Below are 56218 nucleotides of genomic sequence, written 5' to 3'. Positions count from 1 at the left end.
TCGCTTCTCCCGACCTGCTGCGCTCGGTCTTCCGGCGGCACGCGGCCGGAGTCGCCGTCATCACCGCACAGAGCGGCGGCAGCCCGGTCGGCTTCACCGCCACCTCGCTCACTTCCGTGTCCGCCGAGCCTCCGATGGTCTCCTTCGGTATCGGTACGAGCGCCTCCAGCTGGCCGGTGATCTCCGAGACGGAGCACGTCGGCGTCCACATCCTCGGCGAGCACCAGCGGGAGCTGGCCGCCACCTTCGCCCGCAGCGGCGCCGACCGTTTCGGTGCGCCCACCGGCTGGCGTGAGGGTCCTGAGGGAGTGCCCGTACTCGACGACGTCCTGGCCTGGCTCGTCTGCCGGATCGTCGCGCGCGTACCCGCGGGGGACCACCGCGTCGTTCTCGCCGAGGTCGTCCTCGGTGATCCCACCGGCGCCGGGCGCCCGCTGCTCTACCACCAGGGGCGCTTCAACGGTCTGCGTGAGTGAAGGGCCGGCTTGTGCGCAGGCGTCGGGTTCCGATTACGCTGCGTTGCGAAGGTCACAGTTCAAAGCGCTTGCTTAGCGGGCAAGAACTGGGTGTACTGGCGAGTAATATTTGGTTCGGAGCGCAGGCCGCCCCAACCGGGACGGGCCGCTTGAGGCGCCTATGCTGCCTGAAAGAAGGCAGCTCGGAAATGACGATTGCAGTAGGAGAGCCGGCGTGAGCTTGAGGATCGTTGTCACTGTGAAGTACGTGCCCGACGCCACTGGCGACCGGCACTTCGCCGATGACCTGACCGTCGATCGCGACGACGTGGACGGTCTGCTCTCGGAGCTCGACGAGTACGCGGTCGAGCAGGCACTGCAGATCGCCGAGGACGCCGACGACGCGGAGATCACCGTCCTGACCATCGGCCCCGAGGACGCCAAGGACGCGCTGCGCAAGGCGCTGTCCATGGGCGCCGACAAGGCCATCCACGTCGAGGACGACGACCTGCACGGCACCGACGCCATCGGTACGTCCCTGGTGCTGGCCAAGGCTATCGAGAAGGCCGGCTACGACCTGGTGATCTCCGGCATGGCGTCCACCGACGGCACCATGGGCGTCGTACCGGCGCTGGTCGCCGAGCGCCTGGGCGTCCCGCAGGTGACCCTGCTCTCCGAGGTGTCCGTCGAGGACGGCACGGTCAAGGGCCGCCGCGACGGCGACTCCGCCTCCGAGCAGCTGGAAGCCTCGCTGCCGGCGGTCGTGTCCGTCACCGACCAGTCGGGCGAGGCCCGTTACCCGTCCTTCAAGGGCATCATGGCGGCCAAGAAGAAGCCGGTGACCGCCTGGGACCTGTCCGACCTCGACATCGAGGCCGAGGAAGTCGGTCTGGAGGGCGCCTACACGGTCGTCGACTCCGCCGCGGAGCGCCCGGCGCGCACGGCCGGCACGATCGTCAAGGACGAGGGCGAGGGCGGCAAGCAGCTCGCTGAGTTCCTCGCGGGCCAGAAGTTCATCTAAGGCCCAAGTCGCTTACCGCCCCGCACACTTCGCAAGCAGGAGAGAAGAAGTCCCATGGCTGAAGTCCTCGTCTACGTCGACCACGTGGACGGTGCCGTCCGCAAGCCCACCCTGGAACTGCTGACCCTGGCCCGCCGCATCGGCGAGCCGGTCGCCGTCGCCCTCGGCGCGGGTGCCGCCGACACCGCCGCCGCGCTCGCCGAGCACGGCGCGACCCGCGTCCTGACCGCCGACGCCCCCGAGTTCGCCGACTACCTGGTCGTACCGAAGGTGGACGCGCTGCAGGCCGCGTACGAGTCCGTCTCCCCGGCCGCCGTCCTCATTCCCTCCTCGGCCGAGGGCAAGGAGATCGCCGCTCGCCTCGCGGTCCGTATCGGCTCGGGCATCATCACCGACGCCGTCGACCTGGAGGCCGGCGACGAGGGCCCGGTGGCCACGCAGTCGGTGTTCGCCGCCGCCTTCTCCACCAAGTCCCGTGTCTCCAAGGGCACTCCGGTCATCACGGTCAAGCCGAACAGCGCGGCCGTGGAGGCCGCCCCGGCCGCCGGCGCGGTCGAGGCCCTGTCCGTGACCTTCTCCGACCAGGCGACCGGCACCAAGATCACGTCCCGTACGCCGCGTGAGTCCACGGGCCGCCCGGAGCTGACCGAGGCCGCGATCGTGGTCTCCGGCGGCCGTGGCGTCAACGGCGCGGAGAACTTCACGATCATCGAGGCGCTCGCCGACTCCCTCGGCGCGGCTGTCGGTGCCTCGCGTGCCGCGGTCGACGCCGGCTGGTACCCGCACTCCAACCAGGTCGGTCAGACCGGCAAGTCCGTCTCGCCGCAGCTGTACATCGCCTCCGGTATCTCGGGTGCGATCCAGCACCGGGCCGGTATGCAGACCTCGAAGACGATCGTGGCGGTCAACAAGGACGCCGAGGCCCCGATCTTCGACCTGGTCGACTACGGCGTGGTCGGCGACCTCTTCGAGGTCGTCCCGCAGCTCACTGAGGAGATCAAGACCCGCAAGGGCTAATCACCATTGAGCAGTACGAGGCCCCTGTGACCGTCGACGCGGTTACGGGGGCCTCGCCTCATCCCGGGCTCATGCCGAGTCTTTAGCCCAGAGTCAGGGACACCTGGACGGGCAGATGATCGCTCGGGAACTGGCCGTTCAGGGAGAAGGTGTTGATCGAGGCCCGGTGAGCGGTGACGCCGGGAGTGGTGAGGACCCAGTCGATACGGTCGCCGTCCGGGACCAGCGGCCGGTAACCGTGGAAGGTCGCGTACAGCTTGCTCCGCTCGGCCGCGGTGTCCCAGGTGTCGACGAGACCGGCGCCCAGCATCGTGTCGTAGACGGGGTTCTGGTGGGCGGCGACGTTGAAGTCGCCGGTCACGACGAGCGGCAGTGACCGGTCGAGGCCCGCGATGCGCTCGGCAATCAGCTGGGCGGCGCGCGCGCGTGCGTTCTGGCTCGCGTTGTCGAGGTGGGTGTTGATGAAGTAGAACTGCCGCTCCCCGTCGCGCAGATCGCGGAAGCGGACCCAGGTCACCATGCGGATGGAGCCGCCGCCCCAGGTGTTCGAGCCGATCACGTTGGGCGTGTCGGAGAGCCAGAAGTGGTCGTAATCCACGGGGGCGAGCCGGCGGGTGTCGTAGAAGACCGCCATGAACTCGTCGCGGCTGCCGCCGGCGCGGCCGGTGCCGATCCAGTCGTAGTGCGGTCCGAGGTCGGCCTCGATGTCGCGCACCTGCTGGTAGAGGCCCTCCTGGGTGCCGATGACGTGGAGGTTTTCGCGGCGCAGCAGTTCGCGGGTCACGGGGCGGCGGGCGGCCCAGCTGTTGGGTTCGCTGGTGCTCGCGTAGCGCAGATTGAACGACATGACGTCCAGGCGGCGGCTGGATCTGTCCGGCGCCGCGGCGGTCGCGGTGAGGGGTGCTGTACTGGACAGAGGCAGGGCGACCGCGGCGACGATGGCGGTCTTCAGGCCCAGACGACGCGTGACTCGGCTGTGCTTGATGGGCACGGGTGGGCTCCTTCGGTGACGGATGCCGGGCGAGTCGTGCGCACCGAAGTGTCTGAGTTGGGCGTGAACGTGTCGAGAGGGCGTGGTGGCCACAGGGGGAAGCTCCGGGGTGGAGCTGGGCGGAGGTGGGTGTTGACCAGCGGGAAGGTCCACGGCTAGCTTCGCTCTACGGATTGTTGATTCCGGCCAGCGGAAAATCGAGAGGGTGTCGGGATGGGGCAGGGCGCGCAAGAGAAGGTGGCGACGAGCCTCGCGGGCGCCGTCAGCGAGAAGATCAGCGCCTCCCTCGCCCCGGTCGACGCCGAACTGGAGCGCCGCTACCCGGGAGACCCGGGGACCCGTCAGCCCGTCCACACCGTCTACGTACCCGGTGACATGTTCGCCGCCGACACCATCCGCTCTTGGGGCGACCAGGCCCTCGCCGCCCTCGACGACCACGCCCCGGACGCCGCCTCGCTCGCCGCCGTCCTCGGCCTCGCCGACGAACTGGCCGAACCCGTCCACGCCCGTGTACGAGCCAAGCTGGAGCACGAGCCCATCGAAGACCTGCGTGTCGACTTCGAGGACGGCTACGGCCCGTGCCCCGACGCCGAGGAGGACGAGGCCGCCGCCCGTGCGGCACGGCTGGTCTCGGAGGCGTACGAGAAGGGCACGGCCGCCCCGTACATGGGCATCCGTATGAAGTGTATGGAGGCTCCAGTACGCGACCGGGGCATCCGGACCCTCGACATCTTCCTGACCGGGCTGATGGAGGCGGGCGGACTGCCGGACGGGCTGGTCCTGACGCTGCCGAAGGTGACGTACGCCGAGCAGGTCACCGCGATGGTGCGGCTGCTGGAGGAGTTCGAGAAGGCACACCAACTCGAGCCCGGGCGGATCGGGTTCGAGATCCAGATCGAGACCAGCCAGGCCATTCTCGCCACCGACGGCACCGCCACCGTCGCGCGGATGATCCAGGCCGCCGAGGGCCGCGCCACGGGCCTGCATTACGGGACCTTCGACTACAGCGCCTGCCTCGGCGTCAGCGCCGCCCACCAGGCGAGCGACCACCCGGCAGCCGATCACGCCAAGGCGATCATGCAGGTCGCGGCGGCAGGCACCGGCGTACGTGTCTCGGACGGCTCCACCAACGTCCTTCCCGTGGGCCCGACTTCGCAGGTCCACGACGCCTGGCGGCTGCACTACGGCCTCACCCGCCGCGCCCTTGTCCGCGCCTACTACCAGGGCTGGGACATGCACCCGCGTCACCTTCCGACCCGGTACGCCGCCGTGTTCGCCTTCTACCGCGAGGGCTTCGAGCAGGCCGCCGCGCGCCTCGCCCGGTACGTCAACCGCGCGGGCGGCGACGTGATGGACGAACCCGCGACCGCCAAGGCGCTCAGCGGCTACCTGTTGCGGGGCCTGGACTGCGGTGCCCTGGACATCGCGGAGGTGGCGCGTGTGACGGGTCTGACCCGCGCGGACCTGGAAGGTTACGCGGCGCCGAGGCGAGCCGACTTGACGAACTCGCCCCAGTAGAGGGCCCGTAGGGCCAGTGGCGACCCTCGCGTACCGACCGCGTTACAGCGGCCGCTCTTGTGCATCGACTGTCACTCGTGACCCGTAGGCTGTACGCCACTCATGGCGCGACACAGGAACGGGGCAGCGGTGTCTTCGGGGGAGAACGAACGCGCGGACGGGGTCGGTCGGCTCCTGGCCGGGCGCTATCGCGTAGTGGCCCAGCTCGGGCGCGGCGGTATGGGCGTCGTCTGGCGGGCCCTCGACGAAGTCCTGGGCCGTGAGGTCGCGGTCAAGGAACTGCGGACGTACACCGACGCCGGAGGGCCCGAACTGGCGGACCTGGGGCGCAGGATGCAGCGCGAGGCGCGCGCGGCGGCCCGCGTGCGCCACCCCGGAGTCATCGCCGTGCATGACGTGGCCGAGGTCGACGGGCGTCCGCTGATCGTCATGGAGCTGGTCGACGGGCCCTCTCTGGACGATGTCCTGCGTGAGGAGGGTCCCCGCGAACCGGGCGAGGCCGCCGAGATCGGTGCGAAGGTCATGGACGCCCTGGCCGCCGCCCACGGCGCCGGAGTCCTGCACCGAGACGTGAAGCCCGGCAACATCCTGCTCGACCGCTCCGGCCGCGTGGTCCTCACCGACTTCGGCATCGCGACGATGGAGGACCCCGGCGACGGCGCCACCACGCATCTCACCCGAAGCGGTGAACTGGTCGGCTCCCTCGACTACTTGGCGCCCGAGCGGGCCCAGGGCCACGACTTCGGGCCCGCCTCCGACGTGTGGGCCCTGGGCGCCACGCTGTACGCGGCCGTCGAGGGCACCTCACCGTTCCGCCGTACGTCGACCTGGTCCACGCTCACCGCGATCGTGTCCGACCCGCTGCCCGAGCCACGGGGCTCGGGGCCGCTGGGCCCCGTACTGCACGAGCTCATGCAGAAGCAGCCGGAGGACCGGCCGGACGCCGACCGCGCACGCGAGCTGCTGGAAGCGGTGGCGCGGACGGCCGGCCAGGACTCCGCGACGACCAACCTGCGCGGACCCGCGTCGAAGCAACGCGAGGCCACCGAGCGGAGCGTCCCGGCGGTACCGCCCGGCTTCGGGGCTCCGGGCTCGGCCGGGCCGGGTCCCGCAGGACCACAGCCTCAGGACGAGACCACCGCCTCCGACTCCGGCGGCGGCCCCCGGCCTCGTAAGGCCCGAGCCCTTCTCGCCGCCGCTGCCGTCACCGCCGTCCTGGCCGCGACCGGCGTCACCGTGGGCCTGCTGACCAACACCGACGACTCCAAGAACTCCGCACGGTCTTCGGCCTCCCAGGAAGCCGGCGACTCCCCGTCCTCGGCGGACCCCAGCCGTGGCACGCTGACCCCGTCCGGCGACCCCGACCCCACCGAGCAGGGCGACAAGGAGACGACGCCCACGCCCGCCCCCGGGAAGCCGGAGCGGACGGAGGGCGCCGACCCGACGACGAAGGACCCCGCCCCCTCGCCGAGCGCCACCGACGACAGCGGCGCCACAGGCGGCAACTCGGGCGGCACGAGCGGCGGCGGAGGCGGCAACAACCCCGCCCCCGTCTGCAGCTTCATCGGCGACGGCAAGTACAACTGCGAGGTCTGGCGCACCGCCGCGTCCTACACCGCGGACGGAGCCGAGGTCGGCACCCTGAAGGCGGGCACCAACTACTTCTACTGCCAGCAGAACCTGGGCCGCCGCGAGACCTACGACGAGTGGACCAACATCTGGTGGGCGAAGACCGACGACGACAGCGGCAGCAAAGACGTCTTCATCAGCGACGTCTACATCAAGGGCGGCGACAACGACGAACCGGTGCCGGGACTGCCGGTCTGCTGAGCGCGTACGTACTTCTCCAGGCCGGAGGCAGTCGTCCACCCCAACTCGGCGAACAGCCGGGTGCCGCGCCTGCACAGTGCCAGGTTGCCGCGCGCCCGGGCGCAGAACTCCTCGGGTGTGGAGCCGAACAGAGCCCTCAACCGCGGTGATGCGGCGAGGAGTTCGGTGAGCAGCGCGTGCTCGCCGGGATGCGTGCGCGGGGTGCCGGAGCCGTTGTGGAGGACGCCCCGCCGGTTGACGTAGAGATGTGCGCCGTCGAGCAGTTCGCCCGACTCCAGCTCGACGGAAACGTCGGCAGCGGGCAGCAGGACACGGTCGTACGGGCCGGACGGCGAGGTGACGCCCTCGCTCCTGTCGATCGCGTCGAGCTGCGCCGGGTTGAGCCAGGTGAGGAACAACTCGCGGGTGAGTCCGGGGGCGCGGAAGGGGGAGGCGGACACGTAACCGAGCCCGGTGATGTGCGCGGAGACGCCGATCTCGATGCCCGTGACCTTCGCCTTCACCAGGGGGAGGGGCGCGGTGACTCCGTACTCCCGCATCTTGTGGCGGAGTTGGGCGGGGCAGGCGTTGGAGCCGACCGCGAGGACGGGGACGCGGTCCTCGAAGGTGAGGCGGGCCAGCGGCAGCAGCCGGTCGCCGTCCAGGAGTCCGGACTCCTCGGGCCAGGCGCCCGGATAGGTCAGGGGGCGATCGCGCGGGGCCTCGGCGAGGCCGAGTGCCGTGAGGGTGCGGTGATCCGGATGCGTCATCGGTCAGCTCGCCGGCGGCAGTTCGCCCGAGCCTCGGGTGATCAGCCTGGTCGGGAGTTCGACGCGCTCGGGGAGGGCGAGCGTGCCGTCGAGGCGGTGGAAGAGGCGGTCGGCGGCGGTGCGGCCGAGCTGGGCGGAGTCCTGGGCGACGACGGTGACGCCGGGCTGGAGGAGATCGGCGAGTTCGATGTCGTCGAAACCGACGAGGGCGACGGGCCGGGAGTGTTCGGCGAGGACGCGGACGACGGTGACCGTCACGCGGTTGTTGCCCGTGAAGATCGCGGTGACGGGAGAGGGCCCCGACAGCATGGCCTCGGCGGCCCGGCGGACCCGCTGCGGATCGGTGACGCCCAGCGACGTCCAGGCTTCCTCGACCGGGATGCCCGCGGCCTCCATGGCGGTGCGATAGCCGCGCAGCCGCTCGGCGGCGGTGTGGATGCGGGGCATGTCGCCGATGAAGCCGATCCGGCGATGCCCGTGGGCGATGAGATGGGCGACGCCGTCGCGCGCACCGCCGAAGTTGTCGGACAGGACGACGTCCGCGTCGATCTGGCCGGCGGGGCGGTCCACGAAGACCGTGGCGACGCCCGCTTTTATCTCCGGTTCCAGATAGCGGTGGTCGTCACCGGCCGGGATGACGACGAGCCCGTCGACGCGGCGTGCGCACAGCGCAAGCACCAACTCCTGCTCGCGGTCCGGGTCTTCGGCGCTGGAACCGTTGATCAGCAGGGCGCCGTGGGCGCGTGCCACCTCCTCGACCGCGCGGCTGAGCGGGCCGTAGAAGGGGTCGGAGAGATCCTCCAGGACCAGGCCGATGCTCGCGGTGCGTCCCTTGCGCAGCACCCGCGCGCTGTCGTTGCGGCGAAAGCCCAGCGCGTCGATCGCCTCCTGCACCCGGCGCTCGGTGTCCGGGGTGACCCCCGGCTCACCGTTGACTACGCGCGACACCGTCTTGAGGCCGACTCCGGCACGCGCCGCGACGTCTTTCATGGTCGGACGGTTGCCGTAGCGGTTGTCGGTTCGGCGGGCGGTCTCGGCCACGATGCGCTGTCCTGTCCTGTTGTCCACGGGGTGCGTTGGTCCTGACGTGCTCTACTGCGTACTCAGTGCGTGGTCAATGCGTGGTTGTTCCGTGCTCATACGGATGTGGCGTCGAGCATAGGGCCTGGACAACGTTGTCAGATGCGGGAGACACTATCCCCCGCATTCTCCGGCCCGCCCTGCTACGGGACCAGTCGTGCTGCCTGACGTCGAGGCCAGTCGTGCTGCCTGTTCCAACGGCCGGGGTCAAGGGGGGACATCCCTGGTAAGACTTCGGGGGCGCCGCCGCCGCGGCCGCCGCAGGAACGACACCGCACCGGGAGAAGCAGACACAGATGCACACCGACCTCGTGGCCGCGCTCGACATCGGCGGCACCAAGATCGCCGGAGCGCTGGTGGACGGCCAGGGCCGGATCCTCCTGCGCGCGCAGCGCGCGACGCCCGCGCAGGAGGACGGCGACACGATCATGGGGGCCGTCGAGGCCGTGCTCGGCGAGCTGACCGGCTCGCCGCTGTGGAGCCGCGCCAGCGCCCTCGGCATAGGCAGCGCGGGCCCGGTGGACGCCTCGAAGGGCACGGTGAGCCCTGTGAACATCCCGGGCTGGCGCGACTATCCGCTGGTCGAGCGGGTCCGCGCCGCCACCGACGGACTGCCCGTGGAGCTGATCGGCGACGGCGTGGCGATCACGGCCGCCGAACACTGGCAGGGCGCGGCCCGCGGGCACGACAACGCGCTGTGCATGGTCGTCTCCACGGGCGTCGGCGGCGGCCTGGTCCTGGGCGGCCGACTGCATCCGGGGCCCACGGGCAACGCCGGCCACATCGGGCACATCAGTGTGGACCTCGACGGCGACCTCTGCCCGTGCGGGTCCCGCGGTTGTGTCGAGCGCATCGCGAGCGGGCCGAACATCGCGCGCCGCGCCATCGAGGGCGGCTGGCAGCCCGGCCCCGACGGCGACACCTCGGCCGCCGCGGTGGCCGCCGCAGCCCGCGCGGGCGACCCGGTCGCTCTGGCCTCCTTCGAGCGCGCCGCCCACGCCCTGGCCGCGGGCATCGCCGCGACGGCGAACCTGGTGGAGATCGACATCGCGGTGATAGGCGGGGGAGTGGGCAAGGCGGGTGACCTCCTGTTCACGCCCCTGCGTGCCGCCCTGCGCGACTACGCGACGCTGTCGTTCGCCCAGCGCCTCACCGTGGCGCCCGCCCAGATGGGCACGGACGCGGGCCTGGTCGGCGCCGCGGCGGCCGCGCTCAGCCGGAGGCCGAGCGCGACAGCGGCGGGGGTGGGAGGCTGACGCCACGCCGCGCGGGATCTCGTACGAGCGGCTTGGCCGAACCGCGCGGCGGTCAGCGCAAGGCGGCACTTGCCGCGTCGACCGGGCCCGGCTCGGCCGAACGGAGCGCGGCGGTCAGCCTGTCCGCATCGGCCTAACCGGCTGCCTCCAGGGCGAGTTCGGTGGCGACCGGATGCCCGGCCCCCTTCGTGTCGGCCGAGACGCGGACGAGAACCGTGCCGTGCGCCGGGACGGTCGCCGTGATCGCTCCAGTCGTGGTGTGGCTCTTGTGCTGCCACAGGTCGCGCACCGTGTACGCGGCGGCCTCGGGCAGCCCGACGGCCCGCGCGGTCGTGGCGATCCGCTGTGCGCTGCCGGTCTCGTTGAACAGGGCCACCGCGCGGCTGCCGTCCTTCATCTCCTTGGCGACGACCCAGCGCCCGCCCTCGGAGAACACGACCGCGCCCTGCTTGCCCAGCGGGTCCTGATCGACCGCGATGACCTCTTCGTTGCCGAGGATGTCGAAGGTCTCCTCGGACACCGACCGCAGATCGGAGCCGATGAGCAGCGGCGCGGCCATGATCGACCACATCGAGAAGTGCGTGCGGTACTCCGTGTCCGTCATCCCGCCGTTGCCGACCTCCAGCATGTCGGGGTCGTTCCAGTGCCCGGGACCGGCGTACTCGGCGAGCGGCAGGTTCTTCTTCATGATCGACAGCATCGAGCCCCAGTTGTCGCTGATGTCACCGGTCGTACGCCACAGATGCCCGACGTCCGCCGCCCACTCCCAGGGCTTGTTCTCGCCCCACTCGCAGATGCTGTAGACGATGGGGCGCCCCGTCTTCTCGGAGGCGGCCTTGAGTGCGTCACGCATGGTCGTGTAACGCTGCTTGGCGTCCACGCCTTGGTTGTTGCAGTTGTCGTACTTGAGGTAGTCGACGCCCCAGTCGGCGAACTGCTGGGCGTCGCTGTACTCATGGCCCAGCGCGCCGGGGAAGCCGGCCGTGTTGCACGTCTTGGTACCGGCGCTGGTGTAGATGCCGAGCTTGAGTCCCTTGGAGTGGACGTAGTCCGCAACTGCCTTGATTCCGTTGGGGAAACGGACCGGATCCGGCACCAACTTCCCGTTCGTGTCGCGCTCCGGCAGCGCCCAGCAGTCGTCCAGGTTGACGTACTGATAGCCGGCGTCCTTGAGTCCCTTCTCGACGAAGATGTCGGCGACACCCTTGACCATCGACTCGTCGAACTCGGCCCGGCAGTGCGTGGCGTTCCAGTTGTTGAAGCCCATCGGCGGGGTGCGGGCCTGCCCGTCGTCGAGGAGAGGTCCGGCAGTGCCGCCCGACGGGTCGCCCGGGACCTGTGCCGCGACGGAGGCCGTGAGCCCGCTCGTGCACAGGACGGCCGTGGCGAGCGCTCCGATCACTCTTCTTCGGGTGGTGCGGGTTGGGAGATGACGCATCGTTACGTTCCTCCGTACTCGCGAAAGATGAGGTGACTCCTGGGGTGGAAGTCGTCGGCCGCGCTCACGGTAGGCCGCGTCGCACCATGTTGGAAGAACGGCTGACCGTTACTCATGCCCCGTTTCGCAGTTGAGCCGGGCATGAAGAAGCGAAGCATGCTCGCCGTCGCGTCCCTCGCCGCCGGATTCGTGGTGGCGGCCGTCACCCCGTCCCACTCACTCGAAGGCGACGCCCTCGGCAAGCTCGACGTACAGGACACGATCGGCACGCTGGACAAGACGGCCGACGAGGGCCAGGCGGCGGTCAACCCCGTGGTGGAGGACACCCAGCAGCAGATGGGCTGAGCGAACTCCAGCTCCGCCGGGCCGTATCTCGACAGCCCAGCAGCCCGACCGTCCCTGTAGCTCGACATATCGACATCGCGATGTCCCGACAGGAAGCCCGGCCCGCCCACGGCCGGGCTTCCGCATGTATACGACCCTGTGTCCGCCCGTGCCCTGTCTCCGACCCCTGTCCCCGCGGCGGCGGGAGGCGCACTCATCAGGACCTGGTTTCCGTGGCAAGGTGGAGGGCAAGCCTCAGGGGGTCAACAGAAGAGGGGGAACCGTGACCGTCGTTTGGATCAACGGCGCGTTCGGTGCGGGGAAGACCACCACCGCACGGGAACTGATCGACCTGATCCCGAACAGCACACTGTTCGACCCCGAGCTCATCGGAGCCGGGCTGACGCAGCTACTGCCGCCCAAGCATCTGGCCGAGGTCGGTGACTACCAGGACCTGCCCATCTGGCGCCGGCTCGTGGTCGACACCGCGGCCGCGCTGCTCGCCGAACTCGGCGGCGTCCTGGTGGTACCCATGACCCTGCTCCGCCAGGACTACCGCGACGAGATCTTCGGCGGACTCGCCTCCCGCAGGATTCCGGTCCGGCATGTGCTCCTCGCCCCGGCGGAAACGATCCTGCGGGAACGAATAGCCGACCGCGAGGTGCCACCCGACTTGCCCGACGGGGAGATACGGGTGCGCCAGTGGTCGTACGACCACATCGAGCCTTACCGCACCGCCCTGGCCGGCTGGCTCACCGCCGACGCCCACCTCGTGGATACCAGCACGCTCACCCCGTGCGAGTCCGCGGAACGGATCGCCGACGCCGTGCGCACCGGCGCCGTCCCCGTCTGCGACATCGTGCAGACCCCGGAGCCCACCGCGGAGACCGTCGCCGCCGGGGTGCTCCTCTTCGACGAGCAGAACCGCGTCCTCCTCGTCGATCCCACGTACAAGGCGGGCTGGGAGTTCCCCGGCGGTGTCGTCGAACGCGGCGAGGCACCCGCACGCGCGGGCATTCGCGAGGTCGCCGAGGAGACCGGCATCCAACTCGACGACGTACCAAGCCTGTTGGTCGTCGACTGGGAGCCGCCCGCACCCCCCGGCTACGGCGGACTGCGCCTCCTCTTCGACGGCGGACGGCTCGACAGCACCGAGGCCCGGCGGATGCTGCTGCCGGGCCCCGAACTGCGCGACTGGCGCTTCGCCAGCGAGGAGGAGGCCGCCACCCTGCTGCCACCGGTCCGCTACGAGCGGCTGCGCTGGGCACTGCGCGCGCGGGAACGGGGAGCGGCGCTCTATCTGGAGGCCGGCGTGCCCGTGGGATAGGCCCTCGGCCAGCGCTCGCGAACTGGCTCAGCCCGCCGCGTAGTTGCGCAGGAACAGCGCCTCGGCGACCGACAGGCGCTCCAACTCCTCAGGAGACACGCTCTCGTTCACCGCGTGGATCTGCGCCTCCGGCTCGCTCAGGCCGATCAGGAGGATCTCCGCGCTCGGGTAGAGGGACGCGAGGGTGTTGCACAGCGGGATGGAGCCACCCTGCCCGGCGTACTGCATGTCCGCCCCGTCGTACGCGACGCGCATCGCCTCGGCCATCGCCGCGTACGCCGGGCTGGAGGTGTCGGCGCGGAACGCCTGGCCCTGACCGATCTGCTCGGTGCTCACCCGCGCGCCCCACGGCGTGTGCGCCTCCAGGTGGGCCTGGAGCAGCTTGGTCGCCTCGGCCGCGTCCACGCCCGGCGGCACTCGCAGGCTGACCAGGGCGCGGGCGCCCGCCTGCACGGACGGGGTGGCGCCGACCACCGGCGGGCAGTCGATGCCGAGCACGGTCACGGCCGGACGCGCCCAGATACGGTCGGCCACCGTGCCGGAGCCGATCAGCTCGACGCCCTCGAGCACCTTGGCGTCCTCGCGGAACTGGCCTTCCTCGTACTGCAGGCCGTCCCAGCGTGCTTCGCCCGTCAGCCCGTCGACCGTCGTCGAACCGTCCTCGGCGCGCAGCGAGTCCAGTACCCGGATCAGCGCGGCCAGCGCGTCGGGCGCCGCGCCGCCGAACTGCCCCGAGTGCAGGTTGCCGCCCAGGGTGTCGATCCGGACCCGTACGAGGGTCATGCCGCGCAGCGCCGTGGTGACCGTCGGCACGCCGACCCGGAAGTTGCCGGCGTCACCGATGACGATCGTGTCGGCGGTGAGGAGATCCGGGTGGTCCTCGGCGTACCGCTCCAGGCCGCCCGTGCCCTGCTCCTCCGAACCCTCCGCGATCACCTTGACGTTGACCGGGACGCCGCCGTTCGCCTTCAGCGCGCGCAGCGCGAGGAGGTGCATGATGACGCCCCCCTTGCAGTCGGCGGCGCCCCGCCCGTACCAGCGGCCCTCGCGCTCCGTCAGCTCGAACGGCGGTGTCACCCACGCCGTTTCGTCGAGCGGCGGCTGCACGTCGTAGTGCGCGTACAGCAGCACGGTCTTCGCGCCCTCGGGCCCGGGCAGGAAGCCGTACACCGACTGTGTGCCGTCCGGGGTGTCGAGCAGCGCCACGTCCTGGAAGCCCTCGGTGCGCAGCGCCTGGGCCACCCAGTTCGCGGCGCCCTCGCTCTCGCTCCGGGGGAACTGGTCGAAGTCCGCCACCGACTTGAAGGCCACCAGCTCGGTGAGCTCCGCCTTCGCCCTGGGCATCAGCGAGGCGACGGTCTCGGCGACCGGGTTCGACGACATGGGCACGCTCCTCGTAGGTGCGACGTTGTACGGATGGGTACGTGTGGGATGCACGCGCGTACGGGTGCGCGTCGTGCATTCGCTGCCGATACTCCCACAGCGGTGTTCGCCGAGGCCCGCCGTAGGATGCGGGAGGCGGAAGCGGCAGGCGGCTGGATCGGAGCGGCAGACCATCGTGAGCAGCGAGAACTCTTCGGGCGACGCACAGCGGGTATGGGATGTCGTCGTGGTCGGTGCGGGGCCCGCGGGCGCCTCGGCGGCCTATGCGGCAGCGGTCGCGGGGCGCCGCGTGCTCCTGCTGGAGAAGGCGGAGCTGCCCCGCTACAAGACGTGCGGCGGCGGCATCATCGGCCCCTCGCGCGACGCCCTGCCGCCCGGCTTCGAGCTGCCGCTGCGGGACCGGGTGCACGCGGTCACGTTCTCGCTCGACGGCAGGTTCACCCGCACCCGCCGCTCCAAGCAGATGCTCTTCGGGCTCATCAACCGGCCCGAGTTCGACCAGCGGCTCGTCGAGCACGCCCAGAAGGCGGGCGCCGAACTGCGCACCGGCGTCACGGTCGCGCGCGTGGAACAGCACGGCTCCGCCGTACCGGACCGGCGCACCGTGGCCGTCGTACTGCAGGACGGCGAGACCGTGTTGGCGCGCGCCGTGGTCGGCGCGGACGGCAGCGCCAGCCGGATAGGAGCCCACGTCGGGGTGAAGCTCGACCAGGTCGACCTCGGCCTGGAGGCGGAGATCCCCGTCCCGGAGACCGTCGCCGAGGACTGGAAGGGGCGCGTCCTCATCGACTGGGGGCCCATGCCCGGCAGTTACGGATGGGTCTTCCCCAAGGGCGACACCCTCACCGTCGGCGTGATCTCGGCGCGTGGTGAAGGAGCCGCCACCAAGCGGTACTTGGAGGACTTCATCGCCCGGCTCGGGCTCGCCGGCTTCGAACCGAGCATCTCGTCCGGGCATCTGACGCGCTGCCGCGCCGACGACTCGCCGCTCTCCCGCGGGCGGGTGCTGGTGTGCGGGGACGCGGCGGGGCTGCTCGAGCCGTGGACGCGCGAGGGAATCTCGTTCGCGCTGCGGTCGGGGCGGCTCGCGGGGGAGTGGGCGGTACGGATCGCCGAGGCGAACGACGCCGTGGACACCCGGCGCCAGGCCCTGAACTACGCCTTCGCCATCAAGGCGGGCCTGGGCGTCGAGATGAGCGTGGGAAAGCGCCTGCTCATGGTCTTCGCACGCCGTCCCGGCATGTTCCACGCGGCGCTCACGGGTTTCAGGCCCGCCTGGAAGGCGTTCACGGGGATCACCCGCGGAGCGACCTCCCTGGGCGAGATCGTCCGTACGCATCCCCTGGCCGGGCGCGCCCTGACCGCGCTCGACCGCTGACCCGCAAGAGGCGTGTTCAGCTCTTGACGGTGATCCGGAAGACGGGGTGGTTGTGCGCCGCGGCGAGCAGCTCCTCGTCGCTGGACTTGGCCGTGACGTCGCCGAAGAAACGGCCGACCTCCCAGCCCCACTTCTTGAGGTAGGTGCGCAGGACGACGGGCTTCTCCTCGTCGGGCAGCTCCACGGCCGTGAACTCCCGCGTTTTCCGGCCCACTTGGAGTCGACCACCGCCGGCCGCCCGAAGATTGCGCACCCACTCGGAGTGGCCGCGCGCCGAGACGAGGTACGGGCCGCCCTCGTACGGGAGCGGGTTGACCGGCACGCGTCGCCACTCGCCGCTCTTGCGCCCGCGGACGGAGAGCTCGGCGCTGCCGACGAGGCTGAGGCCGCGGCGGGCGAGCCAGCCGATGAAGCGGTTCATGCCTGCCTCGAATCCGCCGGGCTTGATGTAGCGCTGCTGTGCCATCGCGGGACTCCCACTGGTCGATGTCGGTCGCGAGAGCAGTGCTCTCGCTTGAGAGCAGTGTGCACGACCTCAGGACATCGGCACGGGAGTAGCGCGAGACGGCAGCAGTCGGGGTCCTGACGCAGGACGAACAAAGGAGATACTTCCCCGGGAGTACGTGTGATCGCCACGCTCGGCGGACGACCGGACCGGTGGTGGCGTCTAGCGTGGCTGGCATGAAAGAGCAGCGCACACGCCTGTGTGGCGGTCCGCCGTGGCGATGGCGGCACGGGTCGCCGTGGTGGAACGAGGGCGACGACGAGGCAGCGGAGAGCCGGCCGAGCCGGCCGTGGCGTTCGACGCTGCTGCTCACCGTGTTCGTGCAGGTCGGCAGTAATTTCGCGGCCGAGGCGCAGGAAGGTTTTCGTGAGCCCTTGGGCCCGTTCGCCCGGGCGCTGTTGCTCGTGGGCACCCTGCTGCTCCTGTGGCGGCATCGGTATCCGGTGCCGGTGGTGTTCGGTGTCGCGGTGTCGGCGCTGCTCTACTTCGGTGCCGGATATCCGTACGGTCCGATCTTCCTGACCATCGCGCTCGCCTGCTTCAGCGCGGTTGTCGCCGGGCACCGGCGGGCGGCCTGGGCGGCGCTCGGCCTGCTGTGGGTGGCCCATCTGCTGGAAGGGCACTGGCTCTATCGGTGGCTGCCGCCGGACGGCGACACGGTGGGTGACTGGGGCGAGGACGTCTCGGTCGCCATCTGGATGGTGGCCATCGCCGCCGTCTCCGAACTCGTCCGCGTACGCCGTGAGCAGTGGGACCGGGAGCGTACGGAACGTCTGCAGGCGGCCCGGCGCCGCGCCGACGAGGAGCGGCTGCGGATCGCCCGCGAACTGCACGACGTCCTGGCGCACAGCATCTCCGTGATCAACGTCCAGGCGGGCACGGGCCTCGCACTGCTCGACTCCGACCCGGAGCAGGCCCGTACCGCGCTCACCACCATCAAGGCGGCGAGCAAGGAGGCCCTCGGAGAAGTACGCCAGGTGCTCGACACGCTCCGTACGCCCGGTGACGCGCCGCGCGCGCCGGCGCCCGGACTCTCCCGGCTTCCCGAACTCGTCGAGCAGGCGGCGAGCGCCGGACTGACCGTCGGCGTCGAGACCGAGGGGAAGCGGCGGGCCCTGCCGCCGGGTGCCGATCTCGCTGCCTTTCGCATCGTGCAGGAGGCGCTGACCAATGTCGTACGGCACTCAGGGTCGCGGCACGCGCGCGTGCTGCTCTGCTACGAGGACGACGCTCTGAAACTCCGTATCGACGACGACGGACCGGCGACCGGTGCCGACGCGGGCGGCAGCGGCAACGGACTGGCCGGAATGCGGGAGCGGGCCGCGGCCCTGGGTGGCACGATCGAGGCCGGGCCGCGCGAGGACGGCGGATTCCGGGTACTGGCCGTGCTGCCGCTCGAGCACCAAGCCAAGCTCGCCGAACTCAAGGAGGACCGGTGATCCGCGTACTGCTCGCCGACGACCAGTCACTGGTCCGCGCAGGCTTCAAGGCACTCCTCGACGCACAGAAGGACATTGAGGTCGCGGGGGAGGCCGCCGACGGCGAGGAGGCGCTGCGCAAGGTGCGTGAACTGCGCCCCGACGTCGTCCTGATGGACATCCGTATGCCCCGGTTCGACGGTCTCGAAGCGACCCGCGGTATCACGGAGGACGCCGGCCTCCAGGACGTCAGGGTGGTCATGCTCACCACCTTCGAGCTCGACGAGTACGTCTTCGAAGCCATCCGTTCCGGGGCCTCCGGCTTCCTCGTCAAGGACACCGAACCGGACGAACTCCTGCGCGCGGTCAGGGCCGTGGTCGAAGGCGACGCGCTGCTCTCGCCCGGCGTGACGCGGCGGCTGATCGCCGAGTTCGCGGCCCGGTCCAAGGAGCCGGCCGCCGCTCGGTCGCTCGCCGAACTCACCGAGCGGGAGCGGGAGGTGATGGCCCTGGTGGGCATCGGGCTGTCCAACGACGAGATCGCCCGTCGGCTGGTCGTCAGCCCGCTCACGGCGAAGACCCATGTGAGCCGCACGATGGTGAAGCTGGGCGCCCGCGACCGGGCCCAACTGGTAGTACTCGCCTACGAGTCGGGTTTGGTGCGGCCGGGCTGGCTGGGCTGAGGACCCCGCTGGAAACGGACCAGCACACTGACGACACGTACGAAGAAGAGGATGACCGCGAGCCCGCTCCCGGCCATGAGGAGCAGGTCCTCGGCGCCGGGCGCCAGATCGAAGAGCAGCGCCGGACCGGACACGGCCCCGAACACGAGGGCGGCCAAGATCGCCGCACTGGCCAGCGCGTAGCCGATCTCGACGGTGATCGCGTCCCGCTCGGCCTGAGTCCGCCGTCCCCCACTGTTCTCCATGCGTCGAAGTCTCACAGCAGTGCGCCCGGCGGGCAAGAACAGCCCGCCGGGCGCACGTAGTTGCGCAGAGGGAAGTGGAGTGGGATCAGTCGCGGACCGGCACCCGCTCCTCGCGCTCCTCCTGACCCTCCTGTACGGACTCGGACTTGGCGACCAGGATCGTCGTCTGCTGCGTACGCTGCTTGCGCAGACCCGTGGCCGTGATCAGCAGGCCGAGGACGGCGATCGCCGTCACCACGATCAGCCCCGTGCGGTAGCTGTCCAGGACGGCCTGCGGAGAGGCTTCGTCGGAGGCGCTCGCGGTCACGACGGCCGTCACGATCGCCAGGAAGATCGCGCCGCCCACCTGCACCGAAGTGTTGAGCAGCCCCGAGACCATGCCCTGCTCGTGGTCGTCCACGCCGTTGGTGGCCTGGATGTTGAGCGAGGGGAAGACCAGCGCGCAGGCCGCGCCGATCAGCAGCATCGTCGGCAGGATCACCGCCGCGTACACGGGGTTGAGGTCGATGTTCAGGAACAGCGCGTACGCGATGACCATGCTGGCGAAGCCCACCGGGATCAGCCGCCGCGTGCCGAACCGGTCGACGACCGCTCCCATCTTCGTGGCGGACAGTGCCACCAGCGCGCCCGCGGGCAGGAAGGCCAGCGCCGTCTCCAGGGCGGACCAGCCGAGCAGCGTCTGCAGATACAGCGTGGCCAGGAACTGGAAGCCGATGTACGAGCCGAAGAATGTCATCGCACCGAGCTGGGCCCGTATCTGGTTGCCGGAGCGCAGCACGCCGAGCCGGACCAGCGGACCTGCTGAACGCTGCTCGATGCGGACGAAGACGGCGAGCAGGACGGCGACGGCGAGGAACGACAGCAGCGTACGGGCCGAGGCCCAGCCGACCTCCGGGGCCTGGACGACGGTGAAGACGAGCAGCAGCATTGAGGCCGTGCCGATGATGGCGCCGGGGATGTCGTAGCCGTTGTGGTTCTTCTCCCGCTCGCTGCGCGGCAGCAGCTTGAGGCCGGCGATCAGGGCGATGATCGCGATGGGCGCGGGCAGCAGCATGGTCAGGCGCCAGCTGGCCTCGGTGAGCAGACCGGACAGGACGAGGCCCATGGAGAAACCGGTGGCGGCGCAGGTGGTGTAGACCGAGAGGGCGCGGTTGCGCAGCGGGCCCTCGGCGAACGTCGTGGTGATGATCGACAGGCCGGCGGGTGCGGTGAACGCCGCGCTCAGGCCCTTGATGAAGCGGCTGGCGATCAGCAGCGGGCCGGAGTCGACGAGTCCGCCGAGCAGTGAGGCGAGCGCGAACACGGCCAGGGCGACCAGGAAGACCTGGCGGCGGCCGAGCAGGTCGGCGGTCCGTCCGCCGAGGAGCAACAGGCCGCCGTAGCCCAGGATGTAGCCGCTGACGACCCATTGCAGGGACGAGGTGGAGAGGTCGAGTTCGGAGCCGATGGACGGCAGGGCGACGCCGACCATCGATACGTCCAGCGCGTCCAGGAACATCGCGGCGCAGAGCACCAGGAGGGTGCCCCACAACCGAGGTGTCCAACGTTCCTGGGTCGCGGAGTTGGGGAGCGGAGAGGTCATGCGCCACACACTACATGCGCATGCATTGACTGCAAGCGCATTTAATTCGGATGCAACAAAGCCTTATTTCTGCTACGGTCCGGCGTCATGGCGGCTGCGGAGAACGTTGAGCAGGGGCTCGTCGACCAGTGGCGCGACCTCCTCGCGGTGCACGCGCGCACCGTGTCCGAGCTCGACCGCGCACTGCATCAACACGGCTTGTGCGCCAGTGACTTCGAGGTGCTCGACGTGCTGGCAGGATGCGCCGCGGCCGACGGCGCCGGTGCGTATCGCGTCCAGGAGATCGCCGAGCGGGTCCATCTCAGCCAGAGCGCACTGTCCCGGCTGATCGGCCGGCTCGAGAAGGATGGTCTGGTGGAGCGCTGCATGTGCCCGCAGGACCGGCGGGGCGTGCGCGTCTCGCTCACGCTCGAGGGGCGCGCGCTGCACGGCGACGTGCTTCCGGTGCAGCGCGCCGTGCTGGGGCGGATGCTGGCGGCAGGTCCAGGCGACTGATCATCGTCGCGCGGGTCCGCTCCAGGTGATCGCCGACGTCTCGCGCCACAGCGTCGCGAGGGCGGGGTCTCCGGTCACGCCCGAGAAGGGCCGACGGTTCCACAGCGACAGGTAGAGATCGGCCGCCGGACCCATCAACTCGCAGTCGGCGTCGGCCAGTTCGCCCCGCTCGCTGATCGGCGGTTCGGGTGACAGTCGTACGGTCCACACGGCGTCGGTGTCCTCGGCCCGTACCCTCAGCACGCGCGGCACCTCCGTGCGCACCGCGCTCTTCTTGCGGGCGTGGAAGCCGAAGAGCAGTTCGTCGATCCCGTCGATTGCGAAGTCGACGGCGATCGGGCTCGGGGTGCCGCCGAGCGCGGACTCCGCGTCGTACCGGTGCACCGTCGTCTCGTGCGCCTGCCTCCGTGCCCAGAAGGCGAGCGGCGAGGGTGCGGGCAGGAAGCTCCAGCAGTCCACGTCGGCAGGGGCGCCCGCGAGCGTGTCGACCAGCCGCCGGTGGCCCTCGCGGAACCAGGTCATCAGCTCCGTACCGTCCAGATCCGGCAGGCCTTCGTCGGGGTGGTACGAGGTGTGTCTCTCGGCGACGAACGCCGTCGCCCAGCGGTGCACCATGCCCGTGTGCCGCACCAGGTCCCGCACCTGCCAGCCGGGGCAGGTGGGCACCTTGGTTTCGGTCCCGGCCTCTTCGGCCGCCGTCGCCAGCAACTGGCCCTCGGTGTCGAGGATTGCGATGAGCTGTGCGGTCTCCATGGGGTGAGTCTGCCGGACGGAGTGCGGTCGGGGGGAAGGGATGTGCCCTCGTCTCGCGGGCGCGGCTCGGCCAGTAATCGGCTGTGCCCCGGCCCCGCATGATCAATAGCCTTGAACCGTCTGCCGGTTGACGCTTCAAGGAGTCCCCCCACGTGACCACCGCACCGGACCTGCCCGACATCCTGTCGAACGAATTCGCCGAGGATCCCTATCCCGCCTACCGGGTCATGCGCGAGAACGCCCCGCTGATCTGGCACGAGGCCACCCAGAGCTACATCGTGTCGCGCTACGAAGACGTCGAACGGATCTTCAAGGACCGCGACGGACAGTTCACCACCGACAACTACGTATGGCAGATCGAGCCTGTGCACGGCCGGACGATCCTGACGCTCAGCGGGCGCGAGCACGCCGTGCGCCGGGCCCTGGTCGCCCCCGCCTTCCGCGGCCGTGACCTGCAGGAGAAGTTCCTGCCCGTCATCGAGGACAACGCCCGATCCCTCATCGACCGCTTCCGGCGCACTGGAAATGCCGATCTGGTCGCGGACTTCGCGACACGCTTCCCCGTCAACGTGATCGCCGACATGCTCGGCCTGGACAAGGCCGACCATGACCGCTTCCACCGCTGGTACACGTCCGTGATCGCCTTCCTCGGCAATCTCGCGGGCGATCCGGAAGTCGCCGCGGCCGGTGAACGCACCCGCGTCGAGTTCGCCGAGTACATGATCCCGATCATCCGGCACCGCCGTGACCACCTCGGCGACGACCTGCTGTCCACTCTGTGCGCCGCCGAAGTGGAAGGCGTGCGCATGAGCGACGAGGACATCAAGGCGTTCTGCAGTCTGCTGCTCGCGGCGGGCGGGGAGACCACGGACAAGGCCCTCGCGAGCATCTTCGCCAACCTGCTGGCGCATCCCGAACAGCTCCAGGCCGTACGGGAGGACCGCTCACTGATCGAGCGGGCCTTCGCGGAGACCCTGCGGTACACCCCGCCGGTCCACATGATCATGCGTCAGTCGGCCGAGGAGGTGGAGCTGAGCGGCGGCACCGTTCCGCCGGGGGCCACGGTGACCTGCCTGATCGGAGCCGCGAACCGGGACCCCGCCCGCTACCGGGACCCGGACCGCTTCGACATCTTCCGCGACGATCTGACCACCACGAAGGCCTTCTCCGCCGCGGCCGACCATCTCGCGTTCGCCCTGGGCCGTCACTTCTGCGTGGGCGCCCTGCTGGCCCGCGCCGAGGTCGAGATCGGGGTGGGCCAACTCCTCGACGCCATGCCCGACATGCGGCTCGCCGACGGTTTTCGGCCAGCCGAGCAGGGCGTGTTCACCCGGGGACCACAGGCGCTGCCGGTGCGCTTCACCCCGGCCGCGCCCTGATCCCTTCCGGCCGCGACGAGCCCGTACGACGTGTCAGTACGACATGCTCGTACGGGCACGGGCGGGCGTCACCGCAGAATGGGCGTGAACTCCACCGGCAGTGAGGTCAGCCCCCGCATCCAGATGGACGGCCGCCATACGAGGTCCTCTGGCTCGACCGAGAGGACGACGTCGGGCAGACGCTCCAGCAGCGTCTCGACGGCCGTGCGCGCGATGACGTCGGCGAGCAGCGGAGCCGGGTACGGGCAGCGGTGTTCGCCGTTGGAGAAGGACAGATGGGCGCCGTTCCCCTCGGCGCCGACATGGCCCTCGGGCCAGATCTGCGGGTCGGTGTTCGCCGCCGCGAGCCCGAGGACCAGGCAGTCGCCCGCCTTGATCCGGCGCCCGCCGAGCAGGGTGTCGCGCACCGCCCAGCGGCCGATGAAGTTCTGGGTCGGGGTGTCCAGCCACAGCACCTCGGTGAGGGCCTCGCCGACGCTGACCCGGCCGCCGGAGACGTTCAGCGCGAAGCGGTCGTCGGTGAGCAGCAGCCGCAGCGTGTTGCAGATCCAGTTGGCGGTGGGCTGCTGGGCCGCCGCGACGACCGAGATCAGGTCCTGGACGATCGCCTCGTCGCTCAGCCCCTCGGGGTGGGCCAGCATGCGGGAGACCACGTCCGCGCCGGGCTCCGCGCGCTTGTCCTTCACCAATTGCTGGATGCGCTCCTGTACGCGCACGTACGCGGCGACCGGATCCTCGCCCTCACCCGTGTCCAGGGAGATCCGCAGGTCCCGTACGAGATCGTCGGTGTCCGTGCTGTGGGCCGCCATGCCGCACATCTCCACCGCGGCCCGCATCGCCAGGGGGTGCGCGTACGTGCTCATCAGCTCGGTCTCGCCGCTGCCCGTGAAGGCGTCGATGAGCTGGTCGGCGATCCGCGCGCAGTTGACGCCGAGCTCGAACTGGTCGACGCCCTCCAGGGCCTCGGTGATGACACCGGCCCGCCGCTGATGCTCGGCGCCCTCCGTGAACAGCACCGAGGGCTGGTAGCCGACGAAGGGCAGCAGCGGCCAGTCCGCGGGAATGTTCTCCCACTGGTTCCAGCGTCGCGAGTCGCGGGCGAAGAGCTCGTCGTGGGCGGTGACGAACGAGACCTCCGGGTAGCCGAGGACCAGCCAGGCGGGTACGTCCCCGTCCAGCAGTACGGGCGCCACGGAGCCGTGGGTGCGGCGCAGCTCCTGGTACAGCGCGGCGGGAGTCTGCTGGTACTCCAGGCCGCTCAGCGGAACCGCGTCCGCGTGCGCCGGGCAGCCCGAGGTGGTCCGCTTCGGGTCGGCGGGGCGCGGGTCGAAGCCGGTCGCGTCGTCGTTCATGGGGTCATCTCCCGGGCCATGGCCAGTTCGTAGAGGTGGTCGACAAGAGTGATCAGGACGTTCTTGCCGGACGAGCGGACCCGCGCGTCGCAGTCGATCAGCGGTACGTGCTCGGGCAGCGCGAGTGCCTGGCGGATCTCGCTCAGGGAGAAGGCGTTGGAGTCGTGCTCGAACCGGTTGACCGCGACGACAAAGGGCGTCCTGTGGTGCTCCAGGCGGTCGATCGCGTACCAGCAGTCGCTCATCCGACGGGTGTCCACCAGCACGACGGCACCCAGGGTCCCCACGAAGAGCCGGTCCCACAGGAACCAGAAACGCTCCTGGCCCGGGGCACCGAACAGATACAGAACCGTGCGCTCGCTCAGGCTGATCCGGCCGAAGTCGAAGGCGACGGTCGTCGTGGACTTGTCGGCCAGACCCGCCGTCCGGTCGATGCCGACACCGGCCTCGGTCATGACCTCTTCGGTGTTCAGGGGGCGGATCTCGCTCACCGAGCGGACCAGCGTGGTCTTGCCGACGCCGAAGCCGCCCACCACGACGATCTTGAGCCCGGTCTCGGCCGTGGCGCTGAGCGGCGTACGGGCAGGGGGCTCAGAGCTTGTGGAGGGCTCAAAGCTTACGGAGTCCATCGAGAACCTCCAGCAGGAGAGCGGATTCGGGCAGGGCGGCCGCCGCCGATGCGGGCCGGGGATGGCGAGCGGTGACCTTCGCCATCGCCAGCAGATCGCCCACCAGGATCCGGACGACCGTCACCGGCAGCTTCAACTCGGCGGCGATCTCGACCACGGCGGCCGGGCGACGGCACAGCTCCAGGATCCGGACGTGCTCGGACTGCATGCCCCGAGCGGGCTCGCACTCGCTGACGATCAGCGAGACGAGGTCGAGATCGTCGGGAGCTTCGCTACGGCCCCCGGTGATGGTGTACAGCCGGTCCGGGTCCCCGGTGTCGACCGGACGTCGGCTCATCGGGATCAGCTCTCCTCTGTCAGGTCCATCGGGTCGCGGGCCTCGGCACGCAGGTGCTCGCCGATCCGCTCCACCAGGTCGGTCATGTGGTGCCCCACCACACCCGGGTCGGCGCCGTCGTCCGCGACGACCGCGAGGTGCGCGCCCTGCCCGGCCTCGACGATGAACAGCAGCCCGCCGTAGAACTCCGTCATCGAGTGGCGTACGCCGCCACTGCCGTCGCCGAACTCGACCGAGGCGCCCTGCGCCAGGGCCTGCATCCCGGAGGCGATGGCCGAGAGCTGGTCCGCCTGGTCGACGTCCAACTGCTGGGTCCAGCACAGCTTCAGCCCGTCGCGGGAGAGCACGAGGGCGTGCCGGGTGCCGGGGGCGCGCTCGAGAAGACCTTCCAGGAGCCAGGTCAGTGTGGTGTCAGTGGTCTGCATGGGTGGGTGAAGAGCTGGTGATCCGTTGAGGCCCGGCCACCGGCCCTTTCCTCCAATCTCCGGTCTGTGGCGGGTCGGGGCGCCCGGTCAAGGCGTCCCGCGAGAAGAAGGGCCGGGCTCAGTCGGCGTCGTGCGGGTCGGCCGTTTCGGCCGGTTCGGCGGCTCGGGCCGCCTCCTCGGCTGCCGCGGCCTCACCGGCCGCCGCGGCGAGGCGCGCGCGGTGGAAGGCGCCGAAGCTCTTGCCGGCGTCACGGGCGACGGGCTTGTCGCCCGCTGGACGTTCCGCAGGCGTACGGACATGCTCGGCTGCCGCCATCGTGCGACCCGGGGGACGTACCGGAAGGCCGTTGGCGGTCACCGAACCGTTGTCGCCGGTCGGGGCGGAAGCGGCCGACGAGGGGGCGGCGGGTGCGGGGGCCGGCGTCTCCGGCATCCGCGAACGGGTCGGCGGAACAGGGGTGTTGGGCATCCTCGAACCGTCCGGCGGCTCCGTCGTCCGTGAACCGGTCGGCGTGTTCGTCGTCCGTGAATCGGCCGGCGCGGGAGAAGTCCCGGGCATTCGCGACCCGTCCAGCGTGTCCGGTGTCCGCGAACCGCCGACCGATGTCGCCCGCCGCCTGTCGGCCGTCCGAGCCTCGGTGCGCCCGGCACCTGCCGGCACGCGCTCGCGCGGTCGCGCCGAAGGGTCGTGCAGCGGGGGTTCCGCGAGTGCCGTGCGCTGCTGGGCGAGCAACTGCGCCGGCAGGTGTACGACGACTCCGGTGCCGCCTCGGGAGGAGGGGCGGTAGCTGACGGAGATGCCGTACTTGACGGCGAGCCGTCCGACGACCGCGAGTCCCAGCCGGGTCCCCTGAAGGGAGGCGAGGTCGCTCATCGCGCCCGACACCGCCTCCTCGGCGCGACGCAGCGCGGCGTCGGCCATCTTCAGGCCGCTGTCCTCGATGGTGACGACGATGCCGGCGGAGCGTTCCTCCACATAGACGTGGACCTGGTCGATCGGCGCGGAGAAGCTGGTCGCGTTGTCCATCAGTTCGGCCAGGAGGTGCATCACGCCCTCGGCCGCGAACCCGGCCACCGCCGCATTGCTGGCGCAGTTGAGGCTGACCCTGCGGTACGCGGCGATCCGTCCCACGGCGCCGCGCAGGATGCTCTCCATCGGGATCGGCTTGTTCCAGGACCGGCTGGCCCGCCCGCCCATGAGCAGCGCCAACCGGTCGGTGAGGAGACCGAGTTGGGAGGTGCTGTGGTCCAGCTCGAGCAGGTCGCCGAGGACCGCCTCGCCGTGCCGGTCCTGCATCTCCCGCAGATCCGCCAGGATGCCCACGGCCTGGGCCTGCACCCGGCTCAGCGCCTTCGCACTGGCGGCCCGGGCCGCCGCGGAACGCCGCTCGCTCACCGCGAGTTCGCGTACGCCGGCGTCCACCAGGTCGCGCACGACGGCGCTGGAGAACTGGGACAGCCGCAGCTCCGCGCGGACCGTGTCCAGTGAGGCTCCCTCGCCCAGTCTCCGTACCGCCGTGGGCAAGATCTGGGAGGTGGCTTTCTGTAGATCGCCGGTGATGGCCTCCCAGGCCCGCACCGCCTGCTCGCGCTCGCCGTCCGCCGTGGCCGCGCGCCGCTGCGCCGCGACCAGCGCCTCCGTCACCGCGTGCTGCACAGCCCTGAGTTGAGGCTCCGTCGGCTGCCAGGCAGTGCCCGGCCCCATCACGGCGGACACGGGACCGCTCGCGGGGTCCTCGATGGCCGCCGTCAGCTCCGGGAGCACCGCGCCGGCCAGGTACTCCGCCTCGGAGCGACGCCGCGCCGACTCCGCCACCGACCTGTCCACCTGCGCGGTGAGCTTGCGATGCAGCCGCGTGGCCGCCGCGGCGAGCAGGACGAGGCAGCCGCCCGCCCCCACCACCGTGCCCGCGACCCAGTCGCGTGCGGCGTCCGGTGCGGCGAGTACGAGAGGAGTGCCGACGGCCGCGGTCACCACCAGCGAGGCGACCGGCAGAAGCCGCCATGCAGACCTCTGGCGTGGACTGGACGCGTCGGGATGTGCCATGCCGCGATCCTCGATGTTCTCGGGGGTGGTGTGCGTGCCGCGCACGCGTGGGAGGGTCAACTCGCCCCTGTGCAACGGCGGTTGAACTGCGGACCATGCTAACCACGCGTTCTGGCCGGAAGCCGGGCCTCCACATCGCCCACACATGCTGAAAACAGGTCGACGCATACTGAGCCCCGGCGGCAGTACCTGTGCTACGCACCGACCGGCGGCACTTCGTCTTCGAATCCCGCCGAACACCCCCCAGCCAGGGGCGGAGCAGACGTTTTCGGCATGCCTCTGTACACGCGATAATTGCGGGGAATTCCGGCAGAAGAATGCCGACCAGCGGTGCCGAATTCACGTGACGGCAATCGAACTTCAGCCATTTCGGGCGACGGCCGAGGCGACCGACTGGAAAGGGTCGTCGGGCGTGCGGACGTCAGCGCTCCGCCGTATGACGTGTCGTCACGCCGATGAGGGCGGCGACCGCCGCCAGCGCCGCCACGCTCGTGAGGGCGATGGGCAGCGAGAACCAGTCCGCCATGAAACCGATCGCGGGCGGTCCGAGCAGCATGCCGCCGTAGCCGAGGGTGGACGCGGTCGCGACGCCGCTGGGGCCCGCCAGGGCGCCGGCGCGCTCGATGGCGACCGGGAAGATGTTGGCGAGGCCGAGCCCGGTGACCGCGAAGCCGAGCAAGGTCGCCCACACGGAAGGGGCGAGCGAGCCGAGCAGCATGCCGCCGGCGGCCAGGGCGCCGCCGGCCACCACCGTCCGGGTGCGCCCGAGCCGTTCCAGGAGCGTCGTCCCGCTGAGCCGGCCGATCGTCATGGCGAGCGCGAAGCAGGAGTAGCCCGCTGCGGCGACGCCCGGGTGAGCGTCCAGGTCCTGTTCCAGGTGGAGGGCTCCCCAGTCGGCCAGGGCGCCTTCGCCGTACGCGGTGCAGAGGGCGATCAGGCCGAAGACGGTCACCAGAGTGCGGGTGCGGGCGTCGAGGCGGCGCGGTGCGCGTTCCTTGTCCTGCCCGCGGTCCGGCGGTACCGGGGCCTCGTACCGCAGCAGGGTGCGTCCGGCGACGCCGGTCACCGCCAGGCCTATGACGGTGAGGCCGAGCAGATGGCGCGTGGGGGACAAGGACCCCGCGACCAGTCCGCCGAGCCCGGCACCGACCATGCCGCCCAGGCTGAAGGCCGCGTGGAAACTGGGCATGACCGGCCGCCGCAGTGCCGCGACCAGGTCGACGGCGGCGCTGTTGAAGGCGACGTTGATCCCGCCGTAGGCGGCGCCGAAGACCAGCAGCACCGCGCCCAGTGCCGCCGCGGAGTGCGTCAGCGGCGGCAGCGCGACGCTCAGCGACAGCAGGACGCCGCAGACGACCGTCACCGGGTGGCTGCCGAAGCGGCGGCAGAGGCGTCCGGTGAGGATCATCGTGACCACAGCGCCCGCGGAGACTCCGAGGAGCGCGAGTCCGAGCGCGCTGGCGGAGGCGTTCGTCTGCTCCTTGATGGCGGGGATGCGGACGACCCAGCCGGCGAAGATGAAGCCGTCGAGGGCGAAGAAGGTGGTGAGGGCGATGCGGAGCCGGGCGAGGTCGTGGCCGTTGCCCGGCACGGCGTTGCGCGTTCGGGCTTTGTTTATTTGCGGCACAAAATCAGGCTAGGTGGGGTGGGTGGCTGGGGCAAGGGTGTTGGTGACCGTACGAAGCCGACCCCAAGGTCAGCGCACGGTGGTACGCCGACGTGGCCCGCACCGGCACCTTGCCGGACGGAGACCGTGAGAACGGGCGAGATCGGGTGTGACGTTTCAGCACTGCCGCGGTATCGGCGCAGCACTGACCGGCGATGCCGCGGGTTGAGCGCGACTGGCGTCGAGGTGGTGCCGGTTCTGGCGGCCAATCGGACATCGGCTCAGTCACCTGAACAACCGTCATATCAGGCTGCCATGCTGTCAGTTCCGCATCGCCCTAGGAGGCCCTCATGTCCGAGCCGTCCGTCCTCGCTTCGCTGGTGTCCGGGTTGCGGGGTGGGTCGATCGAGGTCGTCGACCTCACGTCGCCGTTGTCGTCGTCGACACCGGTGATCCAGCTGCCGGCCGAGTTCGGCCAGACAGCGGTGTTCGAACTGGAGGAGATCAGCAGGTACGACGACCGGGGGCCGGCCTGGTACTGGAACAACTTCCGCAGCGGCGAGCACACCGGCACCCACTTGGACGCCCCCAACCACTGGGTGACCGGGAAGGACCTCGACGACGTGGCGTCCGTGCCGGCGCGTCGGCTGGTCGCACCTGCCGCCGTGCTGGACTTCACCGCCGAAGCGGCGGAGGACCCGGACTTCCTCGTCGAGGTCGATCATGTGAAGGCGTGGGAGGCGGAGAACGGTCCGCTGCCGGACGGCGGTTGGCTTTTGCTGCGCACCGGCTGGCACGCCCGCGCGCACTCGCAGGAGGCGTTCGTCAACGCCGACGAGAACGGCCCGCACACTCCCGGCCTGTCGCCGGAATGCGCCCGGTGGGTGGCTCAAGAGTCGCCGGTGATCGGCCTCGGCGTCGAGACGGTGGGCACCGACGCCGGACGGGGGCACGCGTTCGACCCGGCCTTCCCATGTCACTCCTATCTCATGGGCAGTGACAAATACGGGCTGACCCAGTTGCGGAACCTGGCGCTGCTGCCGGCGACGGGCTGCGTCGTCATCGCGGGTCCGCTGCCCATCGTCACGGGGTCCGGGGCTCCGGCTCGGGTACTGGGGTTGGTGGAGAGGACATGAAGGTCGCGGAGGCTGTCGGGCGGGCGTTGTCCGCGTCCGGCGTCGGCCATGTCTTCGGGGTGGTCGGATCGGGCAACTTCCATCTGACCAACGCCATGGTGGCGGCGGGTTCGCGGTTCGTGGCCGCACGCCACGAAGGCGGCGCGGCGACGATGGCCGACGCGTACGCGCGTATGAGCGGCACGGTGGCCGCCCTGAGCGTCCATCAGGGGCCCGGTCTGACGAACGCCCTCACGGGTGTCGCCGAGGCGGCCAAGAGCCGTACGCCACTCCTCGTGCTGGCAGCCGAGGTGACCGAGCCGAGGTCCAACTTCTACGTCGACCAAGAGGCGTTGGCGCGTGCGGTGGGGGCGGTCCCGGTGCGGGTCACGTCGGCGGAGGGCGCGGTGGGGGAGGCCTGCACCGCGGTGCGACGAGCCTTGCACGAACGGCGCACCGTGCTGCTCAACCTCCCCTTGAGGGTGCAGGAACTGGACGTGCCTGACGACGCCTGGACGTGGAGCGCGCCGCCGCCGAAACGGATGGCGGTCGAACCGGCTGCGGCCGACGTGGCGGCGCTGTCGCAGGTACTCGAGCGGGCCCGACGGCCGGTCTTCGTGGCCGGCCGGGGATCACGCGCGCCTGGTGGCCGAGATGCCCTCGAAGCCGTGGCTGAACGCTATGGGGCGCTGCTGGCGACGTCGGCCGTGGCCCGAGGCCTCTTCCACGGCAATCCGTGGTCGCTAGACGTGTCCGGAGGTTTCTCGTCGCCCTTGACGACGGAGCTGATCGGGGCTGCGGACACCATCGTGGGCTGGGGCTGCGCGCTGAACATGTGGACGATGCGGCACGGCCGCCTGATCGGTGCCGACACGACCGTGGTGCAGGTGGACGACGACGCGTCGGCGCTCGGTGCCCATCGCGATGTGCATCTCGGGGTCACCGGCGATGTGGAACTCACGGCGCGGCGTGTGCTGGAGACGGGCGGCGGGAAACGGCAGGGAGGTCAGGGCTACCGGACCGCCGACATCGCCGCGGCCATCGCCGCGCGCGTGCGCTGGCGGGATGTGCCGTACGAGGACACGAGCAGCCGCGAGCGGATCGACCCACGAACACTGACCATCGCGCTCGACGACATCCTCCCCGCGGAGCGGGTGATCGGAGTGGACTCCGGCAACTTCATGGGATACCCGAGCATGTATCTGTCGGTGCCGGACGAGAACGGCCTGTGCTTCACGCAGGCGTTCCAGTCGATCGGCCTGGGGCTGGCGACCGCGATCGGCGCGGCACTGGCGCAGCCGGACCGGCTTCCGGTGGCCGCGCTCGGGGACGGCGGCGCGATGATGGGCGCCGCGGAACTCGACACAGTACGCCGGCTCGGGCTGCCGATGGTGGTCGTCGTGTACAACGACGACGCCTACGGAGCGGAGGTGCACCACTTCGGGCCCGGCGGATATCCGCTCGAGACAGTCGAGTTCCCGCCGACGGACATCGCCGCCGTGGCGCGAGGGTACGGCTTCGAGGCGGTGACCGTCCGCACGCTGGCGGATCTGAAGGCCGTCGAGGACTGGACCGCCGGGCCGCGATCCGCGCCTTTGCTCATCGACGCCAAGGTGGTCAGAGACCAAGGAGCCTGGTGGCTCGAGGAGGCGTTCCGCGGACATTGAGCGCCGACGGGCTGCGCCGCGATGGGCTGCCCCGCGACAGGCGGGGCCCGCGCGGTGAACCGGCTGACGGCTGGGGCCGCGCGGCACTCAAGGCGGCCTCTGGGATTTCCTGTGGCGGCCTCAACAACCAGTCAACGCAAAGACTCTGCGCGATCTCGCGCCGAGCCCGGTCGCGTCCGCCCTGCGGTGGGGTAGGTGGGGAAGGTGGGGTAGAGCGGGCCCCGTCCAGACCGCTTGGATGTCGGCCATCCCCTCAGGGGAACGGTTGTGCGCGGGGGCTGTTGAGCGTTCGTACCCTTGCACTGCGAGGCACAGCGACCGCGTACCGTGGAGGCATCACAACCGGAGGTCACGCACATGTCCGCGCTACCGCACGAGCCGAGCCCGCAGGCCGATTCGGATCCGCAGCGACTCGAACACGCCGAGGGCCCGCAGACGCTCGGCGAGTTGCGCGCGGCGCTCGCGGTGATCAGCCCCGGGGTGTTGACGGCTTTCGATGCGCGGCTGGACGCCGCGACGTTCGGTGAGGAGCACGCCGAGGTCATCGCCAAGGCCCGCCGCACCGTGGCGTTCTCGAACCGCGCCGAGGTGACGGCCTCCGTAGCGGACCCCATCGACGAAACGGCCGAGGCGCAGCCGGCCGAGGATCCGTGGGCCCACCTCGACGTGCGGGACAGCTCCTAAGCGCCAGGTCACAGACCCGATCTCGCCGGATCTCGCCTCAGCGGGTCTTCCCGCCTCCTCCTCCGCCGCGAGCAGGGGCAACGGCGCGAGCGCCGGCGGGCCGCCTCGCCGTACAGGAAATCGTCCGCGGCGCCTATGGGGATGCGACCGGACACATCTTCCTCATCTGCGCCGCAGTCGCGACATCGCCGCCGTCGAGATGGCACCCCGCCGTCTGGTTTCCCCACTTCCAGAGTCTGGCGACGCGAGCGGACGGACGTGGAGCTTTGCACGCGGCGCCGGATGACAGCGTCGTCCGGCTGGTGAAGGGCGGCTCCTGTCTGCCTATTGCGCGAAGAAGGGCGAGCGTCCATTATCAGGAATCCTGTTACTTTATAGTTGTAGCGAAGGGTGGCCGAGGCATGCCATTGAGCCCGAAAATCCAGGCCAGAGGGGTCCAACTGCTGCTCGGTCGGATGATGTCGCGCGTCCACAAGGACCTGCGCTTCACGGACATCCCGAAGCGCACCGAAGCCCTCATGGTGGAGACCGGCGCCGGCCCGGTGCCCTGCACGGTCTACCGCCCGCCGGCCGGCACCAAGACCCCTGCCCCCGTGTACGTCAACTTCCACGGCGGCGGGTTCGTGGTCGGCCGCCCGGAACAGGACGACCACATCTGCCGTTACATAGCGGCCACGGCCGGCATTGTCGTGATCAACGTGGACTACGCCGTCGCCCCGCAGCGGCCCTTCCCCGTGCCCGTCACCCAGGCGTACGACGTCACCGCGTGGGTCGCCGAGAACGGCCCCGCCCACGACTGGGACGGCTCGCGCCTCGCCGTGGGCGGACACAGCGCCGGGGCCAACCTGACGGCCGTGGTCTGCCGCATGGCCCGGGACCGCGGCACCTTCTCGCCCCGGCTCCAGATCATCGACTCCGCAGTGCTCGACCAGGTCGCCGACCCGGCCACCAAGCAGTCCCTCATCGCCAAGCCGCTGCTCAGCCCCCAGATCATGCGGGTCTTCACGGCCGCCTACGTCCCCGACCCCGCCGACCGTGCCGATCCCCTTGTCTCACCCGCACTGGCCGATGACCTCGCCGGGCTCCCTCCCGCCCTGGTCATCACCGCGGAGAACGACCGCCTGCGCGACGAGGGCGACGCCTACGCCAAGGCTCTGGAGGCCGCCGGCGTCGCGGTCACCCACCGTGTCTTCGAGGGAGTCGATCACTACTTCACCCACACCGGTCCGGTACCGGAGGGGAAGACCGCCATTGACACGATGGCAACCACCTTGCGCACCGCACTCAGCGTCTGATGCCGGCGGGCAGCACGCACGCCGCCGCAGCAGCCCTCAGTGCCGGAATCGTCACCCGGCCGGGTGACGCCGTCGTCCCCCGGCCGGTGACGGCGTGGTACGGGACCGCCTCACGCGCCTTCTCGTCCGACCAGCCGTCGGGCAGCGGGTTGCCCGGCAGTTGCGCGGTGTCCACCGCAGGCGTGCCCGGGCGGGCGGCCCGGCGATCCGCGTCGTCAGCCGAGCTGCCGCCCCGTCAAGGAGGCGAGCCCGTCCTCCAGGCCCTGACGGAACGCTGACCGCCGTTCCTCAGGTATGTCGAGCAGCAACCGGTCCTCCAGCTTCTGCACGGCCGACGCACACGCCGCCAGCAGTTCCTCCCCCTCCCGCGTCAGCCGGGCCTCCATGATCCGCCGGTTCCCCGGGGCATGGGTGCGCTCGATCAGCCCGCGCTCCTCCAGCGCGCGCACCATCTCGTGCATCGTCTGGGGCCTGACGAAGGAGCGGCGGGCCAACTGGGCGGAGGAGAGCCCGCCTCGGTGCTGAAGCACGGTCAGGGCCGTGTACTGGAACGTCGTGAGCCCGTACGGCCGAAGGGCCTCGTCCATGAAGGAGCGGATGGCCAGTTCGAGTTGCTTGACGAGATAGATCGTCAGCGGGCTCTTGTGGCCCTCGGGGTCCGGATCGGAATCCGCATCCGGGGCCGGCCCCGCACCCGGAACCGGCCCCGGATCCCGATCGGCTGCCTCCGCCATCGTGCGCACCTCTTGGTCGGTCGTCGGGGAGGTCGGGCGAGGCCGTCGTCGAGGTCAGACGACCGGTGTCTTCACCCGATAGCCGACAGGTAGTAGTTCCAGGTCACGTCGGCGAGCCACGGTACCCCACAGCCCATGGGGCATCCACAGCGTCATCCCGATGGCGAGGGCGCCGAGCCCGATCAGGTACCAGGTGCCTCCGGTGTCCCCGAACCAGTCCTGCACGAGGAAGAACACGATCGCTCCGATGATCGGTCCCTCGAAGGTGCCGAGGCCGCCGATGACCACCATGAAGATCATGTACGCGGACCAGTGGACCCCGAAGATGGAGTCCGGCTGCACCCGCAGGGTGTTGGCGAGGGTGAGTCCACCGGCCGCGGCACCGCCCACCGCCGCGAGTACGAAGACCAGCCGCTTCGCCGAGGTGACCCGTACCCCGACGGAGGCCGCGCCCACCGGGTCGTCGCGGATCGCCTCCAGCGAAGCCCCGAGCCTGCTGCGCAGCAGCACGAACACGGCCAGCAGCAGCGCACTCATCAGGGCCAGGGCGAGCCAGTACACCTGAGCCTGCCGCACCGCCGGATCGGTGGCCGACAGATCGGTGAGCGAGCGGCCGGAACCGCCGCCCAGCGAAGGCGTGTTCACCACGACCAGCCGGAAGAACTCCGCTATCGCCCACATGCCGATGGCGAACTGCCCACCGGTGAGCCGGAACGCGAGCAGCGAGGTGGGTACGGCGAGGGCACCCGCGAGCAGGGCCGACAGGACGACCGCGACGAAGGGGTTGACGCCCCGGTCGACGAAGAGGAAGACACCGTACGCGCCGAGACCGATGAAGCCCTGCTGGCCGACGGAGACAAGACCGGCGTAGCCCGCCAGCGCGTTCCACATGGCCGCGATGATGACGAGGACGAACAGGGTCGTCAGCTTCGCGGTCACCTCGGGCGTGAAGACCAAGGGCGCGAATGCCAGGACGAGCAGCAGGGCGGCCAGAGCACTCGACGCCGTACGGGAGACCGGTGTCCATCGGTGGATGGTCGAGGGGGCGGCGGCGGTAGCGGGGGCCACCGGTGGTGCGGTGGTCATGTGCGGCTCCTTCTCATGCCGAGCAGTCCCTGCGGACGGAAGGCCAGGACCGCGAGGAACACCGCGTGTCCGGCCACGATGGAGAAGCGCGGATCCACCTGCGCGCCGACCGTCTGGGCGACGCCGAGGACCATGCCTCCGACGAGCGTCCCCCACAGCGAACCGAGCCCTCCGATCACGACGACCTCGAAGGCGAACAGCAGCTGGGTCGGCCCCATGGACGGGCTGAACGACGACCTCATCGCGAAGAACGCTCCCGCCAGACCGGCGGTGGCGACGGCGATGGCGGCGGCCCAGGCGTACACCCGGCGGCTGTCGATCCCGACCAGCTCGGCGGTGTCGGCGTCGGCGGCCGTGGCGCGGATCGCCCGGCCGATGCCCGTACGGGCCAGCAGCAGTTGCAGCCCGCCGAGCAGCGCGACCGCCACCACCACGGTCAGCACACCGAGGTACGGGATGCTCACCGACGACCCGAGCTGGAGGCCGGCCGTGGACAGCGAACCGACCTCCAGGGAGCGGGAATCGGCGCTGAAGATCTCCAGCAGTACGTTCTGCAGCACGATGGCGAGACCGAAGGTGGCCAGCATCGACGACATCCCGCCGGTGCGCAGCGCCTTGCTGAGGATGCCCCGCTGCAACGCCACTCCGACCAGGCCCATCACGGGCAGGACCAGCAGTACGGCGAAGAACGGGCTGATGCCGACGGCGGCGGCCAGCACCGCGACGAGGAACGCGCCGAGGACCGCGAGGTCGCCGTGGCTCAGGTTGACCGTCCGCATGACGCCGAACATCAGGGAGAGGCCGCAGGCGAAGAGCGCGTAGACACCGCCGAGCATGACGCCCTGCACGATGGCGTTGATCCAGTTCATGCCGGCTCCTCCTGCACGGTTGCGGCCGTGGCGCGGTCCGGTACCGCCGCCCGGCTGAGTCCGAAGTACGCCTCGACGACCTGTTCGCGGGTGACCTCGCCGGCGGGTTCGTCCAGGACGACGCGGCCTTCGAGCATGCACAGCACGCGCCGGGCCACCCCCAGGGCGCGGCCGAGGTCCTGTTCCACCAGCAGCACCGTGGTACCGCCGGAGAGGATCGTGCCGAGCGAGTCGTAGAGGGTGTCGACCATGACGGGCGCGAGGCCCAGCGAGACCTCGTCGAGCAGGAGCAGGCGAGGGTTGGTCATCAGCGCCCTGCCGATGGCCACGGCCTGCTGCTCGCCGCCCGAGAGGTTGCCGGCTCGCCGCTTCAGCAGCCCGTCGAGCAGCGGGAAGGCGGCCACGACGGCTGCCAGGTCCCACGGTCCGGGGCGCCGTACCCGGGACGCGACCAGCAGGTTCTCCTCCACGGTGAGGTCGGCGAAGAGCCGCCGCCCCTCCGGGACCAGGGCGATCCCGGCCGCGACACGGTCGTGGGCCCGTTGGGCCGTCACATCCACACCGTCCAGGCCGATACGGCCCTCGGCCGGCTGGTGTGCTCCGGCGACGGCCCGCATCAGGGTGGACTTTCCGGCACCGTTGGCCCCGACCACCGCCACGACCTCACCCTCGTCCACCGCGAAGGAGACGTCGCGGACGGCGCGCAGCAGACCGTGCCGTACTTCGAGATTCTCGACCGTCAGCAGACTCATGCCGCGCTCCCGAGGTAGGCCTCGACGACCCGGGGATCGGACATGACGGCGTCCGGTTCGCCCTCGGCCAGGACCCGGCCCTGCGCGAGACAGACCAGCCGGTCGATCACCCGCAGCAGCGCGTGGATGACATGCTCGATCCAGACGATGGCGATGCCGTCGGCACGCAACTGCTGGATGGTGGCGATCAGTTCGTCCGTCTCGGCATCGGTGAGACCACCCGCGATCTCGTCAAGGAGCAGCACCTGCGGATCGGTCGCCAGTGCTCGCGCCATCTCCAGCCGCTTGCGCTCCAGCAGAGTGAGTGCGGCCGCGGGCCGGTTGGCCTGGCCGAGCATGCCGCAGCGATCGAGGACGCCGAGCGCGTGCTGTTGCGCGGCCCGGCGCCGGTGCGAACCGCCCTGCACCGACGCGACCAGCACGTTCTCGTAGGCCGTCATGCCGGTGAAGGGGCGCGGCACCTGATGGGAGCGCCCGATGCCGCTCCGACAGCGGCGGTCGACCTTCCAGTGGGTCACGTCCTGACCGTGGAAGGTGACGCTGCCCTCGGAGGGGGACTGGGCCCCGGAGAGGATATCGAGCAGGGTCGTCTTTCCGGCGCCGTTCGGGCCGACGATGCCCAAGGCCTCGCCGGGGGCAAGGGTGAGGTCGATGCCTTCGAGGACGACCAGACTGCCGAAGCGTCGGTGTATGCCGTTCGCCGCGAGCACCGGCGGGGCCGGGGCGGTCGCCCCGGCGGCCTCCCCTGTCCCCACGGTCATCGGCTCAGCGGAGGGGCTCAAGTTCGCCCCCCAGCGGGATGTCGCCGAAGCCGCCGTTGTCGACGATGACCGGCTCGACGGCGAACTTGCTGCCCCCCGTGGCCTTGCGCCACTGCGCCATGACCAGCGGCTCCGTGGACACGTTCTTCACCGGTCCGGACGTGAAGTCCAGCGGCCCGGCGACGGTGGTGAGCTTGGCCTTGCCGAGGGCGGCCGCCAGTTCCGTACGGTCCTTGGGGTCGGAGGTCGCCTTCAGCGCGTGGACCGCGACCTCGAAGAGCGCCATGTTGGACCCGATGACCTGGTTCCACTGCTTGCCCGTCGACTTCTCGTAGTCGTCGGCCAGTTGCCGGGCGGTCTGATCGGTGAGGGTGGAGGTGTACGGGAACTGGGGCGACCACCAGAAGCCGGCGCTGAGGCCGTGTCCGAGCGAGCCGAGCGCCTCGACCTGGGAGGGGAGGAGACCGGTCTTGGCGATGCTCGCTATACGCGGCCGATAGCCCTGCTGCCGGGCCTGCTTCCAGAACGTGGCGAAGTCGGGCGGCAGCGGGAAGGTGTTGAAGATCTCCGCGTCCGCCTTCTTGAACGCCGCTATCTGTGCCGAGTAGTCGTTCGTCCCATCCTCGTACGCCCCCGGGTCGACGATGGTGAACCCGCTCTTCTTCAGCTGCGGCCCGAGCCCCTGCCGGATCGCCTTGCCGTCGGGGTCGTTGGGCCACATGACGCCGACCCGCCGGTTGGTCTCTACCCCGCCCTTCGTCCACAGCGAGACGTACGCGGCATGGATCTCCGCGACGCCGATGAAGAAGTGGTAGGTGTACGTGAACGGCTTCTCGGGGGTGGCACCGCGACCGAAGTACCAGGCCTCCCACGGCACGGCGGTCGACAGACACGGGATCTTGGCCGCCTCGCACGCGTCGGCGACGGGGTTGACCGTCTCCGGCGTGGAGGTGACGAGCATCAGATCGATCTTCTCGCTGTTGATCAGATCGCTCGCGACCTGCGCGGCCGTCTGCGGATTCGATTGACTGTCGCGGTCGACGATCTCGACCGAGTACTTCTTGCCGCCGATCTTCAACCCGTCCTTGAAGGTGGCGCGCAGCTTCTTCATCAGGAACGCGTTCGGCTCGCCGAAGCCCGCGGCCGGGCCCGTGCTGGGCGAGACATAGCCGATCCGGAGCACGGTGTCGGCCTGCGCCGCCGACTCCTTGATGCCGCCGCAGGCGGTCAGCAGCCCGCCTGCGGTGAACAGCCCGGCGGCTCCGGCCGTCCCCCGGATAATGGATCTTCGGGACAAATTGCCGTTCGCGGGTGTGCTGATGGGCGCGCTCATGAATGCCTCCGGGCACTTCGAGGGAGCGGAACTGAGGGTGGTGAAGCTGCTGAGGAAGCCGGAACGGGCGGCTGAAGCCGCTGGGGGAAGCCGTAGCCGGCAGCAGAAAGCGGTGGCGGGTTCCTTTGCGTCCCGGTAGGGCTGGGCAACGTGCCCGGATATCAGGAACCCTGATGATGGCCACGATGATGCACGCGGCGACGCCGGATGACAAGGGTGTTGCCGAGATGTCTCGGACCTGCTCCTCGGGGGCCGCCCATCCGGCCCCTCGGGGGAGAGGGGTTGCTGCAACGGCCTTGACGCGGCTTGTTCACAGGCGTATTTGTTTCTCAGGTTTCCTGATATTCGTCCCGAGTGGACTGCTCTCGACGCATGCCTCGGGTTCGAGCGTCAAAGGTGCTCGAGACAGCGGACGACCTCGCCGAGCGGGAGAACTCACGCAAACGGCGCCGGACGAGGAGTCCGACGCCGAGCAGAGCGCCTACCTGGGAGGCAAGGGGATATCAGGGGCTGGTCGGCCCTGTGACCGCGAGTCGGAGAGGACTGATGCCGGACAGGTCGTGGGCGGTCACGCTGTTGCGGTCGGCGACCGAGCGGCCGAGGGCGTGGTGCGGCCACAGGCCGCCGGCGACGCGCCGGCTGCGCTCGGTCCATTCGCGGGAGGGCGCGCTGCTGGTCTTGTAGTGGTTGAGCGCGTAGCCGCCGGAGTGGATACGGAGGAGACAAAAGCCGCCCGGATAGTCCTTGACCGCGCTGACCTCCTGCAGCGTGACGTGCGGGGTTTGGGGCAGCACGGTGCGCTTGTTGCGGTGGGTGTGGCCCGCGTGGTGGAGGAAGACGCCGGGCGCTGCGGCATACGCCTCCAGGATGGCGCGGGCCTGGCGGCGGCCCAAGCGCTGACCGCGGGCCACCGGGAAGACGGAGTCCCGTACGGTCAGCGGATGGTGGCCGAACACGATGGTGGGCTGCTCCCTGTGCTCCCTCAACCGGGCCCGGAACCAGGACAGTTGCTCGGCACCGAGCCCGCCCGCGTCCGCGCCGTTGCCGCGTTTCTCGTAGGTGTCGAGCCCGACGATCCGCAGCCCGCCGAGGTCGCGGGCGAAGTAGCCGGGCCCATCGCCGCCGAGGAAACCGTCGCGGAAGGCGTCACCGTCGCCGTCGCGACGGGGCCGGTCGTGGTTTCCGCGTACGACGAAGTAGTCCTGCCCGTGGCTGCCGAAGCCGTCCAGGATCCGCTTGGCCTCGGCCAGGTCATGCAGCGCGCCGCCGGCCGAGATGTCCCCCGCGGCCAGCAGCAGGTCCGCTCCGCGCCGCCGGGCCTCCTCCACCAGGGCGCGGCTCATGATCTCCGGATACGGCGCGAGCCCCGGCTCCTGCGCCACACCGCGCATCAGGGGTACGCCGGTCATGAGTCCGGATGTGGTCTCCCCGATGTGGAGGTCGTTGCAGAGCGCGATCGACAGCAGATGCCGTCCCGGCGGGGGCTGCGGTGTGGTGAAGGAGTACGTGCCTCCGCTCCAGCCGAGCCCGTAGAGGTTGGTGCCGACGGCGTTGCCGCGGACCAGGTGCAGCGGTGTGGGTTTGGCCGCCCGGCCCCTCGAGCGGGCCTGGTAGTAGTACGTCTGCCCCGGCTCCAGGCCCGTGAGCTCCACCTGGTGGTGCGCGGTGGGCCGGTCCTCCGCCGCACTCCGGTCCAGCCGGGAGGGGTGAGTGCCGTAGACGACCTCGCCCTCCGTGACGGCGGGGAGCATATGGCCAAGGCCGTCGTCGGTGCCGGGTATCCCCGTGTACCAGGTGATGATGGCGCGGTCCTCGGTCAGGGTGACCAGTTCCAGATTGACCGCCGCCAGGGTGTCCGGGTGGTGGCGGCGGCTTTTGTGCGCGGAGCCGTGCAGCGCACCGGCAGCGGCCCGCAGCAGAGTGGGGGCGAAGAGGGCACCGGACCGTAGAACTTCACAGGGAGAAGGCAGGGCCGACAGGGCCGCGAGGGGAGCGGAGAAACAGCAGCGCATGACTGAGTATGTGCCCGCCCGCAGTGAACACCGATCGTTGTGCCGGCGGCGGAGCCGGGTATGGAGCGCGACATCTCCACCCGGATACCGACTTGTTCGATCTTTCTCCACGCTGTGCGCTCTCGCCCATGCAGTCCAACAGCGTTGTAGCGCAAGGGGTTTGTCGAGACCCGGAGGGGGCGCGCGGCGCGCCGGGCTGAAGCGGTGTGGCGGCAAACTCGCCGCGCCTCGCACCCGGACGTGTTTTTCGCCACGCGCCCGCATCCTCCTTGCCCCGGGCCACGATGGGCGTGGGCAGCCGCACACCGCGGCCGGCCATGAGTTGCCGTACGCGAGCGGGTTGTTGGTGATGATGCCGTAGCTTCCCAGTCCCGGCAGGCGCCGGGGCCGACCCGGTCACGAGCCGGGCCCGGTTACGAGCCGGGCCCGGTTACGAGCCGGTAGCGGCCTCCGGGCGGGGTTGCCGATAGGGCTTCACCGCGCGGCGCGCGATGGCGAACCGGTGTGTCTCCGACGGGCCGTCGTAGATCCGGAACGGCCGCACCTCCCTGAGCAGACGAGCCAAGGGGGCGTCGGCGGCCGAGATGCCGAGTGCTCCGCAGATCTGCACCGCCCGGTCGACGACCCGGTTCACGGCCTCCGCCACGAAGGTCTTGGACACCGACGTGAGTTGCGCGGCGGCGGCGGAGCCGGTGTCCAACTCCCAAGCGGTACGCAGGATCAGGGCACGGCTCGCCTCGATGTCGATCTCGGAGTCAGCCAGCATCTGCTGCACCATGCCGAGGTCGCCCAGTACGGAGCCGAATGCCGTCCGGCTGCCTGCCCGCTCCAGCGCGACGTCCTGCGCGCGACGGGCGGCGCCCAGCCAGCGCATGCAGTGGGTCATACGGGCGGGGCCGAGCCGGACCTGGGCGTTCTCGAATCCGCGGTCCACAGCTCCGAGGATCCGGTCCTCGCCCACCACGCAATCCTCGAAGGCGAGTTCGCTGTGTCCGGCGAAGATGCTCTCGTCCAGGGTCTCGATGTCCCGGACGACGCGCATACCCGGGGTGCCGGCGTCGACCAGGAACATGGTGGCGCCGCCAGGGTCGCCGGGACTGCCGGAGGTGCGGGCCATGACGATCGCGAAACCGGCGCCATGGGCTCCGCTGATGAACCACTTGCGCCCGTCGATGCGCCACCCGCCGGGGACCCGCGTCGCGGTGGTCCGCAGGGAGCGGGGGTCGGCGCCCGCGCCCGGAGCCGGTTCGGTCATCGCGAAGCAGGACCGCACGTCGCCCGCGGCGAGCGGCCGCAGGAAGCGGGCCTTCTGCTCCTCCGTGGCCACCTTCTCCAGCAGATGCATGTTGCCCTCGTCCGGGGCGGCGCAGTTCAGCGCCAGGGGGCCCAGCAGCGAGTAACCGGCGGCCTCGAACACCACCGCCTGTCCGCGCAGGTCGAGCCCGTGCCCGCCCCACCGCGCCGGCACATGCGGCGCGAACACGCCTGCCTCGCGGGCACCTTTCTGCAGGGTTTCGCGCAGGGCCTCCGGAGCGTCGTGCACCGACCCGCCGCACTCGCGCTCGGCCGGGATCACCACCTCGCGTACGAACTCCGCGGTGGCCGCGGCGAGTCGGGCGACAGGTGGATCGACATCGAACTGGATGGGCACGGTTTCTCCCGCCGACGGGCTCCGGGCACCTATGCCCGTCGCGTTCTAGAAACTGTACAGCGTCTTCAGTATCTTGCTGGGTGGCGCTCGATGTGAGGAGCGTTGGATCTGAGGAGCGCGTGATCTGGGGAGCACTCGGCCCGGCGCTCCTCGACGACGGAAGAAGACCCCTATGAGCACGCAGCCGGTCCGTGTCGTCCGCCATTCCGACGGAGTCGTCGAGCTGAGGCTGGAGGATCCCGGGAGAGGTAACGCCCTGGACCTCCCGACGGCCGAGGCGCTGCGGGGCGCGGCCGCCGAGGCGTCCGCCGACCCGGGCGGCGCGGTTCTGCTGCGGGCGGCAGGCGCCGCCTTCTGTGTGGGCGGTGACCTGCGTGCCTTCGCCGGCCGGGGCGAGGAGACGGGCGCCTATGTGCACGCCGTGGCGACCGCCGCACACGCGGCGGTGCGGACTCTGTACGAGGTGCCCGTGCCCGTGGTGACCGCCGTGCGCGGCGCCGCCGCGGGCGGCGGAATCGGTCTCGCCCTGGTCGGCGACATCGTCCTGGCCGCACGGTCGGCGCGCTTCCGGCTGGCGTACACGGCGATGGGGCTCACCCCGGACTGCGGGGCCACCTGGCTCCTGCCGCGCCTGGTGGGCCCCCGTCTGGCGACGGACCTGGTCCTCACCAACCGGGTCCTCGCGGGCGACGAGGCCGAGCGGCTCGGTCTGGTCTCCCGGGCCGTCGAGGACGACGAAGTGGACGAGGCCGCGTACCGGACCGCCGCCGAACTGGCAGGTGGAGCGGGTGAGGCGCTGCGTGCCGCGAAGCGCCTGCTGCGGGACAGGGGCGCGGGGGAGGGGCTGGGCCGTCACCTCGAGGAGGAGGCGCGTCTGATCGCAGGCCTGGCCGGGAGTGACGAGGCGCAGGCTCGGATGACGTCGTTCCTCGCCGCCAGGGTGCGTATGGGGGCGGGCAGTGGCCGGTCCGCGCCAAGCAGTCCGGAAAGTGTTTCTTGATTACCTCTTCACTAACACCTCCGCCGGAGCGTAACCTCCGGGCAACACAGAACTGAGGGACCGGGCGACAGCACCGGGGAAATGGTGTGGCGATGCAATCTGCTGCCGTGGGCCGGATGGACGCTCTCGACGAGAACCTCACCGAAGCCGTGGTCGACCTCGTTCTGCGTGGGATGTGGCGCGGCAGGCCCGAGTCGGACCACCGCCCCCTGGTCGACGCCGGGCTGGCCATGGTGAAGGGCCCGATGGTGCTGCCGACCGAGCCCGCCAGGGCAGCCGCGGCGCGGATCCTGCGGATTTCCGCCGGTTCCGAACAGGAGCAGAGGATCACCGCCGCCTACGAGGCCTTCCTGCCCGTCAACAGGACGCTCCGCGAAGTGTGCACGGCCTGGCAGTGCCGGCCCGACGGCACGGTCAACGACCACAGCGACAGCGTCTACGACGCCGGAGTGCGCGAGTCACTGGAAGACGTGCACGAGGCCATCCAGCCCGTACTGCGCAGGCTGGACGGGCTGCCGTCGGGCAGCGGGCGGTACGTCACGGACCTGGAGGAAGCCCTCGACCGCTTCGACGACGGCGCGGTGGAGTGGCTGGCCTCGCCCCTGTGCGACTCGTACCACACCGTGTGGATGCGGCTGCACCAGGAACTGCTGCTGGTTCTGGGGATCAGCCGGGCGCAGGACGAGGCGCTCGAAGAGGAACTGGTCAACAGGAGCCGGGGTTGAGCATCACCGACCGCCACTCCGGCGCACTCGCACAGACGTACACCCCCAGCCACGCCCTGGTGCCCTACGGCCAGGGACGGATCCGAGGGCTGGACGCCGGTGAACTGGGTACGCACGGCATCGCCATGGACCGGCTGGTGGCCCTCGGGCTCCCAGTGGTGCCCGGACTGACGGTGCCGGCGGGCTCGGCCGCGTCGCTGTGCGAGCCGGGTACCGCCCGCGCCGCCTTGGAGCTCGTGGAGCAGCTGTCGGGACGGCGGATCGGCGATCGGAGCAGGCCACTGGTGCTGCGTCTGTCGGCGAGTGCGTCGACCGAGGTCGCCGGGCTGCCGCCGGACCTCGCCTGCATCGGTATCACCCCGGCCGACGCCGATGGCATCCGTGCCGTCATCGGCCGCGACGACGTGCTGTACGAGGTATGGGCGGCCACCGTCCGGATGATCGCGGAGTACGCCCTTGACGTGCCCGCGCCGGAGCTCGACGACGCATCGCTCGACGCCCCTGATCCCAGGGCCCGCGTCGACGCACTGCTCTCGACGGTCGCCCGGCACGCCGAGCGGCCGTACCCCGACGACCCGGCCGAGCAGCTCGCGCTGGCCGCTCGGGCGGTGCTGGGGCGGTGGGCCTCACCCCGGGCCAGGCGATCCCGCAAAGCCCAGCGGCTCCCCGCGGAGCTGGGCATCGCACTGCATGTCCAGGCCGTGCGCATCGGGCCATGGGACCACTCCGGCTTCGGCACGGCGGTCAGCCGGCACCCCGACAGCGGCCGCTTCTCGCCGCAGGGCTCCTTCTTCCGGGGCGTACGCCGCAGCGCGCCGCCCCCGCGCACGGGCGAGCCGCTGGAGAAACTGGGCGGGAGTTCCGCGCTGCTCGAGCACTCGCTGCTCACCCTCGAACGTCATCTGCACGCCCCGGTCACCGTCGACTTCGAGGTGCGCGACGGCGAGATCTCGCTGCTGGCCGCCTCGGCGCAGAGCCGCCCGCCGCTCCGTGCGGCGGTGTGCCTCGCCGCGGACCTGGCCGGGGACGGAGCGCTCGACCGGGAAGAGGCCGTACGCCGGATCAGCCCCGCGCAGGTGCAGGAACTGCTGCACCCCCAACTCCGGCTGACCGGAGGCGAGCAGCTCCTGGTGAAGGGACTGCCCGCCTCCCCGGGGGCGGCGACCGGCGCGATCGTCCTGTCGAGCGAACGTGCCCTCGAACTGGCCGCGGACGGCACGCAGGTCGTGCTCGTGGCCCACGAGACGACTCCGGCCGACGTCCCCGGGATGCTGGCCGCCGTCGCCGTACTCACCGGCAGCGGCGGCATCGCCTCGCACGCCGCCGTGGTGGCGCGGGGCGCGGGCAAGCCCGCCGTGTGCGGCGCCGAGGGACTGCGCGCCGACCGGGCCGCCGGCACCGTACGGATCGGGGACCGGGTACTGCGCGAAGGCGATCCCGTCTCGCTGGACGGCCGTACCGGAGCCGTCTATGCGGGGACGCTGAGCATCAGTGTCGCCGGACCGCCGCCCGAACTGTCCACCCTGCTGGAGTGGGCGGACGACATGCGCCGGCTGGGCGTGCGGGCCAACGCCGACACCGCCGCGGAGGTGAGCACCGCCGTCGCCCTGGGCGCGGGGGGTGTGGGGCTGTGCCGTACGGAGCACCAGTTCCTCGGCGACCGGCTGCCGCTGATCCGCCGGGTGATCCTGGCCGCCGACGCCGCGGCCCGCGACGAGGCGCTGTCGGCACTGGAACAGGCCCAGCACGAGGACTTCAAGGCGCTGCTGACCGCGGTGGGGGACCGGCCGGTTACCGTACGCCTGCTGGACGCCCCGCTGCACGAGTTCCTGCCCGCCGCCGGGGAGGCGCAGGACGCCGCCGAGGAGCAGCGGGCCGCCGCACTGCGCGAGGCGAACCCGATGCTCGGGCTGCGCGGCGTGCGCCTGGCCCTGCTGCACGAGAGGCTCTACCCGGCGCAGGCCGAGGCGCTCTTCACGGCCTGGGCCGATGTCGCCGCCACCGGAGTCCGGCCCGAGCTGGAAGTGATGATCCCGCTCGTCAGCCTGCCGGAGGAGCTCGCCGCCGCGGCCGCCTATGTACGCGGTGCCGCCGACGCGGTCGCCGCACGCACCGGCGTGCAGGTGCCATACCGGCTCGGCACGATGATCGAGACACCGCGGGCCGCGCTGCTGGCCGGGGAACTCGCCGAACACGCCGAGTTCTTCTCCTTCGGCACCAACGACCTCACCCAGCTCACCTACGGATTCTCCCGCGACGACGTCGAGCGCCAGGTACTCGCCTCCTACCAGGAACGCGGGTTCCTGACGGCCAGCCCGTTCGCCCGGCTCGACCCGCACGGGGTGGGCGCGCTGATCGCCCTGGCGGTGGAGCGGGCACGGAGCGTACGCCCCGACATCAAGCTCGGCGTGTGCGGTGAGCACGGCGGAGACCCGGAGTCCATCGCCTTCTGCGACGAGTTGGGCCTCGACTACGTCTCCTGCTCCGCGCACCGCGTGCCGGTCGCCCGGATGGCGGCGGCCCACAGTGCCGTGCGGGAGCAGCGCGACGAGAGCGGGAGCGCACGATGACGAGCACCGTGACCGACGGCACGGCCCTGTCGGACGCCGAACTGGACGACCTGCGCGAGACCGTACGGTCGGTGTGCGCCGACGCCGGTGGTACGGCCGCGGTGCGCCGGCTGCCCGAGCAATCCCCGGGTATTGACGCCAAGTTGTGGGACACCCTCGGCGGGCAGGTCGGCCTCGCGGCCCTCGGTCTGCCTGAGGCGGCCGGAGGCATCGGCGGCCTCGCTGAGATCGCCGCGGTCTGCGAGGAGTTGGGCCGGACACTGGCGCCGGTGCCCCTGTTGTCGTCCACCGTGCTGGCCGGGCAGGTCCTGGCAGGCTGCGGCACGGCCGAGCGGGCACTGGCGGAGCTGGCCGAGGGCAAGGTGCACGCCCTGGCGGTGGCGGCGCCCGACGGGGTGTGGCGGCCGGACGCCGTGCCGGTGGCCGTCACCTGGCGGGGCGGCGTCCCGCTCCTCGACGGCACCGCTCCCTTCGTGCTGGACGGTGCCGACGCCGAAGCCTTGGTTGTCGCCGCGGCCGGTGTCGACGGCCCGGACCTCTTCCTCGCCGACCCGCGCGAGCCCGGGGTGACGGTCCGCCGCGTACCCACTCTGGACCTCAGCCGCGGACAGGCGGTGGTCTCCTTCTCCCGCGCCCGTGCCCGGCCCCTGACCGCCGGGGGAGAGGGGGCGGACATCGTGAGCCGCGCCCTGGACGTGGCCCTGGTGGCCCTGGCCGCCGAGCAACTCGGCGGCGCGCAGGCCGCGTTGGACATGACGGTGGCCCATGTACGCGAACGCACCCAGTTCGGCAGGGCCATCGGCGGCTTCCAGGCGATCAAGCACACCTGTGCCGACATGCTGCTCCAGGTCGAAGCCGCGCGGTCGGCGGTGGTGCGCGCGGTCCGCGCGGCCGACTCGCCCGAGTTGCCCGAGTCGCTGGCTGAAGCGGCGGCGGTGGCGCAGGCATGGTGCGGCGAGGCGTTCGTGTTCGTCGCCGCCGAGTGCGTCCAACTGCACGGCGGCATGGGCTTCACCTGGGAGCACGACGCGCACCTGTACTTCCGGCGCGCCCAGTCCGACGCCGTCCTGCTGGGCGGCGCGGCGCACCACCGGGAACGGCTGGCCGGACTGCTGGGCTGGTGACTTCACCCGCGGTCACCGCACCACCGCACGACGACTGTGCAGAAAAAGGGCAGGACGGCATGATCAGCAGACTCATCGACGAGGACCTGTTCGAGAGCGTGAATCCACCGCGTCTCACGGGCGCGCGCTGCTCCGGCTGCGCCACCGTGGTCTTCCCCCGGCAGGGCTCGTGCCCCAAGTGCTCGGACGGAGCCATGTCCGCGCACGTGCTGCCGGTGAGCGGGCGGGTGTGGTCGTGGACGCTGCAGGCGTTCCAGCCCAAGCCGCCGTACCGGCCGCCGACCGGGGGCTATCGCCCGTACCACGTGGGCTATGTCGACCTCGGTGAGGTGCTGGTCGAGGCGCGGCTGGAGGTTCCCCGCGCCGAGATACGGATCGGGCTGCCGGTTCGGCTCACCACGGTGACCGCCTACCACGACGAGGACGGGACCGAGGTGCTGACCTTCGCGTTCCGCACAGACGGAAATGGGGAGCGATGAGCCGGAGCGACGAGGTCTATGTCGTCGGCTGCGGTATGCATCCCTTCGGCCGCGACGAGACCGTCACCGGGATGGACATGGCGGAGCGTGCGGTACGCGAGGCCCTGGCCGACGCCGGTGTCGCCTGGGAGGACATCGGTTACGCGGTGGGCGGCTCCGACGTGTCCGGCAAGCCCGACACGCTGGTCGGCCGTCTGGGCCTGACCGGTGTGCCGTTCGCCAATGTGCAGAACGGCTGCGCAACGGGTGCCTCGACGGTGCTCGCGGTGGCCAACGCACTGCGCGCGGGCGAGGCCTCGCTCGGGCTGGCCGTGGGTTTCGACAAGCATGAGCGGGGCGCCTTCCATGTCTCCGCGGCACGCTACGGACTGCCCGACTGGTACGCCGAGACCGGCATGATGCTGACCACCCAGTTCTTCGCCCTGAAGACCCAGCGGTACCTCCACGAGCACGGGATCGCGGAGCGGGCGCTGGCGAGGGTGGCCGCGCGGGCCTTCCGCAACGGCTCCCAGCACCCCCTGGCCTGGCGGCGCAAGGAGCTGACGGAGGAGGAGATCCTCAACTCCGCCGAGGTCAGTCCGCCCCTCACCCAGTACATGTTCTGCTCGCCGGGGCAGGGCGCGGCGGCTCTGGTGCTGGCGCTCGGCGACCGCGCCTTCGACCTGTGCGAACGCCCCGTAAAACTGGCGTCGTTGGCCTTCAGGACCAGACGGTTCGGCTCGTTCGAGGTGTTCTCGCCCTGGCTGCCGCCCGGACCGCACCGCAGCCCGAGCGTCGACGCCGCGGAGGCGGCCTTCCGCACGGCGGGGCTTCGGCCCGCGGACGTACAAGTCGCCCAGTTGCAGGACACCGACAGCGGATCGGAACTGATCCACCTGGCGGAAACCGGACTGTGCGGCCACGGCGAGCAGGAGGAACTCCTCGCCGGCGGGGACACCGATCCCACGGGCCGTATTCCGGTCAACACCGACGGCGGCTGCCTGGCCGGTGGCGAGCCCGTCGCCGCCTCCGGGCTGCGTCAGTTCCACGAGGTCGTACGGCAGTTGCAGGGCCGAGCGCCGGGTGTGCAGGTGCCGGGCGCTCCCCGGGTGGGCTTCACCCATGTGTACGGCGCTCCCGGGATCAGCGCCTGCTCGGTGCTGACGGTCTGAAAGGCGCCAAGCACACCATGGAGCACGGCAACAGAACCGCACTGGTCACCGGCGGCGCGCGCGGGCTGGGAACGGAGATCTGCCGTCAACTGGCCCACCGGGGGCTACGGGTCCTGGTGGCCGCCAGAAAGCGGGAGGCAGCCGAGGAAGTCTGCCGCGGTATCGGTCCTGCGGCGGTGCCGCTGGCCCTGGATGTGACCTCCGCCGCGAGCGTTGCGGAAGCGGTACGCGAGGCTCTGGGGCGCTTCGGCACGATCGATGTCCTCGTCAACAACGCCGGGCTCAGCGTCGACGCATCGCGAACAGCTCTGGAACTCGACGAGGACACCCTGCGCACCACGCTGGACACCAATCTGGTGGGCGCCTGGCGGCTGGCCGAGGCCGTCGTGCCGGGCATGGCACGGGGCGGCTACGGGCGGGTCGTCAACGTCACCAGCTCGTACGGCTCGCTGGCGCTGATGGACTCCGGCCGCCGCCCGGCCTACCGGATCTCCAAGACCGCCCTCAACGCCCTGACCCGTATGCTCGCGGCCGAACTGGCCGGCACCGGCGTCCTGGTCAACGCCGCCGACCCCGGCTGGACCCGCAGCGGCATGGGCGGTTCCGCTGCCCCGCGCGGTCCGGAGGAGGGGGCGGACACCCCGGTCTGGCTGGCCACCCTCCCCGAAGGGGACGGGACGACGGGCGGGCTGTTCGCCGAACGCAAGCCCCTGCCCTGGTGAACTGGCCTGGGTGAACCGCCTCAGCTGGATGCTGCGGCCGGCTTCTGCTCGGCGGTGACGATGCGCAGAGCCAGCGACCTGACCGCCTCCTGCACGGACGGGGAGGGCAGCTGGGACAGCGGCCCGCCCTCCGCCCGCAAAGCGGTGACAAGGATGGTCGTACTGATCAGCGTGCGGACCGCGAGCGCCTGTGCCGCGTGCCGTGACTTGGCCGCCCGGGGACTGCGCGTGGTGCTCTCCGGCAGATAGTCGTACGCCCGCTGGATGTGCCGCTGCTCGAACTCGTCCCGCAATACCTTGACGTTGCCGTTGGCCGAGGCGATCTGCACCTGGTACAGCCGGGCCTCCTCCGGGTTCTGCTCCACCCAGTCCCACACCGCGTCGATGACGCGCAGCAGACCTTCCGCACTACCGGGCTCGGACTCCGGCCGGGCCGCCTCCACCACCGCGTTCAGCTGGTCGAAGACTCGCCGCATGGCGAGTTCGAGCAGCTCCTCCTTGCCGTCGAAGTGGTAGTAGACGGCCGTGGGCACCACCTGGGCCTCGTCCGCGATGTCCTGGATGCTGGTCTCCGCGAATCCGTTGCGGCCGAACACGCGCACGGCGGCGGTGATGATGTGCTGTCGTCGCGAAGGTCGGTGGGCGGGCTGCTTGCCGTTCTGCGTGGTGGCCATCATGCTCCCTGGCGGCTGCCGCGACCCGCGTCTGTGGGCCCTGTTCACTGACCATGCTATCCAGTAACTCCGCCAGGTCGATGGCGTAATTCCTGCTACGCGTGTGCCCTCGGAGTACGAAGATCCCGGCATACTTGACACCATGACGACATCCGGAACCCGCGCCGCGCACCGTCCTTCGCGCAAGCAGTGGGTGATCGAAGCGGCCACGGAGCTGTTCGCCACCCAGTCGCCGGACGAGGTGACGGTGGCCGACATCGCCGCTCGTGCGGAGATGACCTCGGCAGCGGTCTACTACCACTTCTCCTCCAAGGACAAGGTCCTGGTGGAGGGGATGCGGGTGTTCGCCACCGCGCTGCGCGAAGAGCTGCACGCGATCACGGAGGCCCACGCGATCGGCTCGCCCGTCGGTCCTGCCCTCACCTCGCTGGTGGCCTGGCTGGGCGAACACCGGTCCGCCGCCACCGTGTTCTTCACGTCCTCGGCCGGCATGAGCCAGGAGGCGGAGGCGCTGCGCCAGGAGAGCCGTACGCAGTTGCTGGAGGAACTGGTACGGCTGACCCGCAAGGCCCGTGAGTCGGTCTCCGACGCGGAGGCCGCCGTCATCGCCCTGGGCCTGCTGTCGCTGCTGGAGACCGCGGCGACCTCGCAGGTCCGCGGGGACGACGTCTACCGCTCGCTCGGACACCGCTCCTTCGTCCGCGAGGTCGGCCGCCTCGCCGAGCGGATCGCCGATCCGGCGGCGGCCGAATAGCCCAGCCACCAGGAGGTCAGACCAACAGTCTGAGCGGCTTGCGCAGCAACTCACCGACCGTGCGCAGATACTCGGCCGCGGGCGCCCCGTCGACAGCACGGTGGTCGAAGGTGAGGCTCAGGGTGAGCACCTGGGTCCGCAGCGGCCGGTCGTCGACCCAATCGACGCCGTCCCTGAGCCTGCCCACGCCGAGGATGGCGACATTGCCGGGGTTGATCACGGGGGTGAAGAAGTCGACGCCGTATCCGCCCAGCGACGTGACGACGAAGGTGGCGCCTTCCAGTTGGGCCGGGGAGATCCGCCCCTCGCGCCCGGCCTCAGCCAGGGTTCTCGACCGGCGGGCGATCTCGGGCAAGGGCAACCCCACCGCGTCCTCGATCACGGGGACCATCAGGCCGCCCGGAACGGCCACCGCGAAGCCGAGGTGGATGTCGCCGAGCAGATGGATGCCGTCCTCCCGCACCGTCGCGTTGAGCAGCGGGTGCTCGCGCAGGGCGAGGGCGGCGGCCTTGAGCAGGAAGTCGTTGAGGCTGGGGACGGGCAGGTCGCTGTCGGCCCACTCCTCCTTGAGCTGGGCCCGCAACGACACGACGGCGTCCATCCGCACCTCGTAACCGTGCGTCAGCTGGGCCATCTCCTGGAGGCTGGCGTGCATCCGGCGGGCGATGGTGCCGCGCATTCCGGTCAGGGGGAGGACGTCTCCCGGTTGGGGTACGGCACTGCGGCGGACGGCCGCTGTCACGGGCGCCGGTTCGGTCGCCGTGGTGACGGCGTCGAGGTCGGACCTGCGGATCCGGCCGCCGGGCCCGGTGCCGTTCACCTCGGAGAGATCGATGCCCCGCTCCTTCGCCAGCCGGCGGACCAGGGGCGAGACAGGGGTGACCATGTCGCCGGGCAAGGCGGCGGCGGACGGCACCGGTGCCGCCGGTGAGGCGGCAGCGGCGGCGAGAAAGTCCTCCACGTCCTCGGAGACGATCCGGCCGCCGGGTCCCGTACCGCGTACGGCGGTGATGTCCACGCCGGCCTCGACCGCCACCCGACGGGCGTTCGGCGAGGCGAGGAGCCGGCCCCCGTGACCGACGGAGGCCGCGCTGCCGTTGAGGGAGGGCGCTGCAGAGCCGTTGCCGCCGTAACCGGATGGTGCCGCGCCGTTGCCAACGATTGCCGGGGGCGCAGAAGTGCCGCCGCCATCGAATGCCGACGGCGCGGAGCCATGGCCGTCGTGAGCGGACGGTGTCGCGCCGTTGCCATTGAGTGCCGGGGCCGCGGAAGTCCCGCCGACGTCGAATGCCGACTCCACGGCCATGGGCTGCGCAGCCGTACCGCTGGACCCGGATCCGGAAGCCATAGGCGCACCCCCCGGCTCCGGCGGCTGCTCGCCCTCGGCCAGCAGCCAGCCGATGAGAGCCCCTGCCGGGACCGTGGTCCCGGCAGGAACCACGGGGTGGAACAGTCCACCGGCCTCCGCCTCGACGTCCACGTCAACCTTGTCGGTGGCCAGCCGCAGCAGGGCGTCGCCCTCCGAGACAGCGGTGCCGGTGGGCACGAGCCACTCGTCGATCGTGCCTTCCTGCATGGTCAGGCCGATCTTCGGCAGCAGAACCTCGACCGCCACTTCGTCACGACCTTTCGAGGAGACGGCGGCACCCTTGCGCGATGCGGGCGCCATCGGGGACGTACGCCTTCTCCAGAACCGGGGAGAACGGCACAGGGGAGAAGGGGGCGCCGATGCGCAGGACCGGCGCGTCCAGGTAGTCGAAGGCCGCGTCCTGGATCTGGGCGGCGATCTCCCCGCCGAGCCCGCCGAAGGTGACGGCCTCGTGCACCACGAGGACCCGGTTGGTGCGGCGTACGGAGGCGATCATGGTCTCGGTGTCCAGGGGCTGGACGGTGCGAGGGTCGATCACCTCGATCTCGATGCCCTCGGCGGCGAGTTCGTCGGCCGCGGAGAGGGCTTCGCCCACCATGCGGCCCAGCGCGATGACGGTGACGTCGGAGCCCTGGCGCGCGGTGTGGGCCTGGCCGAGCGGGATGCCGTAGATCGGCTCGGGCACCTGGCTCTTGCTGCCCAGCAGGACCTTGTTGAGCATGACGACGACCGGGTTGTCGTCCCGGATCGCCGAGACGGTCAGGCCCTTGGCGGTGTACGCGTCGCACGGCATGACGACCTTGAGGCCGGGCACATGCGCGAGCCAGGCCTCCAGGCTCTGGCTGTGCTGGGCAGCGGCCCCGAGGCCCGCGCCGGAGGCGGTCGTGATGGTGAGCGGCACCGAGAGGGCGCCGCCGAACATGTACTTCATCTTGGCGGCCTGGTTGACGATCTGGTCCAGGCAGACGCCGATGAAGTCCATGAACATCAGGTCGACGACGGGGCGCAGACCCCGGGCCGCGGCGCCCACGCCGAGGCCGACCAGTGCGGCCTCGGAGATCGGGGTGTCGATCATGCGCCGCGGGCCGAACTCGTCGAGCAGGTTGTCGAACATGCGGAACACGCCGCCGTATCCGGCCACGTCCTCGCCGGCGACGAAGACGTTCTCGTCCTCGCGCATGGCCTGTGCGAGTCCTTCGTTGAAGGCCTTGACGTAGGTCAGTTCGCGGGCCGTGGCGTCCGGGGCGACGGCGGGTGCTTCGGTGATGGTGGTCATGGCGGTCACCCCGAGTAGACGTTGAGGAGCAGGTCGGCGGTGTCGGGCAGCGGGCTGGCCTCGGCGTACGCGATGGCGTCGGCGATGTCGTCCCGGGTGCGCTGCCAGGTGTCGTCCAGCTCCGCGCGGGTGGCGGTGCCGTCGGAGAGGGCGCGGGCTTCCAGCAGATCGATCGGGTCGCGGGTCTTCCACTCGGCGACCTCCTCGTCCGAGCGGTAGGGGTGGCGCAGTCCCTTGACGCCCTGGTGGTCGTAGAAGCGGTAGGTCTTGGCCTCGATCATCATCGGGCCCTCGCCTGCCCGGGCGCGTGCGACGGCCTCGGCGGCGGCCTGGTGGACGGCGGACGCGTCCATGCCGTCGACGATCACGCTGGGCATGCCGTAGGCCGCGGCCCGGTCGGCGACGTCGGTGATCAGCATGTGCTTCGACTGCGGGGTGAACTCGGCGTAGCCATTGTTCTCGCAGATGAACAGCACCGGCAGACGCAGTACGGCGGCCATGTTGGCGGCCTCGTGGAAGGTGCCGATGTTGGTCGCGCCGTCGCCGAAGAAGGAGACGGCGACGCTGTCCTCGCCCTTGTAGTGGGCGGCGAAGGCGGCCCCGACGGCGATCGGGATGCCCGCGCCGACGATGCCGTTCGCGCCGAGCATGCCGAGGCTGAGGTCGTTGATGTGCATGCTTCCGCCGCGCCCGAGACAGGCTCCGGTGACCCGGCCGTACAACTCGGCGTACATGTGCCGGAAGCTGACGCCCTTGGCCACGGCGTGCCCGTGTCCTCGGTGGGTGGAGGTGATCTGGTCGTCGTCGCGGAGGGCCGCCATCACTCCCGCGGCCACGGCTTCCTGGCCGACGTACAGGTGCAGGAAGCCGGGCAGTTTGCCGGCCTCCATGAGCTTGCCCGCCTCGGTCTCGAACAGCCGGATGCGCACCATGCGCTCGTGCAGGTCCCTGACGACCTGCGCGGATGCCTGGTTCGCGGCCGGGTCGGCCGACTTCTTCCGTGCCCTTGACGACCTGGATGTGCTTGATGTGCTTGATGTGCTTGAGGCCCGTTGAGCCATCGTCCGCCCCTTCGCCCGAGGGAGGTGTGCTGGTGTGCCACGCATTCGGACTTTTTTGTGCCGGTCTACAGTAAGTAGCAGTGGGCACCTTACTGAACAGGCTCTCTAATTACTACGCCTCTGTCCGATCC

52 protein-coding genes and 1 pseudogene (1 of these 53 cut by a window edge) are annotated in these 56218 nt (G+C 70.7%); 25 read left to right on the top strand and 28 right to left on the bottom strand.

Features of this window, described 5'->3' with window-relative positions:
* The 3 genes from G6048_RS04705 to G6048_RS04695 all read left to right on the top strand — a co-directional run.
* A protein-coding gene (locus tag G6048_RS04705) for a flavin reductase family protein (RefSeq protein ID WP_165338149.1) crosses the window boundary here: on the top strand, positions 1 to 476 show its 3' portion. Its footprint begins 28 nt before the window's first position; only the last 476 of its 504 coding nucleotides appear in the window; the start codon falls outside the window, past its left edge; the stop codon is at positions 474 to 476.
* 214 nt (positions 477 to 690) lie between these two features.
* Positions 691 to 1476: an electron transfer flavoprotein subunit beta/FixA family protein gene (locus tag G6048_RS04700; protein WP_165338148.1), complete on the top strand. Its 786-nt coding sequence runs from the start codon at positions 691 to 693 to the stop codon at positions 1474 to 1476.
* 54 nt (positions 1477 to 1530) lie between these two features.
* Entirely contained in the window at positions 1531 to 2493 is a 963-nt protein-coding gene (locus G6048_RS04695; RefSeq protein ID WP_165338147.1) for an electron transfer flavoprotein subunit alpha/FixB family protein, read from the top strand.
* An 82-nt stretch (positions 2494 to 2575) separates the two neighbouring features.
* Here the strand turns inward: G6048_RS04695 and G6048_RS04690 are convergent, their stop codons facing one another.
* On the bottom strand, positions 2576 to 3484 hold the full coding sequence (locus tag G6048_RS04690; protein ID WP_165338146.1) for an endonuclease/exonuclease/phosphatase family protein: 909 nt from the start codon (positions 3482 to 3484) through the stop codon (positions 2576 to 2578).
* A gap of 213 nt (positions 3485 to 3697) precedes the next feature.
* Between G6048_RS04690 and G6048_RS04685 the strand changes: the two genes are divergently transcribed.
* Both G6048_RS04685 and G6048_RS04680 read left to right on the top strand, forming a co-directional pair.
* A complete protein-coding gene (locus G6048_RS04685) occupies positions 3698 to 5002 on the top strand; it encodes a DUF6986 family protein (protein WP_165338145.1) in 1305 nt (434 codons plus the stop codon).
* A gap of 129 nt (positions 5003 to 5131) precedes the next feature.
* Entirely contained in the window at positions 5132 to 6832 is a 1701-nt protein-coding gene (locus G6048_RS04680) for a serine/threonine-protein kinase (RefSeq protein WP_165338144.1), read from the top strand.
* On the opposite strand, the gene G6048_RS04675 is transcribed toward G6048_RS04680, so the two are convergent.
* Together G6048_RS04675 and G6048_RS04670 are read right to left on the bottom strand one after the other, a co-directional pair.
* Positions 6778 to 7581 (bottom strand): hypothetical protein, encoded by an 804-nt coding sequence (locus G6048_RS04675; RefSeq protein ID WP_165338143.1) that lies wholly within the window; start codon positions 7579 to 7581, stop codon positions 6778 to 6780. The genes G6048_RS04680 and G6048_RS04675 overlap by 55 nt on opposite strands.
* A gap of 3 nt (positions 7582 to 7584) precedes the next feature.
* Positions 7585 to 8649: a LacI family DNA-binding transcriptional regulator gene (locus G6048_RS04670; protein ID WP_165338142.1), complete on the bottom strand. Its 1065-nt coding sequence runs from the start codon at positions 8647 to 8649 to the stop codon at positions 7585 to 7587.
* A gap of 308 nt (positions 8650 to 8957) precedes the next feature.
* Between G6048_RS04670 and G6048_RS04665 the strand changes: the two genes are divergently transcribed.
* Positions 8958 to 9917 (top strand): ROK family protein, encoded by a 960-nt coding sequence (locus G6048_RS04665; RefSeq protein WP_165338141.1) that lies wholly within the window; start codon positions 8958 to 8960, stop codon positions 9915 to 9917.
* Positions 9918 to 10056: 139 nt separating this feature from the next.
* On the opposite strand, the pseudogene G6048_RS04660 reads toward G6048_RS04665, so the two are convergent.
* Positions 10057 to 11355: pseudogene (locus G6048_RS04660) on the bottom strand (glycoside hydrolase family 27 protein); the annotation flags it as partial.
* A 141-nt stretch (positions 11356 to 11496) separates the two neighbouring features.
* On the opposite strand from G6048_RS04660, the gene G6048_RS04655 reads away from it, so the two are divergent.
* Both G6048_RS04655 and G6048_RS04650 read left to right on the top strand, forming a co-directional pair.
* Positions 11497 to 11700 carry a hypothetical protein gene (locus G6048_RS04655; RefSeq protein ID WP_165338140.1) on the top strand — a complete coding sequence of 68 codons (204 nt, stop codon included), beginning with the start codon at positions 11497 to 11499 and terminating at the stop codon, positions 11698 to 11700.
* 262 nt (positions 11701 to 11962) lie between these two features.
* Entirely contained in the window at positions 11963 to 13006 is a 1044-nt protein-coding gene (locus G6048_RS04650) for an NUDIX hydrolase (protein WP_165338139.1), read from the top strand.
* A 27-nt stretch (positions 13007 to 13033) separates the two neighbouring features.
* Here the strand turns inward: G6048_RS04650 and G6048_RS04645 are convergent, their stop codons facing one another.
* Positions 13034 to 14389 (bottom strand): dipeptidase, encoded by a 1356-nt coding sequence (locus tag G6048_RS04645; protein ID WP_165338138.1) that lies wholly within the window; start codon positions 14387 to 14389, stop codon positions 13034 to 13036.
* A 175-nt stretch (positions 14390 to 14564) separates the two neighbouring features.
* On the opposite strand from G6048_RS04645, the gene G6048_RS04640 reads away from it, so the two are divergent.
* Positions 14565 to 15767 carry a geranylgeranyl reductase family protein gene (locus G6048_RS04640; protein WP_165338137.1) on the top strand — a complete coding sequence of 401 codons (1203 nt, stop codon included), beginning with the start codon at positions 14565 to 14567 and terminating at the stop codon, positions 15765 to 15767.
* A gap of 16 nt (positions 15768 to 15783) precedes the next feature.
* Here G6048_RS04640 and G6048_RS04635 read toward each other — a convergent pair whose 3' ends face one another.
* Positions 15784 to 16233, bottom strand: a complete 450-nt coding sequence (locus tag G6048_RS04635; RefSeq protein WP_165338136.1) for a nitroreductase family deazaflavin-dependent oxidoreductase — start codon at positions 16231 to 16233, stop codon at positions 15784 to 15786.
* A 215-nt stretch (positions 16234 to 16448) separates the two neighbouring features.
* On the opposite strand from G6048_RS04635, the gene G6048_RS04630 reads away from it, so the two are divergent.
* Together G6048_RS04630 and G6048_RS04625 are read left to right on the top strand one after the other, a co-directional pair.
* Complete coding sequence (locus tag G6048_RS04630) at positions 16449 to 17711, top strand: sensor histidine kinase (RefSeq protein WP_165338135.1); 1263 nt, start codon at positions 16449 to 16451, stop codon at positions 17709 to 17711.
* A complete protein-coding gene (locus G6048_RS04625) occupies positions 17708 to 18373 on the top strand; it encodes a response regulator (protein WP_165338134.1) in 666 nt (221 codons plus the stop codon). The genes G6048_RS04630 and G6048_RS04625 overlap by 4 nt, the downstream gene beginning before the upstream one ends.
* On the opposite strand, the gene G6048_RS04620 is transcribed toward G6048_RS04625, so the two are convergent.
* Complete coding sequence (locus tag G6048_RS04620; RefSeq protein WP_165338133.1) at positions 18334 to 18618, bottom strand: DUF6332 family protein; 285 nt, start codon at positions 18616 to 18618, stop codon at positions 18334 to 18336. The genes G6048_RS04625 and G6048_RS04620 overlap by 40 nt on opposite strands.
* Before the next feature lie 85 nt (positions 18619 to 18703).
* Complete coding sequence (locus G6048_RS04615; RefSeq protein WP_165338132.1) at positions 18704 to 20200, bottom strand: MFS transporter; 1497 nt, start codon at positions 20198 to 20200, stop codon at positions 18704 to 18706.
* Positions 20201 to 20287: 87 nt separating this feature from the next.
* Here G6048_RS04615 and G6048_RS04610 point away from each other — a divergent pair, with 87 nt between their 5' ends.
* On the top strand, positions 20288 to 20695 hold the full coding sequence (locus tag G6048_RS04610) for a MarR family winged helix-turn-helix transcriptional regulator (RefSeq protein WP_165338131.1): 408 nt from the start codon (positions 20288 to 20290) through the stop codon (positions 20693 to 20695).
* Here G6048_RS04610 and G6048_RS04605 read toward each other — a convergent pair whose 3' ends face one another.
* Complete coding sequence (locus tag G6048_RS04605; RefSeq protein WP_165338130.1) at positions 20696 to 21448, bottom strand: maleylpyruvate isomerase family mycothiol-dependent enzyme; 753 nt, start codon at positions 21446 to 21448, stop codon at positions 20696 to 20698.
* 152 nt (positions 21449 to 21600) lie between these two features.
* Here G6048_RS04605 and G6048_RS04600 point away from each other — a divergent pair, with 152 nt between their 5' ends.
* The gene (locus G6048_RS04600; protein WP_165338129.1) at positions 21601 to 22827 is read left to right on the top strand and encodes a cytochrome P450; all 1227 of its coding nucleotides are present in this window, start codon (positions 21601 to 21603) and stop codon (positions 22825 to 22827) included.
* A gap of 68 nt (positions 22828 to 22895) precedes the next feature.
* Here G6048_RS04600 and G6048_RS04595 read toward each other — a convergent pair whose 3' ends face one another.
* The 6 genes from G6048_RS04595 to G6048_RS04570 all read right to left on the bottom strand — a co-directional run bounded on the left by G6048_RS04595 (position 22896) and on the right by G6048_RS04570 (position 29208).
* On the bottom strand, positions 22896 to 24179 hold the full coding sequence (locus G6048_RS04595) for a cytochrome P450 (RefSeq protein ID WP_165338128.1): 1284 nt from the start codon (positions 24177 to 24179) through the stop codon (positions 22896 to 22898).
* Positions 24176 to 24808: a GTP-binding protein gene (locus G6048_RS04590; protein WP_165338127.1), complete on the bottom strand. Its 633-nt coding sequence runs from the start codon at positions 24806 to 24808 to the stop codon at positions 24176 to 24178. The genes G6048_RS04595 and G6048_RS04590 overlap by 4 nt, the downstream gene beginning before the upstream one ends.
* Positions 24789 to 25145 carry a DUF742 domain-containing protein gene (locus G6048_RS04585; RefSeq protein WP_165338126.1) on the bottom strand — a complete coding sequence of 119 codons (357 nt, stop codon included), beginning with the start codon at positions 25143 to 25145 and terminating at the stop codon, positions 24789 to 24791. Before G6048_RS04585 ends, G6048_RS04590 begins: the two co-directional genes overlap by 20 nt.
* A gap of 5 nt (positions 25146 to 25150) precedes the next feature.
* The gene (locus G6048_RS04580) at positions 25151 to 25570 is read right to left on the bottom strand and encodes a roadblock/LC7 domain-containing protein (RefSeq protein WP_165338125.1); all 420 of its coding nucleotides are present in this window, start codon (positions 25568 to 25570) and stop codon (positions 25151 to 25153) included.
* 118 nt (positions 25571 to 25688) lie between these two features.
* Positions 25689 to 27662 (bottom strand): sensor histidine kinase, encoded by a 1974-nt coding sequence (locus G6048_RS04575; protein ID WP_328825671.1) that lies wholly within the window; start codon positions 27660 to 27662, stop codon positions 25689 to 25691.
* Positions 27663 to 28038: 376 nt separating this feature from the next.
* A complete protein-coding gene (locus G6048_RS04570; protein ID WP_165338196.1) occupies positions 28039 to 29208 on the bottom strand; it encodes an MFS transporter in 1170 nt (389 codons plus the stop codon).
* A 365-nt stretch (positions 29209 to 29573) separates the two neighbouring features.
* On the opposite strand from G6048_RS04570, the gene G6048_RS04565 reads away from it, so the two are divergent.
* From G6048_RS04565 to G6048_RS04550, 4 genes are all read left to right on the top strand, one after another.
* The gene (locus tag G6048_RS04565; RefSeq protein WP_165338124.1) at positions 29574 to 30359 is read left to right on the top strand and encodes a cyclase family protein; all 786 of its coding nucleotides are present in this window, start codon (positions 29574 to 29576) and stop codon (positions 30357 to 30359) included.
* Positions 30356 to 32005: a thiamine pyrophosphate-binding protein gene (locus G6048_RS04560; protein ID WP_165338123.1), complete on the top strand. Its 1650-nt coding sequence runs from the start codon at positions 30356 to 30358 to the stop codon at positions 32003 to 32005. The genes G6048_RS04565 and G6048_RS04560 overlap by 4 nt, the downstream gene beginning before the upstream one ends.
* Before the next feature lie 357 nt (positions 32006 to 32362).
* On the top strand, positions 32363 to 32689 hold the full coding sequence (locus G6048_RS04555) for a hypothetical protein (RefSeq protein ID WP_165338122.1): 327 nt from the start codon (positions 32363 to 32365) through the stop codon (positions 32687 to 32689).
* 401 nt (positions 32690 to 33090) lie between these two features.
* On the top strand, positions 33091 to 33984 hold the full coding sequence (locus G6048_RS04550) for an alpha/beta hydrolase (RefSeq protein WP_165338121.1): 894 nt from the start codon (positions 33091 to 33093) through the stop codon (positions 33982 to 33984).
* Here the strand turns inward: G6048_RS04550 and G6048_RS04545 are convergent.
* From G6048_RS04545 to G6048_RS04505, 9 genes are all read right to left on the bottom strand, one after another.
* Positions 33974 to 34159, bottom strand: coding sequence for a hypothetical protein (locus G6048_RS04545; RefSeq protein ID WP_165338102.1), 186 nt, complete (start codon positions 34157 to 34159; stop codon positions 33974 to 33976). The genes G6048_RS04550 and G6048_RS04545 overlap by 11 nt on opposite strands.
* 40 nt (positions 34160 to 34199) lie before the next feature.
* Positions 34200 to 34718: a MarR family winged helix-turn-helix transcriptional regulator gene (locus G6048_RS04540; RefSeq protein ID WP_165338120.1), complete on the bottom strand. Its 519-nt coding sequence runs from the start codon at positions 34716 to 34718 to the stop codon at positions 34200 to 34202.
* 54 nt (positions 34719 to 34772) lie between these two features.
* On the bottom strand, positions 34773 to 35804 hold the full coding sequence (locus tag G6048_RS04535) for a branched-chain amino acid ABC transporter permease (RefSeq protein WP_165338119.1): 1032 nt from the start codon (positions 35802 to 35804) through the stop codon (positions 34773 to 34775).
* The gene (locus tag G6048_RS04530) at positions 35801 to 36673 is read right to left on the bottom strand and encodes a branched-chain amino acid ABC transporter permease (RefSeq protein WP_165338118.1); all 873 of its coding nucleotides are present in this window, start codon (positions 36671 to 36673) and stop codon (positions 35801 to 35803) included. The genes G6048_RS04535 and G6048_RS04530 overlap by 4 nt, the downstream gene beginning before the upstream one ends.
* Positions 36670 to 37425, bottom strand: a complete 756-nt coding sequence (locus tag G6048_RS04525; protein WP_165338117.1) for an ABC transporter ATP-binding protein — start codon at positions 37423 to 37425, stop codon at positions 36670 to 36672. Before G6048_RS04525 ends, G6048_RS04530 begins: the two co-directional genes overlap by 4 nt.
* Positions 37422 to 38186 (bottom strand): ABC transporter ATP-binding protein, encoded by a 765-nt coding sequence (locus G6048_RS04520; protein ID WP_165338116.1) that lies wholly within the window; start codon positions 38184 to 38186, stop codon positions 37422 to 37424. Before G6048_RS04520 ends, G6048_RS04525 begins: the two co-directional genes overlap by 4 nt.
* Before the next feature lie 4 nt (positions 38187 to 38190).
* Complete coding sequence (locus tag G6048_RS04515; protein ID WP_165338115.1) at positions 38191 to 39519, bottom strand: ABC transporter substrate-binding protein; 1329 nt, start codon at positions 39517 to 39519, stop codon at positions 38191 to 38193.
* 503 nt (positions 39520 to 40022) lie between these two features.
* Entirely contained in the window at positions 40023 to 41531 is a 1509-nt protein-coding gene (locus G6048_RS04510) for a purple acid phosphatase family protein (protein ID WP_165338114.1), read from the bottom strand.
* 430 nt (positions 41532 to 41961) lie between these two features.
* A complete protein-coding gene (locus G6048_RS04505; RefSeq protein ID WP_165338113.1) occupies positions 41962 to 43182 on the bottom strand; it encodes an acyl-CoA dehydrogenase family protein in 1221 nt (406 codons plus the stop codon).
* Between the two features lie 172 nt (positions 43183 to 43354).
* Here G6048_RS04505 and G6048_RS04500 point away from each other — a divergent pair, with 172 nt between their 5' ends.
* From G6048_RS04500 to G6048_RS04470, 7 genes are all read left to right on the top strand, one after another.
* Positions 43355 to 44182, top strand: coding sequence for an enoyl-CoA hydratase/isomerase family protein (locus tag G6048_RS04500; protein WP_165338112.1), 828 nt, complete (start codon positions 43355 to 43357; stop codon positions 44180 to 44182).
* Positions 44183 to 44274: 92 nt separating this feature from the next.
* Positions 44275 to 44907, top strand: a complete 633-nt coding sequence (locus tag G6048_RS04495; RefSeq protein WP_206341170.1) for a hypothetical protein — start codon at positions 44275 to 44277, stop codon at positions 44905 to 44907.
* The gene (locus tag G6048_RS04490) at positions 44904 to 47477 is read left to right on the top strand and encodes a putative PEP-binding protein (protein ID WP_165338111.1); all 2574 of its coding nucleotides are present in this window, start codon (positions 44904 to 44906) and stop codon (positions 47475 to 47477) included. The genes G6048_RS04495 and G6048_RS04490 overlap by 4 nt, the downstream gene beginning before the upstream one ends.
* Positions 47474 to 48601: an acyl-CoA dehydrogenase family protein gene (locus G6048_RS04485; protein ID WP_165338110.1), complete on the top strand. Its 1128-nt coding sequence runs from the start codon at positions 47474 to 47476 to the stop codon at positions 48599 to 48601. Before G6048_RS04490 ends, G6048_RS04485 begins: the two co-directional genes overlap by 4 nt.
* A 59-nt stretch (positions 48602 to 48660) precedes the next feature.
* Positions 48661 to 49080 carry a Zn-ribbon domain-containing OB-fold protein gene (locus G6048_RS04480; RefSeq protein ID WP_165338109.1) on the top strand — a complete coding sequence of 140 codons (420 nt, stop codon included), beginning with the start codon at positions 48661 to 48663 and terminating at the stop codon, positions 49078 to 49080.
* A complete protein-coding gene (locus G6048_RS04475; protein WP_165338108.1) occupies positions 49077 to 50231 on the top strand; it encodes a thiolase family protein in 1155 nt (384 codons plus the stop codon). The genes G6048_RS04480 and G6048_RS04475 overlap by 4 nt, the downstream gene beginning before the upstream one ends.
* Before the next feature lie 17 nt (positions 50232 to 50248).
* Positions 50249 to 50953 (top strand): SDR family NAD(P)-dependent oxidoreductase, encoded by a 705-nt coding sequence (locus G6048_RS04470; RefSeq protein ID WP_165338107.1) that lies wholly within the window; start codon positions 50249 to 50251, stop codon positions 50951 to 50953.
* A 20-nt stretch (positions 50954 to 50973) separates the two neighbouring features.
* Here the strand turns inward: G6048_RS04470 and G6048_RS04465 are convergent, their stop codons facing one another.
* Positions 50974 to 51627: a TetR/AcrR family transcriptional regulator gene (locus G6048_RS04465; RefSeq protein ID WP_235989471.1), complete on the bottom strand. Its 654-nt coding sequence runs from the start codon at positions 51625 to 51627 to the stop codon at positions 50974 to 50976.
* A gap of 142 nt (positions 51628 to 51769) precedes the next feature.
* Between G6048_RS04465 and G6048_RS04460 the strand changes: the two genes are divergently transcribed.
* On the top strand, positions 51770 to 52381 hold the full coding sequence (locus G6048_RS04460; RefSeq protein ID WP_165338105.1) for a TetR/AcrR family transcriptional regulator: 612 nt from the start codon (positions 51770 to 51772) through the stop codon (positions 52379 to 52381).
* A 16-nt stretch (positions 52382 to 52397) separates the two neighbouring features.
* Here the strand turns inward: G6048_RS04460 and G6048_RS04455 are convergent, their stop codons facing one another.
* The 3 genes from G6048_RS04455 to G6048_RS04445 are packed head-to-tail and all read right to left on the bottom strand — an operon-like array spanning position 52398 to position 55958.
* Complete coding sequence (locus G6048_RS04455; RefSeq protein ID WP_165338104.1) at positions 52398 to 54050, bottom strand: 2-oxo acid dehydrogenase subunit E2; 1653 nt, start codon at positions 54048 to 54050, stop codon at positions 52398 to 52400.
* Positions 54001 to 55026 carry an alpha-ketoacid dehydrogenase subunit beta gene (locus G6048_RS04450; RefSeq protein WP_165338103.1) on the bottom strand — a complete coding sequence of 342 codons (1026 nt, stop codon included), beginning with the start codon at positions 55024 to 55026 and terminating at the stop codon, positions 54001 to 54003. The genes G6048_RS04455 and G6048_RS04450 overlap by 50 nt, the downstream gene beginning before the upstream one ends.
* Before the next feature lie 5 nt (positions 55027 to 55031).
* Positions 55032 to 55958 carry a thiamine pyrophosphate-dependent dehydrogenase E1 component subunit alpha gene (locus tag G6048_RS04445; RefSeq protein ID WP_235989470.1) on the bottom strand — a complete coding sequence of 309 codons (927 nt, stop codon included), beginning with the start codon at positions 55956 to 55958 and terminating at the stop codon, positions 55032 to 55034.
* Positions 55959 to 56218 lie beyond the last annotated feature (260 nt).

Origin of the sequence: Streptomyces ureilyticus (assembly GCF_011045025.1) — a bacterium.
Taxonomy (GTDB): domain Bacteria; phylum Actinomycetota; class Actinomycetes; order Streptomycetales; family Streptomycetaceae; genus Streptomyces; species Streptomyces ureilyticus.
This window is presented reverse-complemented; position numbering and strand designations above follow the sequence as displayed.

Excerpts from the sequence above, each read along its gene's own strand:
- G6048_RS04695 (WP_165338147.1), top strand. The coding sequence starts at position 1,531 with ATGGCTGAAGTCCTCGTCTACGTCGACCACGTGGACGGTGCCGTCCGC.
- G6048_RS04685 (WP_165338145.1), top strand. The coding sequence starts at position 3,698 with ATGGGGCAGGGCGCGCAAGAGAAGGTGGCGACGAGCCTCGCGGGCGCC.
- G6048_RS04675 (WP_165338143.1), bottom strand. The coding sequence starts at position 7,581 with ATGACGCATCCGGATCACCGCACCCTCACGGCACTCGGCCTCGCCGAG.
- G6048_RS04665 (WP_165338141.1), top strand. The coding sequence starts at position 8,958 with ATGCACACCGACCTCGTGGCCGCGCTCGACATCGGCGGCACCAAGATC.
- G6048_RS04655 (WP_165338140.1), top strand. The coding sequence starts at position 11,497 with ATGAAGAAGCGAAGCATGCTCGCCGTCGCGTCCCTCGCCGCCGGATTC.
- G6048_RS04645 (WP_165338138.1), bottom strand. The coding sequence starts at position 14,389 with ATGTCGTCGAACCCGGTCGCCGAGACCGTCGCCTCGCTGATGCCCAGG.
- G6048_RS04635 (WP_165338136.1), bottom strand. The coding sequence starts at position 16,233 with ATGGCACAGCAGCGCTACATCAAGCCCGGCGGATTCGAGGCAGGCATG.
- G6048_RS04630 (WP_165338135.1), top strand. The coding sequence starts at position 16,449 with ATGAAAGAGCAGCGCACACGCCTGTGTGGCGGTCCGCCGTGGCGATGG.
- G6048_RS04620 (WP_165338133.1), bottom strand. The coding sequence starts at position 18,618 with ATGGAGAACAGTGGGGGACGGCGGACTCAGGCCGAGCGGGACGCGATC.
- G6048_RS04615 (WP_165338132.1), bottom strand. The coding sequence starts at position 20,200 with ATGACCTCTCCGCTCCCCAACTCCGCGACCCAGGAACGTTGGACACCT.
- G6048_RS04610 (WP_165338131.1), top strand. The coding sequence starts at position 20,288 with ATGGCGGCTGCGGAGAACGTTGAGCAGGGGCTCGTCGACCAGTGGCGC.
- G6048_RS04605 (WP_165338130.1), bottom strand. The coding sequence starts at position 21,448 with ATGGAGACCGCACAGCTCATCGCAATCCTCGACACCGAGGGCCAGTTG.
- G6048_RS04595 (WP_165338128.1), bottom strand. The coding sequence starts at position 24,179 with ATGAACGACGACGCGACCGGCTTCGACCCGCGCCCCGCCGACCCGAAG.
- G6048_RS04590 (WP_165338127.1), bottom strand. The coding sequence starts at position 24,808 with ATGGACTCCGTAAGCTTTGAGCCCTCCACAAGCTCTGAGCCCCCTGCC.
- G6048_RS04585 (WP_165338126.1), bottom strand. The coding sequence starts at position 25,145 with ATGAGCCGACGTCCGGTCGACACCGGGGACCCGGACCGGCTGTACACC.
- G6048_RS04580 (WP_165338125.1), bottom strand. The coding sequence starts at position 25,570 with ATGCAGACCACTGACACCACACTGACCTGGCTCCTGGAAGGTCTTCTC.
- G6048_RS04565 (WP_165338124.1), top strand. The coding sequence starts at position 29,574 with ATGTCCGAGCCGTCCGTCCTCGCTTCGCTGGTGTCCGGGTTGCGGGGT.
- G6048_RS04560 (WP_165338123.1), top strand. The coding sequence starts at position 30,356 with ATGAAGGTCGCGGAGGCTGTCGGGCGGGCGTTGTCCGCGTCCGGCGTC.
- G6048_RS04555 (WP_165338122.1), top strand. The coding sequence starts at position 32,363 with ATGTCCGCGCTACCGCACGAGCCGAGCCCGCAGGCCGATTCGGATCCG.
- G6048_RS04550 (WP_165338121.1), top strand. The coding sequence starts at position 33,091 with ATGCCATTGAGCCCGAAAATCCAGGCCAGAGGGGTCCAACTGCTGCTC.
- G6048_RS04540 (WP_165338120.1), bottom strand. The coding sequence starts at position 34,718 with ATGGCGGAGGCAGCCGATCGGGATCCGGGGCCGGTTCCGGGTGCGGGG.
- G6048_RS04535 (WP_165338119.1), bottom strand. The coding sequence starts at position 35,804 with ATGACCACCGCACCACCGGTGGCCCCCGCTACCGCCGCCGCCCCCTCG.
- G6048_RS04530 (WP_165338118.1), bottom strand. The coding sequence starts at position 36,673 with ATGAACTGGATCAACGCCATCGTGCAGGGCGTCATGCTCGGCGGTGTC.
- G6048_RS04525 (WP_165338117.1), bottom strand. The coding sequence starts at position 37,425 with ATGAGTCTGCTGACGGTCGAGAATCTCGAAGTACGGCACGGTCTGCTG.
- G6048_RS04520 (WP_165338116.1), bottom strand. The coding sequence starts at position 38,186 with ATGACCGTGGGGACAGGGGAGGCCGCCGGGGCGACCGCCCCGGCCCCG.
- G6048_RS04515 (WP_165338115.1), bottom strand. The coding sequence starts at position 39,519 with ATGAGCGCGCCCATCAGCACACCCGCGAACGGCAATTTGTCCCGAAGA.
- G6048_RS04510 (WP_165338114.1), bottom strand. The coding sequence starts at position 41,531 with ATGCGCTGCTGTTTCTCCGCTCCCCTCGCGGCCCTGTCGGCCCTGCCT.
- G6048_RS04500 (WP_165338112.1), top strand. The coding sequence starts at position 43,355 with ATGAGCACGCAGCCGGTCCGTGTCGTCCGCCATTCCGACGGAGTCGTC.
- G6048_RS04495 (WP_206341170.1), top strand. The coding sequence starts at position 44,275 with ATGCAATCTGCTGCCGTGGGCCGGATGGACGCTCTCGACGAGAACCTC.
- G6048_RS04485 (WP_165338110.1), top strand. The coding sequence starts at position 47,474 with ATGACGAGCACCGTGACCGACGGCACGGCCCTGTCGGACGCCGAACTG.
- G6048_RS04480 (WP_165338109.1), top strand. The coding sequence starts at position 48,661 with ATGATCAGCAGACTCATCGACGAGGACCTGTTCGAGAGCGTGAATCCA.
- G6048_RS04475 (WP_165338108.1), top strand. The coding sequence starts at position 49,077 with ATGAGCCGGAGCGACGAGGTCTATGTCGTCGGCTGCGGTATGCATCCC.
- G6048_RS04470 (WP_165338107.1), top strand. The coding sequence starts at position 50,249 with ATGGAGCACGGCAACAGAACCGCACTGGTCACCGGCGGCGCGCGCGGG.
- G6048_RS04465 (WP_235989471.1), bottom strand. The coding sequence starts at position 51,627 with ATGGCCACCACGCAGAACGGCAAGCAGCCCGCCCACCGACCTTCGCGA.
- G6048_RS04460 (WP_165338105.1), top strand. The coding sequence starts at position 51,770 with ATGACGACATCCGGAACCCGCGCCGCGCACCGTCCTTCGCGCAAGCAG.
- G6048_RS04455 (WP_165338104.1), bottom strand. The coding sequence starts at position 54,050 with ATGGCGCCCGCATCGCGCAAGGGTGCCGCCGTCTCCTCGAAAGGTCGT.
- G6048_RS04450 (WP_165338103.1), bottom strand. The coding sequence starts at position 55,026 with ATGACCACCATCACCGAAGCACCCGCCGTCGCCCCGGACGCCACGGCC.
- G6048_RS04445 (WP_235989470.1), bottom strand. The coding sequence starts at position 55,958 with ATGGTGCGCATCCGGCTGTTCGAGACCGAGGCGGGCAAGCTCATGGAG.